At 60.3% G+C, this 57,671-nt stretch carries 52 protein-coding genes and 1 tRNA gene (2 of these 53 running past the window's edge); 28 read left to right on the forward strand and 25 right to left on the reverse strand.

All coding sequences use genetic code 11. The features are described from left to right. A protein-coding gene (tyrS, locus tag P7C00_RS29210; protein WP_404937778.1) for a tyrosine--tRNA ligase crosses the window boundary here: on the reverse strand, positions 1-1,055 show its 5' portion. It extends 145 nt beyond the left edge of the window; 1,055 of the gene's 1,200 nt are visible here — the first part of the coding sequence; the start codon lies at positions 1,053-1,055; its stop codon lies off the left edge, out of view. A 209-nt stretch (positions 1,056-1,264) separates the two neighbouring features. Here tyrS and P7C00_RS29215 point away from each other — a divergent pair, with 209 nt between their 5' ends. Next, complete coding sequence (locus tag P7C00_RS29215; RefSeq protein ID WP_404940114.1) at positions 1,265-2,686, forward strand: peptidoglycan DD-metalloendopeptidase family protein; 1,422 nt, start codon at positions 1,265-1,267, stop codon at positions 2,684-2,686. 3 nt (positions 2,687-2,689) lie between these two features. Next, positions 2,690-3,781, forward strand: a complete 1,092-nt coding sequence (locus tag P7C00_RS29220; protein WP_404937779.1) for an anhydro-N-acetylmuramic acid kinase — start codon at positions 2,690-2,692, stop codon at positions 3,779-3,781. 70 nt (positions 3,782-3,851) lie between these two features. Here P7C00_RS29220 and erpA read toward each other — a convergent pair whose 3' ends face one another. Both erpA and argC read right to left on the reverse strand, forming a co-directional pair. After that, entirely contained in the window at positions 3,852-4,202 is a 351-nt protein-coding gene (erpA, locus tag P7C00_RS29225) for an iron-sulfur cluster insertion protein ErpA (RefSeq protein WP_011063789.1), read from the reverse strand. A gap of 169 nt (positions 4,203-4,371) precedes the next feature. Beyond that, positions 4,372-5,406: an N-acetyl-gamma-glutamyl-phosphate reductase gene (gene argC, locus P7C00_RS29230; RefSeq protein ID WP_346633070.1), complete on the reverse strand. Its 1,035-nt coding sequence runs from the start codon at positions 5,404-5,406 to the stop codon at positions 4,372-4,374. Positions 5,407-5,541: 135 nt separating this feature from the next. Here argC and hemJ point away from each other — a divergent pair, with 135 nt between their 5' ends. From hemJ to coq7, 6 genes are all read left to right on the forward strand, one after another. Beyond that, the gene (gene hemJ, locus P7C00_RS29235; protein WP_011063791.1) at positions 5,542-5,973 is read left to right on the forward strand and encodes a protoporphyrinogen oxidase HemJ; all 432 of its coding nucleotides are present in this window, start codon (positions 5,542-5,544) and stop codon (positions 5,971-5,973) included. A 33-nt stretch (positions 5,974-6,006) separates the two neighbouring features. Beyond that, positions 6,007-6,975, forward strand: coding sequence for an NAD(P)H-dependent flavin oxidoreductase (locus P7C00_RS29240; RefSeq protein WP_404937780.1), 969 nt, complete (start codon positions 6,007-6,009; stop codon positions 6,973-6,975). Positions 6,976-7,070: 95 nt separating this feature from the next. Further along, a complete protein-coding gene (locus tag P7C00_RS29245) occupies positions 7,071-7,988 on the forward strand; it encodes a DUF805 domain-containing protein (protein WP_346633072.1) in 918 nt (305 codons plus the stop codon). 61 nt (positions 7,989-8,049) lie between these two features. Continuing rightward, positions 8,050-8,838 (forward strand): SDR family oxidoreductase, encoded by a 789-nt coding sequence (locus P7C00_RS29250; protein ID WP_346633073.1) that lies wholly within the window; start codon positions 8,050-8,052, stop codon positions 8,836-8,838. A 69-nt stretch (positions 8,839-8,907) separates the two neighbouring features. Beyond that, on the forward strand, positions 8,908-9,246 hold the full coding sequence (locus P7C00_RS29255; RefSeq protein WP_011063795.1) for a histidine triad nucleotide-binding protein: 339 nt from the start codon (positions 8,908-8,910) through the stop codon (positions 9,244-9,246). A 127-nt stretch (positions 9,247-9,373) separates the two neighbouring features. Beyond that, positions 9,374-10,021 (forward strand): 2-polyprenyl-3-methyl-6-methoxy-1,4-benzoquinone monooxygenase, encoded by a 648-nt coding sequence (gene coq7 / locus P7C00_RS29260; RefSeq protein WP_011063796.1) that lies wholly within the window; start codon positions 9,374-9,376, stop codon positions 10,019-10,021. A gap of 75 nt (positions 10,022-10,096) precedes the next feature. On the opposite strand, the gene P7C00_RS29265 is transcribed toward coq7, so the two are convergent. Next, positions 10,097-10,519, reverse strand: a complete 423-nt coding sequence (locus P7C00_RS29265; RefSeq protein ID WP_009045862.1) for an OsmC family protein — start codon at positions 10,517-10,519, stop codon at positions 10,097-10,099. A gap of 234 nt (positions 10,520-10,753) precedes the next feature. On the opposite strand from P7C00_RS29265, the gene crp reads away from it, so the two are divergent. Further along, positions 10,754-11,398, forward strand: a complete 645-nt coding sequence (crp, locus tag P7C00_RS29270; protein WP_123389764.1) for a cAMP-activated global transcriptional regulator CRP — start codon at positions 10,754-10,756, stop codon at positions 11,396-11,398. On the opposite strand, the gene P7C00_RS29275 is transcribed toward crp, so the two are convergent. From P7C00_RS29275 to P7C00_RS29340, 14 genes are all read right to left on the reverse strand, one after another. Further along, a complete protein-coding gene (locus P7C00_RS29275) occupies positions 11,395-12,096 on the reverse strand; it encodes a biotin/lipoate A/B protein ligase family protein (RefSeq protein WP_404937781.1) in 702 nt (233 codons plus the stop codon). The genes crp and P7C00_RS29275 overlap by 4 nt on opposite strands. A gap of 67 nt (positions 12,097-12,163) precedes the next feature. Next, positions 12,164-13,000: an indole-3-glycerol phosphate synthase TrpC gene (trpC, locus tag P7C00_RS29280; RefSeq protein ID WP_404937782.1), complete on the reverse strand. Its 837-nt coding sequence runs from the start codon at positions 12,998-13,000 to the stop codon at positions 12,164-12,166. Further along, positions 12,997-14,046, reverse strand: a complete 1,050-nt coding sequence (gene trpD, locus P7C00_RS29285; protein ID WP_346633076.1) for an anthranilate phosphoribosyltransferase — start codon at positions 14,044-14,046, stop codon at positions 12,997-12,999. Before trpD ends, trpC begins: the two co-directional genes overlap by 4 nt. Positions 14,047-14,055: 9 nt before the next feature. Further along, the gene (locus P7C00_RS29290; protein WP_346633077.1) at positions 14,056-14,649 is read right to left on the reverse strand and encodes an aminodeoxychorismate/anthranilate synthase component II; all 594 of its coding nucleotides are present in this window, start codon (positions 14,647-14,649) and stop codon (positions 14,056-14,058) included. A gap of 12 nt (positions 14,650-14,661) precedes the next feature. After that, positions 14,662-16,149: an anthranilate synthase component I gene (trpE, locus tag P7C00_RS29295; protein WP_346633078.1), complete on the reverse strand. Its 1,488-nt coding sequence runs from the start codon at positions 16,147-16,149 to the stop codon at positions 14,662-14,664. A gap of 71 nt (positions 16,150-16,220) precedes the next feature. Beyond that, on the reverse strand, positions 16,221-17,039 hold the full coding sequence (locus P7C00_RS29300; protein ID WP_123726488.1) for a phosphoglycolate phosphatase: 819 nt from the start codon (positions 17,037-17,039) through the stop codon (positions 16,221-16,223). Continuing rightward, positions 17,036-17,710 carry a ribulose-phosphate 3-epimerase gene (gene rpe, locus P7C00_RS29305; protein ID WP_123726489.1) on the reverse strand — a complete coding sequence of 225 codons (675 nt, stop codon included), beginning with the start codon at positions 17,708-17,710 and terminating at the stop codon, positions 17,036-17,038. Before rpe ends, P7C00_RS29300 begins: the two co-directional genes overlap by 4 nt. Before the next feature lie 80 nt (positions 17,711-17,790). Next, positions 17,791-18,939: an iron-containing alcohol dehydrogenase gene (locus P7C00_RS29310; RefSeq protein WP_346633079.1), complete on the reverse strand. Its 1,149-nt coding sequence runs from the start codon at positions 18,937-18,939 to the stop codon at positions 17,791-17,793. A gap of 141 nt (positions 18,940-19,080) precedes the next feature. After that, positions 19,081-19,905, reverse strand: coding sequence for an ABC transporter permease (locus P7C00_RS29315; protein ID WP_016963813.1), 825 nt, complete (start codon positions 19,903-19,905; stop codon positions 19,081-19,083). 13 nt (positions 19,906-19,918) lie between these two features. After that, complete coding sequence (locus P7C00_RS29320; RefSeq protein ID WP_346633080.1) at positions 19,919-21,166, reverse strand: ABC transporter permease; 1,248 nt, start codon at positions 21,164-21,166, stop codon at positions 19,919-19,921. 145 nt (positions 21,167-21,311) lie between these two features. Continuing rightward, complete coding sequence (locus P7C00_RS29325; RefSeq protein ID WP_346633081.1) at positions 21,312-22,373, reverse strand: ABC transporter substrate-binding protein; 1,062 nt, start codon at positions 22,371-22,373, stop codon at positions 21,312-21,314. A 43-nt stretch (positions 22,374-22,416) separates the two neighbouring features. Continuing rightward, on the reverse strand, positions 22,417-23,541 hold the full coding sequence (locus P7C00_RS29330; RefSeq protein WP_346633082.1) for an ABC transporter ATP-binding protein: 1,125 nt from the start codon (positions 23,539-23,541) through the stop codon (positions 22,417-22,419). A gap of 248 nt (positions 23,542-23,789) precedes the next feature. After that, on the reverse strand, positions 23,790-24,419 hold the full coding sequence (locus P7C00_RS29335; RefSeq protein WP_346633083.1) for a response regulator transcription factor: 630 nt from the start codon (positions 24,417-24,419) through the stop codon (positions 23,790-23,792). Between the two features lie 13 nt (positions 24,420-24,432). Beyond that, positions 24,433-26,832, reverse strand: coding sequence for a PAS domain S-box protein (locus P7C00_RS29340; RefSeq protein ID WP_346633084.1), 2,400 nt, complete (start codon positions 26,830-26,832; stop codon positions 24,433-24,435). A 74-nt stretch (positions 26,833-26,906) separates the two neighbouring features. On the opposite strand from P7C00_RS29340, the gene P7C00_RS29345 reads away from it, so the two are divergent. Next, a complete protein-coding gene (locus P7C00_RS29345; protein WP_404937783.1) occupies positions 26,907-27,908 on the forward strand; it encodes an alpha/beta hydrolase family protein in 1,002 nt (333 codons plus the stop codon). Positions 27,909-27,957: 49 nt separating this feature from the next. Here P7C00_RS29345 and P7C00_RS29350 read toward each other — a convergent pair whose 3' ends face one another. The 3 genes from P7C00_RS29350 to P7C00_RS29360 are packed head-to-tail and all read right to left on the reverse strand — an operon-like array spanning position 27,958 to position 30,423. Next, a complete protein-coding gene (locus P7C00_RS29350) occupies positions 27,958-28,725 on the reverse strand; it encodes a TerB family tellurite resistance protein (RefSeq protein WP_404937784.1) in 768 nt (255 codons plus the stop codon). 1 nt (position 28,726) lies between these two features. Continuing rightward, a complete protein-coding gene (murU, locus tag P7C00_RS29355; RefSeq protein ID WP_404937785.1) occupies positions 28,727-29,401 on the reverse strand; it encodes an N-acetylmuramate alpha-1-phosphate uridylyltransferase MurU in 675 nt (224 codons plus the stop codon). Further along, entirely contained in the window at positions 29,398-30,423 is a 1,026-nt protein-coding gene (locus P7C00_RS29360) for a phosphotransferase (protein WP_346633088.1), read from the reverse strand. Before P7C00_RS29360 ends, murU begins: the two co-directional genes overlap by 4 nt. 130 nt (positions 30,424-30,553) lie before the next feature. On the opposite strand from P7C00_RS29360, the gene P7C00_RS29365 reads away from it, so the two are divergent. From P7C00_RS29365 to P7C00_RS29415, 11 genes are all read left to right on the forward strand, one after another. After that, entirely contained in the window at positions 30,554-33,379 is a 2,826-nt protein-coding gene (locus tag P7C00_RS29365; protein WP_346633089.1) for an LPS-assembly protein LptD, read from the forward strand. Further along, the gene (gene surA / locus P7C00_RS29370) at positions 33,360-34,676 is read left to right on the forward strand and encodes a peptidylprolyl isomerase SurA (protein WP_148059765.1); all 1,317 of its coding nucleotides are present in this window, start codon (positions 33,360-33,362) and stop codon (positions 34,674-34,676) included. The genes P7C00_RS29365 and surA overlap by 20 nt, the downstream gene beginning before the upstream one ends. Next, positions 34,673-35,662 (forward strand): 4-hydroxythreonine-4-phosphate dehydrogenase PdxA, encoded by a 990-nt coding sequence (pdxA, locus tag P7C00_RS29375; RefSeq protein ID WP_404937786.1) that lies wholly within the window; start codon positions 34,673-34,675, stop codon positions 35,660-35,662. The genes surA and pdxA overlap by 4 nt, the downstream gene beginning before the upstream one ends. Further along, on the forward strand, positions 35,659-36,471 hold the full coding sequence (rsmA, locus tag P7C00_RS29380) for a 16S rRNA (adenine(1518)-N(6)/adenine(1519)-N(6))-dimethyltransferase RsmA (protein ID WP_346633091.1): 813 nt from the start codon (positions 35,659-35,661) through the stop codon (positions 36,469-36,471). The genes pdxA and rsmA overlap by 4 nt, the downstream gene beginning before the upstream one ends. A gap of 126 nt (positions 36,472-36,597) precedes the next feature. Beyond that, a complete protein-coding gene (apaG, locus tag P7C00_RS29385) occupies positions 36,598-36,978 on the forward strand; it encodes a Co2+/Mg2+ efflux protein ApaG (RefSeq protein WP_025131262.1) in 381 nt (126 codons plus the stop codon). Then, the gene (locus tag P7C00_RS29390) at positions 36,978-37,847 is read left to right on the forward strand and encodes a symmetrical bis(5'-nucleosyl)-tetraphosphatase (RefSeq protein ID WP_346633092.1); all 870 of its coding nucleotides are present in this window, start codon (positions 36,978-36,980) and stop codon (positions 37,845-37,847) included. The genes apaG and P7C00_RS29390 overlap by 1 nt, the downstream gene beginning before the upstream one ends. A gap of 33 nt (positions 37,848-37,880) precedes the next feature. Beyond that, positions 37,881-38,210 (forward strand): thiosulfate sulfurtransferase GlpE, encoded by a 330-nt coding sequence (gene glpE, locus P7C00_RS29395; RefSeq protein WP_102861924.1) that lies wholly within the window; start codon positions 37,881-37,883, stop codon positions 38,208-38,210. 299 nt (positions 38,211-38,509) lie between these two features. Then, positions 38,510-40,432 (forward strand): PrkA family serine protein kinase, encoded by a 1,923-nt coding sequence (locus tag P7C00_RS29400; RefSeq protein ID WP_011063831.1) that lies wholly within the window; start codon positions 38,510-38,512, stop codon positions 40,430-40,432. 118 nt (positions 40,433-40,550) lie between these two features. Continuing rightward, entirely contained in the window at positions 40,551-41,825 is a 1,275-nt protein-coding gene (locus P7C00_RS29405) for a YeaH/YhbH family protein (protein ID WP_346633093.1), read from the forward strand. Then, the gene (locus P7C00_RS29410) at positions 41,822-43,384 is read left to right on the forward strand and encodes a SpoVR family protein (protein WP_346633094.1); all 1,563 of its coding nucleotides are present in this window, start codon (positions 41,822-41,824) and stop codon (positions 43,382-43,384) included. Before P7C00_RS29405 ends, P7C00_RS29410 begins: the two co-directional genes overlap by 4 nt. A gap of 65 nt (positions 43,385-43,449) precedes the next feature. After that, positions 43,450-44,679, forward strand: a complete 1,230-nt coding sequence (locus P7C00_RS29415) for a multifunctional CCA addition/repair protein (RefSeq protein ID WP_346633095.1) — start codon at positions 43,450-43,452, stop codon at positions 44,677-44,679. Positions 44,680-44,730: 51 nt separating this feature from the next. Here P7C00_RS29415 and folK read toward each other — a convergent pair whose 3' ends face one another. Together folK and folB are read right to left on the reverse strand one after the other, a co-directional pair. Beyond that, positions 44,731-45,246, reverse strand: coding sequence for a 2-amino-4-hydroxy-6-hydroxymethyldihydropteridine diphosphokinase (gene folK, locus P7C00_RS29420; protein WP_346633096.1), 516 nt, complete (start codon positions 45,244-45,246; stop codon positions 44,731-44,733). Then, complete coding sequence (folB, locus tag P7C00_RS29425; protein WP_123726505.1) at positions 45,237-45,590, reverse strand: dihydroneopterin aldolase; 354 nt, start codon at positions 45,588-45,590, stop codon at positions 45,237-45,239. Before folB ends, folK begins: the two co-directional genes overlap by 10 nt. Before the next feature lie 74 nt (positions 45,591-45,664). Here folB and plsY point away from each other — a divergent pair, with 74 nt between their 5' ends. Then, a complete protein-coding gene (gene plsY, locus P7C00_RS29430) occupies positions 45,665-46,234 on the forward strand; it encodes a glycerol-3-phosphate 1-O-acyltransferase PlsY (protein WP_346633097.1) in 570 nt (189 codons plus the stop codon). 47 nt (positions 46,235-46,281) lie between these two features. Here plsY and tsaD read toward each other — a convergent pair whose 3' ends face one another. Further along, the gene (tsaD, locus tag P7C00_RS29435; protein WP_404937787.1) at positions 46,282-47,307 is read right to left on the reverse strand and encodes a tRNA (adenosine(37)-N6)-threonylcarbamoyltransferase complex transferase subunit TsaD; all 1,026 of its coding nucleotides are present in this window, start codon (positions 47,305-47,307) and stop codon (positions 46,282-46,284) included. A 200-nt stretch (positions 47,308-47,507) separates the two neighbouring features. Between tsaD and rpsU the strand changes: the two genes are divergently transcribed. The 6 genes from rpsU to P7C00_RS29465 all read left to right on the forward strand — a co-directional run bounded on the left by rpsU (position 47,508) and on the right by P7C00_RS29465 (position 57,307). After that, a complete protein-coding gene (gene rpsU / locus P7C00_RS29440) occupies positions 47,508-47,723 on the forward strand; it encodes a 30S ribosomal protein S21 (RefSeq protein ID WP_002551877.1) in 216 nt (71 codons plus the stop codon). Positions 47,724-48,203: 480 nt separating this feature from the next. Continuing rightward, positions 48,204-50,177: a DNA primase gene (gene dnaG / locus P7C00_RS29445; RefSeq protein ID WP_404937788.1), complete on the forward strand. Its 1,974-nt coding sequence runs from the start codon at positions 48,204-48,206 to the stop codon at positions 50,175-50,177. Between the two features lie 67 nt (positions 50,178-50,244). Next, entirely contained in the window at positions 50,245-52,092 is a 1,848-nt protein-coding gene (rpoD, locus tag P7C00_RS29450) for an RNA polymerase sigma factor RpoD (RefSeq protein WP_123726509.1), read from the forward strand. A gap of 109 nt (positions 52,093-52,201) precedes the next feature. Next, a complete protein-coding gene (locus tag P7C00_RS29455; RefSeq protein ID WP_404937789.1) occupies positions 52,202-55,945 on the forward strand; it encodes a bifunctional diguanylate cyclase/phosphodiesterase in 3,744 nt (1,247 codons plus the stop codon). Between the two features lie 15 nt (positions 55,946-55,960). Beyond that, positions 55,961-56,037: transfer RNA gene (locus P7C00_RS29460), tRNA-Ile, on the forward strand. Between the two features lie 169 nt (positions 56,038-56,206). Then, the gene (locus P7C00_RS29465; RefSeq protein ID WP_346633101.1) at positions 56,207-57,307 is read left to right on the forward strand and encodes a pyridoxal phosphate-dependent aminotransferase; all 1,101 of its coding nucleotides are present in this window, start codon (positions 56,207-56,209) and stop codon (positions 57,305-57,307) included. 69 nt (positions 57,308-57,376) lie between these two features. Here P7C00_RS29465 and P7C00_RS29470 read toward each other — a convergent pair whose 3' ends face one another. Beyond that, positions 57,377-57,671: the 3' end of a glucose/quinate/shikimate family membrane-bound PQQ-dependent dehydrogenase gene (locus P7C00_RS29470; RefSeq protein ID WP_404937790.1), read on the reverse strand. It continues 2,072 nt past the right edge of the window; 295 of the gene's 2,367 nt are visible here — the last part of the coding sequence; the start codon falls outside the window, past its right edge; it ends in the stop codon at positions 57,377-57,379.

Genomic DNA, 57,671 nt, shown 5'->3' on the forward strand with positions numbered 1-57,671 from the left:
GCAGCGTTCTTCACCAGCCCTGCCTTATTAAGGACAGCTGCAATTGGCATGTCCTCCGTGGCGACCAGCTCGATCTCAGGCAGATCATCAGGCAGCTCACCATCCTTCATGCGGTTGCCTGCTGCGCGGTGAGCATTTGCAGCCGCCTCTTCACCATGGAAGCGCGCAACAATCTCTTCTGCCAGTTTGATCTTGATGTCACGTGGATTGGCGCCCGCCTCGACATCAGCCTTGAATGCATTGATCTCATCCATCGAGCGAAAGCTAAGCAGCTCGAAGTAGCGCCACATCAACGCATCAGGAATAGAAACCAGCTTGCCATACATAACCCCTGGTGCTTCCTGAATGCCTACATAGTTACCCAGGGATTTGGACATTTTCTTAACGCCATCCAACCCCTCAAGCAGAGGCATAGTCAAAATGCACTGAGCCTCCTGACCATAACCACGCTGCAGCTCACGCCCCATCAACAGGTTGAACTTCTGATCGGTACCACCCAACTCGACATCGGCACGCAGAGCCACCGAGTCATACCCCTGCACCAGCGGATACAAGAACTCATGAATGGCAATCGGCTGATTAGTCGAATAGCGCTTGTCGAAGTCATCCCGCTCAAGCATGCGCGCAACGGTGTATTGGGACGTCAGACGAATGAAATCCGCCGGCCCCATCTTGTCCATCCAAGTAGAGTTGAATGCGACCTCAGTCTTAGCAGGATCAAGAATCTTGAAAACCTGACTCTTGTAGGTCTCTGCATTATCCAGAACCTGCTCGCGAGTCAGTGGCGGACGAGTAGCGCTTTTACCACTCGGATCACCGATCATCCCGGTGAAGTCGCCAATCAGGAAGATCACCTGGTGCCCCAGATCCTGAAACTGACGCAGCTTATTAATAAGCACGGTATGACCGAGATGCAGATCTGGAGCCGTTGGATCGAAGCCAGCTTTAATACGCAGCGGCTCGCCGCGCTTGAGCTTCTCGATCAACTCGGACTCGACCAACAACTCTTCCGCACCACGTTTGATCAGCGCTAGCTGCTCTTCAACCGACTTCATAACAGACCCGCAAGGCTCAGATTCAAAAGGGAACCAACCATACAAGATCACGGACTAATTACAAGTTTTGCCCGGCGTACGGGCGCATTCACGCAGCAGAGCGTCCGCGAGCTTGCGTCACAGATGATTTGGTTATATTTTATACAGTTATTTCATCTTCATCATGTCATTCATCTTTTCCATTTCATCTTTTCAAAGTCAAATTACCTATGACCACCGAACCGTCTAAAGCGCCACCGCTTTATCCGAAGAGCCACCTGCTCGCCGCAAGTGGCATCGCAGCCCTTCTAAGCCTGGCGCTACTGGTATTCCCTTCCAGTGATGTAGAAGCCAAAAAGACGACATTGAGCCTTGATCTGGAAAGTCCGATCGAGCAACTGACACAAGATCAAGACGCCGCCTCCGTCGAACAAGCCACAAGTGAAAGCGTTGCCTCTCCTTTCGCGCAGATCGACAACACCGCCGAAGACACCCCGGAGACTGCTGAAGCCGCACCAGCACCCGCTGTCGTGGAAGAGCAGAAAGCCCCAGGCCATAGAGAAGTGATAGTGGCCAAGGGCGATACCTTGTCGACACTCTTCGAGAAGGTTGGCCTACCAGCTACATCCGTTCACGAAGTCCTGGCAAGCGACAAGCAAGCCAAGCAGTTCTCCCAGCTGAAACACGGCCAAAAGCTTGAGTTCGAACTGACTCAAGACGGCCAACTGAACAATCTGCACAGTAAAGTCAGTGATCTGGAAACTATCACCCTGACCAAAGGCCCCAAAGGCTTTACCTTCAACCGAGTGATCACTAAACCAGTAGTCCGCTCGGCTTATGTGCATGGCGTCATCAATAGTTCGCTCTCACAGTCCGCCGCACGTGCCGGCCTGTCCCATAGCCTGACCATGGATATGGCCAACGTTTTCGGCTACGACATCGACTTCGCGCAGGATATTCGCCAGGGCGACGAGTTCGACGTCATCTACGAACAGAAAGTAGCCAACGGCAAAGTAGTCGGTACCGGCAATATCCTTTCCGCACGCTTCACCAACCGCGGCAAAACCTACACCGCCGTGCGTTACACCAACAAACAAGGCTCCAGCAGCTACTACACCGCCGACGGCAATAGCATGCGCAAGGCGTTCATCCGTACGCCAGTGGACTTTGCCCGTATCAGTTCGCGCTTCTCCATGGGTCGCAAACACCCGATTCTGAACAAGATCCGCGCTCACAAGGGCGTCGACTACGCAGCACCACGAGGCACGCCGATCAAGGCCGCCGGTGACGGCAAGGTCTTGCTGGCAGGTCGCCGCGGTGGTTACGGCAACACCGTGATCATCCAGCACGGCAACACCTACCGGACCCTGTATGGCCACATGCAAGGCTTTGCCAAGGGCGTCAAGACCGGCGGCTCGGTGAAACAGGGCCAGGTCATCGGGTATATCGGCACCACAGGCCTGTCTACCGGCCCGCACTTGCACTACGAGTTCCAGGTCAACGGCGTTCACGTGGACCCACTGGGCCAGAAACTGCCGATGGCTGACCCTATCGCCAAGGCAGAGCGGGCTCGCTTCCTGCAGCAGAGCCAACCTCTGATGGCACGGATGGACCAGGAAAAGGCCACCATGCTGGCCTCGAGCAAGCGCTGAGCCATGGCGCTCTATATAGGAGTGATGTCCGGGACCAGCCTCGACGGCCTGGACATTGCCCTGATCGAGCAGAGCCCGGCGATCAGATTGATCGCCACCCACTACATCCCCATGCCAGAAACCCTGCGCGCCGAACTCTTGAGTTTGTGCGCCAGCGGCCCTGACGAGATAGCCCGTTCCGCCATTGCCCAGCAACACTGGGTCAAACTGGCTGCCCAGGGCATCCACCGCCTTCTGCAGCAACAACAACTCCAGGCTCAAGACATCCGCGCCATCGGCAGTCACGGGCAGACCGTGCGCCATGAGCCGAGCCGCGGATTTACCGTGCAGATCGGCAACCCGGCATTACTCACAGAACTCACGGGTATTACCGTCGTCAGCGATTTCCGCAGTCGCGACGTGGCTGCCGGTGGCCAAGGCGCCCCCCTGGTCCCAGCCTTTCATGAGGCTCTGTTCGAGCAACACCCAGGGAACCGTGCCGTTCTGAACGTCGGTGGCTTCAGCAACCTGAGCCTGATCGAAACCGCCAAGCCGGTCGCCGGCTTCGATTGTGGCCCCGGCAACGTGCTGCTCGATGCATGGATACAGACTCAACGAGCAGAAACCTTCGACCGCAACGGCCAGTGGGCGGCCTGCGGCCAGCTTGACCAGGCTCTCCTGAAGACCCTCCTCAGCGACCCATTCTTCGCTACTCAAGGCCCGAAGAGCACGGGGCGCGAAGTATTCAACCTCCAGTGGCTGATACGACATCTGGCCCAGCATCCCACCATCCCCGCAGAAGATGTACAGGCCACATTGCTGGAACTGACGGCACTGACCATCGTCGACTCGCTGCAAGCTGCACAAGCCGACACCCAAGAGCTTTTGGTTTGTGGCGGCGGAGCCCATAACGGCACATTGATGCAGCGTCTCACCGCGCTGCTGCCCGGGACACAGGTCAACAGTACCGCCGTTTATGGTGTGGACCCCGACTGGGTAGAAGCCATGGCCTTCGCCTGGCTGGCCCATTGCTGCCTGGAAGGCATCGCCGCCAACCGCCCCAGCGTTACCGGCGCCCGCGGCCTGCGTGTACTGGGCGCCATCTACCCGGCTTGAACCTCAGACAGCAAAACGCCGCAGAGTCGTTAGACACTGCGGCGCTAGGCGAATGGCTTTTGCCGACGGATCAGATCGAGAACGACGACCCGCAACCACAGGTAGTGGTGGCGTTGGGGTTCTTGATCACGAACCGCGAGCCTTCCAGACCTTCCTGGTAGTCCACTTCAGCACCGGCCAAGTACTGAAAACTCATCGGGTCGACCACCAGGCTCACGCCTTCGCGCTCGACAATGGTGTCGTCCTCGGCCACTTCCTCATCAAAAGTGAAACCGTACTGAAACCCCGAACAACCGCCGCCCGTAACGAACACGCGCAGCTTCAAGCGATCATTACCCTCTTCATCGACCAGGGTCTTCACCTTGTGCGCCGCACCTTGAGTGAATTGCAAAGCCGTGGGGGTGAAGGATTCAACGCTCATGCTGACTATCTCCCGGCGTTAAGCCGCCATACTGCGTAATGACGCGCATTATCCGCTTCTCCCAGAAAAGCGGTCAACTATTGTTACGGTATATCAATAGTCGTACCGCTGCCCGTATAACGCAGAAAGGCCCGTCAGACGGGCCTTTCTGTTCAGCGCTAAACCAACCTTAAGGCAGCATGCCTGCGTGGGACAGCCCCAGGCGCTCGTCCAGACCAAACAGGATGTTGAGGTTTTGCACCGCCTGGCCTGAAGCCCCCTTGACCAGATTGTCGATAACCGACAGTACCACCACCAGATCACCATCCTGTGGCCGGTGCACGGCAATCCGGCACACGTTGGCACCCCGCACACTGCGAGTCTCCGGATGACTGCCCGCCGGCATCACATCAACGAAAGGCTCGTTGGCATAACGCTTCTCAAACAGCGCTTGCAGATCAACCGAGCGGTCCACCACCGTCGAGTAGAGCGTCGAGTGAATACCACGAATCATTGGCGTCAGATGCGGAACAAAGGTCAGACCGACGTCCTTGCCTGCCGCCCGACGCAGCCCCTGGCGGATTTCCGGCAAGTGACGATGCCCTTTGACTGCATAGGCCTTCATGCTCTCGGAGGTTTCCGAGTACAGCGAACCGACGCTGGCACCACGGCCTGCGCCACTAACACCGGACTTGCAATCAGCGATCAATCGCGTGGTGTCGACAAGACCGGCCTCCAGCAACGGCAGGAAGCCCAGTTGGGTAGCCGTTGGATAGCACCCGGGAACAGCAATCAGACGAGCCTTCTTGATTTGCTCGCGATTGACTTCCGGTAACCCGTAGACCGCCTCATCCAGCAGCTCAGGAGCGCCATGGGGCTGTCCGTACCATTTGGCCCACTCATCAGCATCCTGCAGACGGAAGTCCGCCGACAAATCGATGACCTTGGTCCCCGCCGCCAGCAATTCGCCGGCCAAGGCATGAGCCACACCGTGAGGTGTCGCAAAGAACACCACATCACAGGCGCCCAGCGTCTTGATGTCCGGCACGCTGAAGGCCAGGCCGTCATAGTGACCGCGCAGGTTCGGGTACATGTCGGCTACGGCCAGGCCCGCCTCGGATCGCGAAGTGATGACTTCCACTCGCGCCTGCGGATGCTGTGCCAACAGACGCAGCAGTTCGACACCGGTGTAACCCGTGCCGCCGACAATACCGACCTTGACCATAAACCTGCCCTCAACGAACCCACTGGAAAGCTGCCGATAATAGGGGCGGCGCGCCCCTGCGACAACCGTCAAGGTGACGTGCGGCCGCTCTACCCTCTACTATCTTCGCCACCGTGAACCTGGGAATAACTAAAAATGCTCTATCTATGGCTCAAAGCCTTTCATATCGTCAGTGTGGTCTGCTGGTTTGCCGGCCTTTTCTACCTGCCACGCCTGTTCGTCTATCACGCCCAAAGTGAAGACAGCATCAGCCGTGAGCGCTTCTGCCTGATGGAACGCAAGCTGTATCGCTTCATCATGGGCCCGGCAATGATCGCCGCGTTGATCTTTGGCATCTGGTTGATCAGCCTCAATCCCAGCGCCTACTTCGGCCAGGGTGGATGGATGCACGCCAAACTGACCCTGGTAGTGATCCTGATCGGGTACCACCACATGTGCGGCGCTCAAGTGAAACGTTTCGCCCGTGGCGAAAACACCCGCAGCCATGTCTTTTATCGCTGGTTCAATGAAGTACCGGTTCTGATATTGCTGGCTATTGTAATTTTGGTCGTTGTACGGCCGTTCTAACTCTTACTAGTCGCTTCCCCTGGGGGTACTCCAATGTCACTGCCCGCTCTGCTCGAACAACGCCTGCGCCTGCCTCTGGTGGCGGCGCCGATGTTCCTGATCTCCAACCCTGAACTGGTCCTGGCCTGCTGTCGCAATGGCGTGGTAGGCAGCTTCCCTGCCCTCAACCAGCGCGAAAGCAGTGGCTTCAAGGCCTGGCTCGAGGAGATCGAAGCAGGGCTGGCCAAGCTGGAGAACCCTGCCCCCTACGCAGTCAACCTGATCGTGCACAACAGCAACCCGCGTCTGCAGGCAGATTTGCAGATCTGCATCGAACACAAGGTGCCGATCGTCATCACCAGCCTGGGCGCGGTCAAGGAAGTGGTAGACGCCGTACACAGCTATGGCGGCCTGGTATTCCATGACGTGACCACTCGCCGACACGCGGAGAAGGCGGCAGAAGCCGGAGTCGACGGACTGATCGCTGTCGCGGCAGGGGCGGGCGGGCATGCCGGCACCTGGAGCCCGTTCTCCCTTATTGCCGAAATTCGCCAGTTCTTCGACAAGACCCTGCTGCTGGCCGGCTGCCTGAACCGCGGTCACGAGATTCTCGCCGCACAGCTGCTTGGCGCCGACCTGGCCTACCTGGGTACCCGTTTTATCGGCACCACCGAAAGCCATGCGCCGGACGCCTATAAAGCGATGCTGCTCAGTTCTCGCGCTGCGGATATCGTGCACACCGCCGCCGTCTCAGGAGTCCCCGCCAGCTTCATGCGCCAGAGCCTGGAAAATGCCGGTTTCGACCTGGCAGCCCTGCAAGGCAAGGGCGAAGTCAACTTCGGCTCCAAGCTCAAGCCCATCAGCGACGAAGCCAAAGCCTGGAAAACCGTATGGTCAGCCGGACAGGGCGTCGGTGAGATCGACGACCTGCCCAGCGTCGATCAACTGATTGCCCGTCTGGACAGCGAATACCAAGCCGCTCAGGAAAGCTCGGCCCAACTCAGTAAACGCTGGCCACGCTAACCAGTTCTCATTGTTTTTTGGCCAGCCGGGTGGCGCTGGCCTTAAACTATGCATCTTTTATGTAAGCCTTCTTTTCAAGTGACAGGGATGCCCCCATGAGCGAGACCCGCTACAAGATTGTTTTCGACGGCACATTGCTGCCCGGTGTCGAAAAATCCACTGCCCAACTGAACCTGGCCGAACTGTTCAAAAGTGACACAGCTGCAGTAGAGCGCCTGTTCAATGGCCAGCGGGTGGAGCTCAAGCGCGACCTGACCCAGGCGGATGCCCAACGGTATCTGGAAGCCCTGACAAATGCCGGGATCGATGCTCGCATCGAGGCTGAACCAAGCCTGGATCTGAACCTGGACTCGATAACCCAGGCCCCCAGCCCCGCCAGTATCAGCGAGTCGCCCTATGCCCCTCCGCGAGCGGCAGTCGGTGAAACCCTGCCTCAATACGCCAATCTCAATGTATTCAGCTTCGAAGGCCGTATCGGTCGCCTGCGCTATCTGGCCTGGACCCTGGTCCTGACGGTAGCCATGCTGGCGGTGGTCGGGGTAGGCGCCTTCTTCGGTATTCTTACCGCAGCGGTACTCAACTCCACGCTCCTCACCGGGCTGGGGATCATCGGTGGTGTCGTGGCATTCATCGGTTTCCTCGTCGTCAGCATCCAGATCAGCGTACAGCGCCTGCATGACCTGGGCTGGTCCGGCTGGCTCTGGCTGCTGAACTTCGTGCCTATCGTCGGCAGCATCTTCCCTCTGGTCCTCATGGTCAGCCCCGGCAGCAACGTCGCCAACCGCTACGGCGCCCCGCCACCGCCCAACACCACAGCGGTCAAGGTCCTGTCCTGGATGTGGGTGGTACTGATCGTCCTCCTCATCGTCGGCATGGTAGCCGGAGGTCTGAGCTCCCTCGAAGACCGCTACAGCGAAACCAGCTACAGCGAAACCATCGACTCCACCAGCGCCGATGAGGACGCTGAACCAGCCGATAGTGCCGCACCCTCTGTAGAATCCGAGCAAGAATAAACGCGCCCGAGCCTGCGACCTTTCCTGTCGCAGGCAGCCGGCCGTTGCGATGGAGAAATGCATGACCCGTTACGCTCTGATCACCGGTGCTTCCAGCGGCATAGGCCTGGCCCTGGCCGAAGCACTGGCCCGGCGTGGCCGCAACCTGATTCTGGTGGCCCGTCAGCGTGATCAGCTGGAAAGCATCGCCCTGGAGCTGACCCAACGCTTCGGTGTCGAAGTATTGTTCCGGGCCTGCGATCTGGGAGAGCCTCTGCGACTGTCCGGCTTCCTGCTGGAACTTGAGGAAGGCGACCGCCAGATCGACCTGCTGGTCAACTGCGCCGGTATCGGCACCAGCGGCCCATTCCTGGCCCAGGACTGGATGACCGAACAAGACCTGATCGAGGTCAACATCCTCGCCCTCACCCGCCTTTGCCATGCCTTGGGCAACAGCATGGCTCTGCTGGGTGGCGGACAGATTCTCAACGTCGCCTCGGTAGCGGCCTTCTATCCCGGCCCCTGGATGAGTACCTACTACGCCAGCAAGGCCTATGTCCTGCACTTTTCCGAAGGGCTTCGGGAAGAACTGAAAAAATGCGCGGTCAAGGTCTCGGTGCTCTGCCCCGGCCCCACACGCACCGCGTTCTTCCGCACCGCGCAGATGGACACCCAGAAGCTCAACGACAGCAAGTTGCTCATGAGCCCAGAGGAAGTCGCCCTGTACGCAGTCCGAGCCCTGGAAAAGAACCGCGCCATCATCATCCCCGGCCGCTTGAACCGCTGGATGGCCTTCAGCAGCCGTCTGGGCTCTCGCTGGCTGACCCGCAAGATTGTCGGTTACTTCAATCGGGCCTATTGCCCACGTTAGATGTTCGGGCTGGGCGCACATTGTGAGCCTGAGTACACTCCCCCGGACCAACCCAATGGAGAAACAGCTGTGGATACTCTGTTCACCAAGATCATCAACAGAGAAATACCCGCGAAGATTATCTACGAGGACGACCAGGTTCTGGCCTTCCACGATATTGCTCCGCAAGCGCCGGTGCACTTCCTGGTCATTCCGAAGAAGCCCATTCGCACCCTCAACGACCTCACCGAGGACGACAAGACCCTAGCCGGACACATCCTGTTCACCGCCCAGCGCCTGGCCAAGGAACAAGGTTGTGAAGACGGCTTCCGGGTTGTGATGAACTGCAATGAGCTGGGCGGTCAGACCGTCTACCACATTCATATGCACGTGCTGGGTCAGCGTCAGATGAACTGGCCTCCGGGCTGATTGCCTCGCTGACACTCGTGTGCCGCGCCCTCTCGCCCACTCCCAGGCGAGGGTGCGCTGATCCAGCGCAGTTTTCACCCTATCGATTGGAGTAAACTGGCCGCCGTGATTCTTCCCGGAGATAAGCATGACTACCCAACGTCACTACTCGCCGATTGACCGTCTGCTGCTGCAAGCCGACATGGCAATGCGTACGCTGCTGCCTTTCAGCGGCCAACCTTATCGCCCGTCACCGGCCATCGTGCAGCCGGAAGCGCAGATGAGTGACGAGGATACCCGGCACGTCGCCGGCCTGATGCGCATCAATCACACCGGGGAAGTCTGCGCCCAGGCGCTCTATCAGGGCCAGGCCCTGACTGCCAAGCTGCCCCAGGTACGCCAGGCCATGGAGCATGCTGCCGAAGAGGAAATCGACCACCTGGCCTGGTGCGAACAGCGCATCCGCCAACTGGGCAGCCACCCCAGCGTTCTCAACCCGTTGTTCTATGGCTTGTCATTCGGCATCGGCGCCGCCGCTGGCCTGATCAGCGACAAAGTCAGCCTGGGGTTCGTCGCCGCCACCGAAGACCAGGTCTGCAAGCACCTGAACGAGCATCTGGAACAACTGCCGGCAGAAGACGAAAAGTCCCGGGCCATTCTGGAGCAGATGCGCATCGACGAAGAGCACCACGCCGAGACAGCACTCGAAGCGGGCGGCTTCCGTTTCCCGGCACCGGTGAAGTTCGGCATGAGCCTGTTGGCCAAGGTCATGACCAAGAGCACCTATCGGATCTGATCCCGGCCAGTACCGGGCACAAGAAAGGGCGCTCTTGAGGCGCCCTTTTCTTTTGCCGATGAACTGCGCCCAGACTCAACCCAACTCGACGATTTCGTAATCGTGGGTAATGGCCACGCCGGCAGCGCCAAGCATGATCGAAGCCGAGCAATACTTCTCGGCGGACAGTTCGATGGCCCGCTTGACCTGAGCTTCCTTCAGCCCACGCCCCTTGACCACGAAATGCATGTGTATCTTGGTGAAGACCTTCGGGTCTTCAGTAGCACGCTCGGCGTCAAGGAAGGCCTCACAGCTTTCAACCGCCTGACGCGACTTCTTCAGGATGCTGACCACGTCGAAATTGCTGCAACCGCCCACACCGAGCAGGAGCATCTCCATGGGGCGAACACCCAGGTTGCGTCCACCGGCTTCTGGCGGCCCGTCCATCACCACAACGTGGCCACTGCCCGACTCACCGAGGAACATGGCTTCGCCAGCCCATTGGATGCGTGCCTTCATCGCCAAGACTCCACTGTAAAAAAAGGGTCGCCAGCTTAGCACAGGGTTTTGCACGGGCCGCGCTTTGCACGTTCACGGCTGATCACCGACCCTCACTAAGAAAAATCTTAAATCCACCAAGGATGTGTCTGTTAAGCTGACGCCAAATGACTGGCGTTTAGCCAGCGTTCAACGTCCTCGTTTTACGCCCATAAAAAATCACCTCATACCGTGCAGTCTTCTCGGGATACAACCATGGTTGCTATTGCCCCCACCCCCAGGATCAAAAATCTCGACAAGTTGCTGATGCACTGTCAACGCCGCCGGTATCAGGCCAAGAGCAACATCATCTGCGCCGGTGATGCATCCGACAGCCTGTACTTCATCATCAAGGGCTCGGTGACCATCCTCATCGAGGACGACGATGGCCGGGAGATGATCATCGCCTACCTCAACGCCGGGGATTTCTTCGGTGAATTGGGACTTTTCGAAGAGGCCGGTCACGAACAGCAGCGCAGCGCCTGGGTACGGACCAAGGTGGAATGCGAAGTCGCCGAGATCAGCTACGCCAAGTTTCGCGAACTGTCGCAGAACGACCCGGACATTCTGTACGTCCTCAGCGGGCAGATTGCCCAGCGCCTGCGCAATACCACGCGCAAGGTCGGCGACCTGGCGTTCTTCGACGTGACCGGACGGGTTGCCCGCTGCCTGTTGGAGCTGTGCAAGCAACCGGATGCCATGACCCATCCCGACGGCATGCAGATCAAGATCACCCGCCAGGAGATTGGCCGGATTGTCGGCTGCTCCCGAGAGATGGTCGGCCGCGTCCTCAAGGATCTTGAGGAGCGCAACCTGGTTCACGTCAAAGGCAAGACCATGGTGGTGTTCGGCACCCGCTAATCCGGCAGAAAGCTCTTGAGCATCTGACGGTACAGGCTGTCCAGCCGGGCCATGGCATCTGCTGCGGTAAACGCCTCATGCAGGGCAATATGGCTTTCGGCCCGGCAACGCTGCTCCAGGCCGCAAGCCTGATTGAAGGTATTGACCGCCCCCACCATCGAATCACGCTCGTTATCCAGCAGCAGGGCACCGTGTACCAGCCCCACAGGGCACTGTCCGCCTTTGCTCTGGCGCCAGCGCTGGGCTGTACCGACCATCTTGCGCCCCTCCAGATTGACGTTGAAACGCCCATCGCAAAAGGCTCCGTCCACCTCCCCCAGCGACGGATTGCCTCCCAGCTCACTGAGCAGATCGCAAATCGGCTGGCACAGACGCCGATAGGCTGTTTCGATCCGCCCCTGATCCCCCTCGCTGCGCGGTGGCGCATAGACCAGCGCGATATTCACCGTGGCGGCCGATTGCGGGACCGGCTCACCGCCGGTTTCCCGCAGCAGCACCGGCCAGCCGTTGGCCGCCGACGCCTGACAGGCCTGCTCGAACCCCGGCAGGCGACTCAAGCGCCGAGGCATCACCAGCGCCCGGTCGCTGGGCTGCCAGAACAGCAGCCCAAACTCCTGCTCGCCAGCGCACACCAGCGCCAACAGATCCTGTTCGGCCTGCAGGCCAGCTTCGACAGTCAAGGCAAGGGGTTGGGTCATGACAGTGGAAATCCTTTGCGATAGATATGAAAAAGCCGGCATCGCCGGCTTATTCATTGTTTCAGGTTCAGTCCAGAGTCGAGCCGCTGACCGGTACGCCGCGCTCGGGGAAGAACAGGCGTTGCAACTCGCTGCCCGGGCTCTCCGCGCGCATGAATGCCTCGCCCACCAGGAACGAATAGACATCGCTGATTTCCATCAGCTCGACATCGGCACGGTTGAGAATGCCACTCTCGGTAATCACCAGGCGATCGCGAGGAATCCGCGGCAGTAGGTCGAGAGTGGTTTCCAGGTCGACTGCGAAGGTATGCAAATTACGGTTGTTGACCCCCACCAACGGTGTATCAAGGGTCTTCAGCGCCCGCTCCAACTCGTCGCCGTCGTGCACTTCCACCAGCACATCCAGACCGACGCCCTTGGCCACCGCAGCCAACTCGGCCATCCGCTTGTCGTCCAGCGCGGCGACAATCAGCAGCACACAGTCAGCCCCAAGCGCACGGGCTTCGACGATCTGATAGGGATCGATCATGAAATCCTTGCGGATCACCGGCAGTTTGCAGGCCGCGCGAGCCTGCTGCAGGTAGGCATCGGCCCCCTGGAAGTAATCGACGTCAGTCAACACCGACAGGCAAGTGGCACCGCCCTTCTCGTAACTCTTGGCGATATCTGCCGGCACGAAGTTTTCGCGGATCACACCTTTGCTCGGAGAAGCTTTCTTGATCTCGGCAATCACCGCTGGCTGCTTGAGCTTGACCTGCTCCTGCAACGCCCTGGCGAAGCCCCGCGGCGCATCGGCTGCCCGCGCCAGGCTCTCCAGCTCGGCCAGACTGACGCGAGCACTGCGCTCAGCCACTTCCTCAACCTTGCGGGCAAGGATATTTTCCAGAACTGTCGGCACACTCATCCTTCATTCTCCTGCTTGAACACCGCGGTAAAGGCGCCCAGTTCTTCGAGCTTTTCCCGGGCCAGGCCGGTGTGCAAGGCATCGTGCGCCAGTGCCACGCCCTCTTTCAAGCTGCTGGCATGATCCGCGGCATACAGCGCCGCACCGGCATTGAGCACAATCATCTCGGCAGCCTTCTGACCGTGCTCGGTCTTGCGACGCCCCAAGGCATCGCGGATCAGCTCGAGGGAAGCCGCCGGGCTCTCGACCACCAGGCCAAACAGACTCTGGCTCTTCATGCCCAAGTCCTCGGGCTGTACCCAGTACTCAGTGATCTGATCGTTCTTCAGCTCGGCGACATAGGTCGGCGCCGCCAGGCTGAACTCGTCCAGGCCATCCTGGGAATGCACCACCAAGACGTGCTTGCTGCCCAGACGTTGCAAGACTTCAGCCAATGGCCGGCACAAGGCTTGAGTGAATACTCCCACCACCTGATGTTTCACGCCGGCCGGATTCGTAAGCGGGCCAAGCATGTTGAACAGGGTGCGTAGGCCGAGGTCACGGCGCGGGCCGGCGGCATATTTCATGGCACCGTGGTGAGACTGGGCAAACATGAAACCGATGCCGACGTTGTCGATGCAGCGCGCCACCTGGACCGGCGTCAGGTTCAGGTAGATCCCGGCCGCTTCCAACAGATCGGCGCTGCCGCTCTTGCCGGATACCGCCCGGTTACCATGCTTGGCGACAGTGCAGCCGGCAGCGGCTACGACAAAGGAAGACGCTGTGGAAACGTTGAAAATGTTCGCACCGTCACCGCCGGTACCGACCACATCCACCACGCCGTCGAGGGTTTTCAGTTCGACCTTGTCCGCCAGTTCGCGCATCACCGATACCGCGCCGACGATCTCGTCGATACTTTCGCTTTTCATGCGCATGGCCATCATGAAGGCGCCAATCTGCGCATCGGTGCATTGGCCGGTCATGATTTCACGCATCACCGAGCGCATCTCATCGGTGCTCAGGTCCAGATGGCCGACAATACGGCTCAGGGCAGTCTTGATATCCATGAAAAGTCCTTAGCGCGTGCCGCCGCTCTGTTTGAGGAAGTTGGCGAACAGCTCGTGGCCCTGCTCGGTGAGGATAGACTCGGGGTGAAATTGCACACCCTCGATATTCAGCGTCTTGTGGCGCAGCCCCATGATTTCGTCAACGGAGCCGTCTTCCAGCTGGGTCCAGGCCGTGACTTCGAGGCACTCGGGCAGGCTCTCGTGCTTGACCACCAGTGAGTGGTAACGGGTCACGGTCAGCGGCATGTTCAAACCGTTGAACACGCCCAGGTCACGGTGATACACCGGGCTGGTCTTGCCGTGCATCACTTGCCGGGCTCGCACCACTTGGCCACCAAAGGCCTGGCCGATGGACTGGTGGCCCAGGCATACACCCAGAATCGGCAGTTTGCCGGCGAAATGCTTGATCGCCTCGATGGAGATACCGGCTTCGGTCGGCGTGCAAGGGCCAGGCGAGACCACGATACGCTCGGGCTTGAGGGCTTCGATTTCAGCCACGCTCAGCTCGTCATTGCGTACCACTTTCACTTCGGCACCCAACTCGCCCAGGTACTGGACGACGTTATAGGTGAAGGAGTCGTAGTTATCGATCATCAGCAACATTATGGAAACTCCTCAAACCTTGGATGCGGGGGTTTGTTCTGCCAGTGCCACGGCACGGAACATTGCGCGACGCTTGTTCAGCGTCTCTTCCCACTCCAGGGTCGGCACTGAGTCGGCGACAATCCCGCCACCGGCCTGTACATGCAGCTCACCGTTCTTGATCACCGCCGTGCGAATGGCAATGGCGGTATCCATGTTGCCGTTCCAGGCGAAGTAACCCACGGCGCCGCCGTAGACCCCGCGCTTGACCGGCTCCAGCTCGTCGATGATTTCCATGGCGCGGATCTTCGGCGCCCCGGACAAGGTCCCTGCCGGCAGGATCGCCCGCAGAGCGTCCATCGCCGTCAGCCCGGCTTTCAGTTGACCGGTGACGTTGGAGACGATGTGCATCACGTTGGAATAACGCTCGATCACCATCTTCTCGGTGAGTTTCACGCTGCCAATTTCGGATACGCGACCGGTGTCGTTGCGCCCCAGGTCGATCAGCATCAGGTGTTCGGCGATCTCCTTGGCGTCCGACAGCAGGTCCTGCTCCAGGGCCAGGTCGGCTTCCTCGGTGGCGCCCCGCGGACGAGTGCCGGCGATTGGCCGCACGGTGATCAGATTGTCCTCAACCCGCACCAGCACCTCCGGCGAGCTGCCCACTACATGGAAGTCGCCGAAGTTGAAGAAGTACATATAGGGAGTCGGGTTGAAGCAGCGCAGCGCCCGGTACAGATCGATGGGCGCAGCCTTGAAATCAATGGACATGCGCTGGGACGGCACCACCTGCATGCAGTCACCGGCCAGGATGTATTCCTTGATGGTGTCCACGGCCCGCTCGTAGTCCGCCTGGGTGAAGCTGGAGCGGAATACCGGATCGGCCGCCTGCTGCTTGCTGAAGTCCAGCCCGGGACGCGGAGTGATCGGCTGACGCAGTTGCGCAAGCAACTCCTGCAAACGCGCCTGCCCGGCCTCAAAGGCGTTGTCCTGGCTGGGGTCGGCCAGCACGATGGCGTGCATCTTGCCCGCCAGGTTGTCGAACACCACCACCGCATCGGAGACCATCAGCAGGATATCCGGCACGCCGATCGGGTCCGGATTCGGGCACTGGCCCAGACGCGGCTCGACATAACGCACGCAGTCATAGCCGAAATACCCCACCAAGCCACCGTTGAAGCGTGGCAGACCGGCGATGGTCGGCACGTTGTAACGGGCTTTGAATTCCTCGACGAAGGCCAGTGGATCAGCCACTTCATGGCTTTCGATCTCGACGCCGTCATGGGTCACGCTGACCTGATGCCCGTGCACACGCAATACGGTGCGGCACGGCAGGCCGATGATCGAATAACGCCCCCACTTCTCACCGCCTTGCACCGACTCCAGCAAGTAGGAGTTGGGCTGATCGGCCAGTTTCAGGTAGATCGACAGCGGCGTGTCGAAGTCGGCAAGGGTTTCGCAGGCCAGCGGGATACGGTTGTAACCGGCTGCGGCCAAACGCAGGAATTCTTCGCGAATCATGGGGTGCCTCGTGGCTTGAGGGTCTAACAGTCAGGTATGCAAACGTGCCGGCAGGGCCGGCCAGACAAAAATCAGGCGCGCCAACGCCAACGGGCCAAGGCCTTGATGACTTTCATCCAGAGTTTGCGAGTGACCACCACGATGGAGTTTCCAGAAGGGGATGGAACAGCGTCGGGCAACGTTATCTCAGCGGCAGGTTCTAAGCAACCGGGGATCAGCGCCCGCAGGTTGTCGATCACCAGCGCCGGCGACTCCTCGGCAATCGGCCGACCATGGTTATAGCCGTAGCTCAGGGCCACGCACTTGACCCCCGCCGCCTTGGCCGCCAGCACATCGCTGCGCGAGTCGCCGACGAACAGTGATTGCGACGCTGGTACGCTGGCCATCTTCATCACGAAGAACAGTGCCGCCGGGTCGGGCTTCTTCTGCGGCAGGGTGTCGCCGCCGATGATCCAGCGGAAATACCGGCCGATCTTCATCTGATCCAGCAGTGGTGCGACAAAACGCTCGGGCTTGTTGGTGATCAGGGCCATTTCCACGCCCTGCTTGTGCAGCCACTTGAGCGTCTCGCGGACACCGGGATAGACCACAGTCAGTTCGTGGCTATCCTCGTACGCGGTGTTGAACAACTCAAGAGCGTGCTCAGCCTCGACATCGTCGACGCCCTGGGCATCCAGGCTATTGGCCAGGGCCCGGCGCACCAGCATCGGCGCACCGTTGCCGACCCACTCGCGCACCGCCTCGATACCTGCGGGCTTGCGCCCCAGCTTGAGCAGCATTTGGTCCACAGCGGCAGCGAGGTCCGGTACCGAATCGACCAGGGTGCCATCCAGGTCGAACATCACCAGCCGCGGCAGACGCCCCGGGAACAGCTGCTCAAATGCGCTCATGACCGAGCCAGCGCCAGTTCGGCGCGCATTTTCTCAATCACTTCCTGATAGTTCGGCGCATTGAAGATCGCCGAGCCGGCCACAAAGGTATCGGCGCCCGCAGCGGCGATTTCACGAATATTGTTGACGTTCACCCCACCGTCGATCTCCAGGCGGATGTCGCGGCCGGAAGCGTCGATCAGGGCCCGCGCCTCACGCAGCTTGTCGAGAGTGCCGGGAATGAACTTCTGCCCGCCAAAGCCCGGGTTGACGCTCATCAGCAAGACCATGTCGACCTTGTCCATCACGTACTTGAGCACGTCCAACGGGGTCGCCGGATTGAACACCAGGCCAGCCTTGCAGCCGCCCTCGCGGATCATCTGCAGGGAACGGTCCACATGCAGCGTGGCTTCCGGGTGAAAGGTGATATAGGTCGCGCCTGCCTCGATGAAGTCACCAATGATGCGATCCACCGGGGTCACCATCAGGTGCGCATCGATCGGCGCGGTGATCCCATACTTGCGCAGCGCAGAACAGACCATCGGGCCGATGGTCAGGTTCGGCACATAGTGGTTGTCCATGACATCGAAGTGGACGATGTCGGCACCGGCGGCCAGGACATTGTCCACTTCCTCGCCCAGACGGGCGAAGTCGGCGGAGAGAATCGACGGAGCAATAGCGAAGGGCTGCATGACGCACCTTTTTTGAGCAGAATCACGATGGCGCGCATTGTATACCTCATGCTTTGGAGCGCACACCGTAACCGCGATGTTCAGTAGGCCGCGCGATAGATCTTCTCGATATCGGCAGGGCTCAGTTTGCGCGGATTATTGCGCATCAGGCGCTCGATACCCGCGGCCTCGACCGCCATGGCGGGGATGGCCTCCTCCGGCACGCCAAAACTGCGCAAGCCGCTGGGAATTTCCACCGCAGCGCACAACGCCGTCATCGCCTCCACGGCCCGATCAGCGGCCTCGCTGGCACTCAAGTGCGCCGTCTGGACCCCCATGGCTTCGGCGATATCCTGCATACGCTCGACGCAGGCCATCTTGTTCCAGGTCATGACATAGGGCAGCAGCAAGGCATTGCTGACGCCATGGGACACATGAAAACGCCCACCCAGCGGATAGGCCAGGGCATGTACCGCCCCGACCCCGGCATTACCGAAAGCCATGCCGGCCATCAGGCTGGCGGTGGCCATATCCTCCCTGGCCTGCAGGTTGGCCGGGTTGGCATAAGCCTTGGGCAACGCCTTGACGATCAGTTTGATCGCACCAATGGCCAGGGAGTCGGTGATGGATGAGGCGTTGAGGGACAGATAGGACTCGACAGCGTGTACCAGGGCATCGACGCCACTGGCGGCCGTTACGCTGCGGGGACAGGTCAGGGTCATCTGCGGACTGACCAGGGCCACGTCCGGCAGCAGGTAATCACTGACAATACCTTTTTTCAACTGCGCAGCCTTGTCCGAAAGGATGGCCACGTTGGTCACTTCCGAGCCGGTGCCGGCCGTGGTGGGAATAGCGATCAACGGTGGTCCCTTGCGAGGCACCTGATCAACGCCGAACAGATCCTCCAGGGCGCCATGGTAGCCCGCGTAAGCCGCGACACTCTTGGCGATATCAATGGCGCTGCCGCCCCCGAGGCCGATCAGGCCGTCATGCCCGCCCTCGCGGTAGACCTGCATGCAGTCTTCGACGATGGCGATCTCCGGGTCGGGCTGCACCCGGTCGAAAATCTCGTAACTGCGCTCACCCAGATGTGCCAGCGCCAGCTCCACCGTGCCCGACTTGAGCAACGCGGCATCGGTGACAATCAGCGGGTTATCCACATCCAGGCGGGTCAACTCGGCGGCCAACTGCTCGATGGCGGTACTGCCGGTGAGCAGTTTATGGGCGATCTTGAAAGAGGAAATACTCATGTGCGCAGCCTCTTATATAAAGGTGGGAGCCGGCACAAGCGTAGTCGCGGATTGTCGATTGTCGCCTATTCAGCAGACGAATTCCCTTCTCTTCCTGACCGATGTCGCGCCTGGCAACACCCGTCAGGAAGGCCAAGGACTTCACACCTGGGCGGTGCGCAGTTTCTCGCTGCGCCCACGCAGCCACTCCAGGGTCAGCAGCAGGATCACCGAGAAGGCGATCAGCAGCGTGGCGGCGGCGGCGATGGTCGGGCTGAGGTTTTCGCGGATACCGCTGAACATCTGCCGTGGCAACGTCGCTTGCTCGGGGCCGGCGAGGAACAGGGTCACCACCACTTCGTCGAACGAGGTGGCGAAGGCGAACAGCGCACCACTGATTACTCCGGGGGCAATCAGGGGCAAGGTCACCCGGCGAAAGGTGGTCAACGGCGAGGCGCCGAGGCTGGCTGCAGCCCGCACCAGGTTGTGGTTGAAGCCTTGCAGGGTCGCCGACACGGTGATGATCACGAAGGGCACCCCCAGCACCGCGTGCACGATGATCAGCGAGAAGAAACTGTTGCCCATGCCCAGCGGGGCAAAGAACAGATAGCTGGCAACACCGATGATCACCACCGGCACCACCATCGGCGAAATCACCAGGGCCATCACCAGCGCCTTGCCGGGGAAATCGCCACGGGTCAGGCCGATGGCCGCCAGGGTGCCGAAGACCATCGCCAGCAAGGTCGCGGCCGGGGCGACGATGATGCTGTTCTTCAGCGCTCGCATCCATTCGGCGGAGGCGAAGAAGTCCTGGTACCAGTGCAGCGAGAAGCCCTGCAGTGGGTACACCAGAAAGCTCCCGGAGTTGAACGACAGCGGGATGATCACCAGCACCGGCAATACCAGGAACAACAGGATCAAGCCGCAGAGAATCCGCAAGCTGTAGAACCAGACCCGTTCGACGGGCGACATGTAGGGGCTCAGCATTTCGATTCTCTCCTTAGCTCAGGCGCAGGCGACTGGCGCCCACCAGCCAGCTGTAAATCAGATAGAGCACGATGGTCGCCAGCAACAACAGGCCGCCCAGGGCCGTAGCCATGCCCCAGTTGATACTGGTGTTGGTGTAGAAAGCGACGAAGTAGCTGACCATCTGATCGTTCGGGCTGCCCAGCAGCGCCGGGGTGATGTAGTAGCCGATGGCCAGGATGAACACCAGCAGACAGCCGGCGCCGACCCCGGCGTAGGTCTGCGGGAAATACACGCGCCAGAAGCTGGCGAATGGATGGCAGCCCAGGGAGATCGCTGCGCGCATGTAAGTGGGCGAGATGCCCTTCATCACGCTGTAGATCGGCAGGATCATGAACGGCAGCAGGATATGCACCATGGAGATGTAGACCCCGGTGCGGTTGAACACCAATTCCAGAGGCTTATCGATCACCCCCATGGCCAGCAGCGCACTGTTGATCAGGCCGCCGGACTGCAGCAGCACGATCCACGCCGCTACCCGCACCAGGATCGAAGTCCAGAACGGCAGCAGCACCAGGATCATCAACAGATTGCTTTTACGCGCCGGCAGGTTGGCCAGCAGGTACGCCAGCGGATAAGCCAGGGCCAGGCAGATAGCGGTGATCACCAGGCCCATCCAGAAGGTCCGGGCAAAGATATCCAGGTAGATGGACTGATCCGGGGTGGCCGGGGCCAGCTCTCCCAGGTCATCGATGCGATGGTCCACCGCCGCCAGCAGGTAATAGGGCGTCAGGCTGCTGGTGTTGCGACGGATCGCCTGCCAGTAGGCCGGATCGCCCCAGCGCTCGTCCAGACTCTCCATGGCTTCTTTATAGGATTCGGGCTCGGCCTTGAACGGCAAGGCACGGGCGGTTTTGGTCAGCAGGCTGCGATAGCCGGCCAACTCCATGTTCAGGCGCTTGGACAAGTCGCCCAGGGTTTGATTCTTGCGGGCTTCGAACAGGTCTTCGCTCAAGGCTTTGTAGGCCGCTTCGGCGGGCAGCCCACGACCATCCCAGGCACTCACGGCCGCGACAGTGCGCGGCATGCCCCCGACCACTTCCGGGTTGCCGACGCTCTTGTACAGCAGCGCCACAATCGGTACCAGGAACACCAGCAGCAGAAACAGCACCAGGGGCGCGATCAAGGCCTGTGCCTTCCAGCGGTTGACCCGCTCGGCACGGGCCAGCCGCTGCTTCAAGGTCGGGCCGGTGACCGCGTTCAAGGGAACGGTGATGGTCATGACAAACTCCGTGAATCGAACTTTCGAATACAAACCACCGGAGGCAGGAGCGGGCTGCCCGCGAACAAGGCGCATCAGGCAACACCAGTGGTGCCGCTGATCACGCCTTCGCGAGCAAGCTCGCTCCTACAACAGCTGGGGGTGGTTACTTGGCTGCCCAGGCGTTAAAGCGCTGTTCCAGTTGCTCGCCGTTGTCAGCCCAGAAGCTGACGTCGATCTGCACCTGATTGGCGATGTTTTCCGGGGTGGTGGGCATGTCCTTGAGAATGTCCTTGGCCAGCAGCGGCACGGCCTGGATGTTGGCTGGACCGTAGGCAATGTTTTCCGAATAGGTTTTCTGCTGCTGCGGCTGCACCGAGTAGGCGATGAATTTCTTCGCGGCTTCAGCGCGAGCCTTGTCCAGGCCCTTTGGAATGGCCCAGGCATCGAAATCGTAGATACCGCCGTTCCACACCACTTTCAGGTTGCTTTCCTTCTGCACCGCGGCGATCCGGCCGTTGTAGGCCGAGCTCATGACCACGTCGCCGGAAGCCAGGTACTGCGGCGGCTGGGCGCCGGCTTCCCACCACTGAATGTAAGGCTTGAGCTCATCGAGTTTCTTGAAGGCGCGATCCTGGCCGTCCTTGCCTGCCAGGACTTTATAGACATCCTTGGGCGCGACGCCGTCGGCCATCAAAGCGAACTCCAGGGTGTACTTGGCGCCCTTGCGCAGACCGCGCTTGCCCGGGAACTGCTTGGTGTCCCAGAAATCGGCCCAACTGCCTGGTGGTGCTTTCAGTTTGTCAGCGTTGTAGGCCAGCACCGTGGACCAGACGAAGAAGCCCACGCCGCAAGGCTGGATGGCACCCTTGACGTAGTCTTCGCTCTTGCCGAACAGGGCCGGGTCCAGTTGCTCGAACATATCCTCGTCGCAACCGCGGGACAGTTCAGGGGATTCGACCTCTACCAGGTCCCAGGACACGCTCTTGGTGTCGACCATGGCCTTGATCTTGGCCATCTCGCCGTTGTATTCGCCAGCGACGATCTTGCCATGGCCCGCCGCTTCCCAGGGCGCGTAGAAGGCTTTGACCTGAGCCGCCTTGTTCGCCCCGCCAAAGGACACCACGGTCAGGTCCGGTCCCGCCGCCATGGCGTGCGCCGCACCCAGCATGCCCAGTGCCACAGCGATAGCGCTGAGGGGGGCGGTGAATTTCAGGGATCTCAACATTTATTGTGTTCTCCACGTGCAGGTTGGTGTTGCAGGGGGGCGATCAATTCGCCTCTAGAAGCGGGTCAAGCGCGCGAACGTGCTCGACTTGCCAGCCAAGCGGCACCACGTCGCCCACCGCCAGCGCAGGATCAAGCTCGGCAATCGGCTGTTTCACGAAGAAGTCGCTCTTGCCGCAGACTTCCAGGCGCACCCGGACGTGGTCGCCCAGATAGATGAATTCCGCCACCCTCCCGGAGAAGCGGTTGACGCAGCGTTCGCTGGAGCCGTTAAGACTCACGCGCTCCGGACGGATGGAAAGGGTCACTGGCCCGCCGATCTGGCCGACATTCACCGCCAACGCCTCGACTTTTTCGCCACGCCCCAGCTCCACCACACAACGCTCGCCGGCATGGCTGTGGAGGCGACCGTTAAGACGGTTGTTCTCGCCAATGAAGTTGGCGACGAAGGTGTTTTTGGGCTCTTCGTAGAGGGTTCGCGGCGGGGCAATCTGTTGGATTTCGCCCTGATGGAACACCGCCACCCGATCGGACATGGTCAGGGCCTCACCCTGGTCGTGAGTCACGTAGACCACAGTCACACCCAGGCGCTGATGCAGGTGTTTGATCTCCATCTGCATGTGTTCACGCAGTTGCTTGTCGAGGGCACCGAGGGGTTCGTCCATCAGCACCAACTGCGGCTCGAACACCAGGGCACGGGCCAGGGCCACTCGCTGCTGCTGGCCGCCGGACAATTGCGCCGGGTAGCGCTGGGCGAAGGCATCGAGCTGGACCATGCTCAGCACCCGCTTGACCCGTTCACTGATGTCGGTCTTGCTGAGGCCACGCACCGACAGCGGAAAGCCCAGGTTCTCGGCCACGGTCATGTGCGGGAACAGCGCGTAGTTCTGGAACACCATGCCGATGTCGCGCTTGTGCGGCGGTACATTGTTAATGGAGCGCCCGGCCAGTTGGATCTCGCCCGCGGTTGGGGTCTCGAAACCGGCCAGCATCATCAGGCTGGTGGTCTTGCCGGACCCGGACGGCCCCAGCAGGGTGAGGAACTCGCCTTTGCGAATATCCAGGTTGAGGTCTTTGACGATCAGGTTTTCACCGTCGTAGCTTTTCTGCACACCACGAAAGCTGACCAGAACATCGTTGGCCCCAGCGCTTGAATCGACCTCGCTCATACCCACACCTTTTGTTTTAGACGGCTGTGGAACAAGCCTAGTGGAGGCCGCAGGCCGCGCAAATCGGGGCGCAGGAGAGATTCGCCTCAGCCGCCTGGAAGGTTGCGTGTAGGGATTGCCCTACAAGGATGGCGGGATTGGATAAGGGCAGCCGCAACGTTCAAGCGACAAGCTGCAAGAACCGGCAAAAGCCTGGGGGTGGGGATGTCGCAAATGGATACGTGCTCCTCCCCGCGGCCCGATTCTCCTCAGAGCAGCTTGTGCTCCATGGCGTATTTCACCAGCTCCGCCAGGGAGGTGATATTGAGCTTCTGCATCAGCCGTGCCTTGTGGGTGCTGATGGTCTTGCTGCTCAGGGCCAGTTGCTGGGCAATGTCATTGACGTTGGCGCCCTGGGCCAGGCGTTCGAAGACCGAGAACTCGCGCTCGGAAAGCAGCGAATGCAAGGGCCGGGCATCGGTCAGGCCGACCTCGAAGACCATGCGGTCCGCCAGGTCCGGGTCGATATAGCGCCCGCCGGACGCAACCTTGCGGATTGCCGTCAGCAACAACGACGGATCACTGTCCTTGGTGGCGTAGCCGGCAGCGCCGATCTTCAGCGCCCGCGCAGCCATCTGCGCCTCGTCATGCATCGACAGCACCAGGATTGCCGGCGGATTGTTCAGGGCCCGAATTCGTGGAATGGCTTCCAGACCATTTACCCCGGGCATGGAGATATCCAGCAGCACCACTTCACAGGGCACTTGGCGCAGGGTTTCCAACAGCTGTTCACCGTTGCTCGCCTCGCCCACCACGATCAGGTCCTTGGCCAGACCGATCAACTGCTTGATGCCTTCGCGGACAATGGTGTGGTCTTCGGCTACCAGTACACGGATCACGCGCGTCTCCTCGTTATTGTTCTCGGTCCAGGGGCACCCGGACACTCAGGATGGTGCCCTCTCCCTCTTCACTGTGCAGCGACAGGCTGCCGCCCATGATCAGCACCCGCTCGCGCATGCCCACCAGGCCAAAGGACGTCGGGCGTGCAGAGGCGGTATCGAAACCAAGACCGTCATCGCTGATGGTCATGCACAACTCGCCCTCTTCCAGGGCCAGGGTGAGTTCCACAGTATGCGCCTGGGCATGGCGCATGACATTGGTCAGGGCCTCCTGGAGGATACGGAACAGGCCGACGGCCTTGGCGTCGCTCAGCCGCGGCAGGTTTTCCGGTACTTGAACCAGACAGGGAATCTGAGTGCGTGCCTCAAACCGTCGGGCCTGCCATTCGATGGCCGACGCGATGCCCGCATCGAGGATCGGCGGCCGCAGGGCCGTGGCCACATCGCGCACCAGTTGGAACAGTTGGGCGATCAGGCGCTTCATGCTGTTGAGCCGTTCGTGCAGGCCCGGGTCGAGTTGGGCATAGGCCAGTTCGCACATGGAGGTTTCCAGCTTGAGCACGGTGAGCATCTGCCCCAGTTCGTCATGGACTTCCCGGGCAATGCGGGCCTTTTCTTCTTCGCGCACACTTTCCAGATGCGCTGACAATTCCCGCAGTTGTTCACGGGAGCTGGCCAGCTCCAGCTCGATGCGCTTGCTTTCGCTGATGTCCCAGACAATGCCGTCCCAGACAAAAGCGCCGTCATCCAGGCGTCGGGTGATGGCCTTGATCTCGGCCCAGCGCTGCTGGCCCTGACGGGTCAGGATGCGACCTTGCCAGGACCAGTCGCTATCGGTGTCCAGCGCTTGATCCTGGGTCTGGTGATAGCTGGCCTTGTCATCGGGGTGCACTAGGCTGCGCAGGCCCGTGTCCCGGTGGGCAAGTGTCGCCGGCGAGTAGCCCACCAGGGTTTCACTGCCTTCACTGATATAGGCGAAATCGATCTGCCCGGTGACCGGCGCCCGCTCCAGGCGGAACACCAGACCCGGGACGTTGGCGGCGATGCCCTGCAGGCGTGCCTCGCTTTCCCGCAGGGCCGCCAGCGCCCGGCGTCGCTCGGTGACGTCATTGAGGTAGACCACCAGGTATTCACTGTCGCGAAAACGCAGGAAGCTCAAGGACACGTCCGCCGGCAGGATGCTGCCGTCGGCACGCACGCACTGGGTCTCGAAACTCTGCGCGCCCTCCTCACTGGCCCGGGCACGCTTCCACAGGTTGAGCCACCGATCCATGTGCAGGTTGGGCTCGAAATCGATCAGCGGGCGGTCGATCACTCCGCCTGCCGGGTAACCGAGCATCTCTTCAGCGGCTCGGTTGGCATAACGAACATGGCTGTCCCAGTTGACCCAGAGAATGCCCACGGTGCTCTGATCAATGGAAAACTGGGTCAGGCGCAGGGCTTCTTCGCTGGCGGCGCGCAGGGCGATATCCTCCCGCGCCGCCAATAACCGCTGTTCCAGACTGCGTTGCTGACGACGCTGCCAGAAGACAATCGCCAAGCTGGCCAGCAACAGGATCATCAGCAGCAAGGCGAGGTTCTGCCAAACACCGGGAGACTCTCCCAGGCGCGGGTACTTGGGCTGCAGCCAACGACTGTGCAGTTGTTCCAGCTCCTTGGCCGGGATCGCGTGCAGGGCTGTTTCTACGATACTGGCCAGCTCCGGCCAGTCGCGACGGGTCGCTACCCGTAACAACTGCGGCAGGCCGATATCCCCCACCACCGCCAACCCGGAAAACTCTGCTTCCGCCGACAGGCGACTGAGCTGGGCTTCATCCACTACCGCATAGCGGGCTTGCTGGCTCAGCAGCAGTTGCAGAGCCTGGCGCTCCAGGGGAACCCCTTGCAGATTCAGGTTGGGGTAGGTCAGGCGCAGGTAGTCGGCCACCGCGCTGGGCATGCGCACCGCGACTCGGGCCTGGCTGTCGAGCTTCTCCAGCTCCACCGCCCCCGCGCCCTTGCGCTCCCCCACTACCAACTGCGGCACACGCATATAAGGGTCACTGAACAGCCACAACCTCAGGCCCGCGGGGGTCTGGGTCAGGCCGGGGGCCATGTCCACTTCACCGTCGCGCAGGGCTCTTTCCAGCTGTGCCTGATCGGGAAAGTTGCGCCAGCTGAGTTCGATCTTCAGGGCCTGGGCCAAGGCCTGCATCAGTTCGACGTTTGCCCCGGACAGACGTTGCAGGCGCCGGTCGTATTGGGCGAACGGTGCCTGCAGTACCAGCCCCACCCGCAACTCCGGGTGCCGTTCAAGCCACTGGCGCTGTTCATGGCTCAAAGGCGCGGTGGGCACGTGGGACGGCGGCGCCGCCCTGCCTATCAAGGGAAGGCACAGACAGCCGATAAGCAGAAGGCAGCGAAAAAGCATCATCTGAAGTCTCACACCCTGACAAATACTGACCAACCCATTAGGCTGCCGGAATTACTTCTGGCCTGGAATATCCGATGCCCCTTGTCCACCGCTCGGCACTGCCTGCATTGTGCCTGTCGCTGATCCTGCCTTGGACCTTTTCTGTGGAAGCCGCCGACCCGGCCCCGGAAACCAAGAGCCCCGAGGAACAACCGGCGCAACGCCAAACCCTGCCTGAACGCAGCCAGGAAGATGCCAGCGCCCTGGAGCGTCAGTTGCCTGTCCAGGAGCAACAGCAGTTGCAAGCCGGTGGCGATACCTTCCTGGCCCTGTGGAAACCGGCCAACACCAGCGAACCCAAGGGCGTGGTGATTATCCTCCCGGGAGCCGGTGAAAGCGCCGACTGGCCACAAGCCGTGGCCCCACTGCGCAATAAACTGCCGGACACCGATTGGGGCAGTCTGAGCCTGACCCTGCCGGACATGCTCAGCGACGCGGCACAACCGCGGATCGTCGAGGCCGCACCGCCACCAGCGGACACCAGCAATACCGCTAAGGACGCCAGCGCCGAGGCCAAGCCCATCGAGCAAGCCGCCGGTGGCGAAGCCGACGTGGCGGACCGCGCGGTCGCAGAAAGCACCGAGGAGCAGGTCAAGGCCGATGCCGATGCCGATGCCGAGCGCATCTTCACCCGGATTGATGCAGCCCTGGCCTTCGCCGAACAGCAGAATGCCCGCAGCATTGTGCTCCTGGGCCATGGCACTGGCGCCTACTGGGCCGCACGCTACCTGAGCGAAAAACAGCCGTCCCAGGTACAGAAACTGGTGATGGTGGCCGCCCAGACCCCCACCAATGGCAAGCCACAACTGGCAGAGTTGACACCGACCTTGAAGCTGGCAACCGCAGACTTCTTCTATGTCGACAAGAGCGCCGCGCAGAAAGCGGCACTGGAACGACTGCAAGCCAGTAAGCGCCTGAAGCATTCAAACTTCAGCCAGATCCCCCTGAAAGCCTTGCCTGGCAATCATGCGGCCCAGCAAGAGCAACTGTTCCGCCGGGTACGTGGCTGGTTGAACCCGCAGAACCCCGACAGCTGAAGAGCTTGAGCCGCCGCTGCCTGACTGGTAACGGCGGCCCGACCAGGCCTCAGCGGAAATCCCGGCGCTCGCGTATCAGGGCATAGGCGCTGTGCAATTCACGGGTCGTTTCCGTCGCCTCCCGCACCTGGGCGGCACTGGCACCACTACCGGCGATCTTGTCCGGGTGATGACGGCTAAGCAGGCGGCGATAGGCGCGCTTGATCTGCGCCGGCTCAGCGGTGGCGGCAACCCCCAACAAGCGCAGCGCTTCCTGATAGGTGAGAGCTCCCTCGGTCAGCGACCTGCGCGCCGGGCCATATTCCTGCGCCAGCGCCTGGATCTGTTCCGTGGTCCAGCCCAGCCATTTGCCCCAGAGTTGGATCAGTTCGCGCTCCGTCGGGCCCACCCGGCCATCGGCCCAGACCATTCGCCAGCAGGCGCGCAGTACACCTTCCGCGGCATAGGGCTGGGCACTCAGGCGCCGTAGATAACCACGTAGACGGTCATTGCCCGACTTGCCTCGATTGAAGGCTGCAATCGCTCGGCGTTGGGCTGAGTCGTTCATGTCCAGCGAACGCATTTCCTGACGCGCCTGCTGGATATGTCCATCCACCACCCTGCCATCACTTTTAGCCAAGCGTCCCAGCAACACGAACAGCAGTTCATCGTTGCGCAACGCCGGGCGACCGCCCAGACGCTCACGTACATGCGCCCAGCTGTGCAGTTGCAGACGTCGGTCCAGAGCCTGTCCCAACAACGCACCAAGCATGGCCCCCGGAATGCTGGCAATTGCAAAACCCGCTCCGGCTCCGATCAGAGTCCCTGGCCACCACATATCAGCGCCTCGCTTGCAGCAGGGCTTCAACCTGCGCCAGGCGCTCGACCGTACCCACGTCGATCCATTGCCCCTGCATATGCTCGCCGCTGACCTGGCCCCGGGCCATGGCCTCGCGCAATAGCGGCGCCAGTTTGAATGGGCCCGGGACACAGTGCTGGAACAAACCTGGATGCAGCACCGAAATACCACTGAAGGTCAGGGCTTCAGATCCGGGCTGGGCATCGTGCAACATCCCGTCCTGCAGGCAGAAATCGCCACCACTGGGATGGTGCGCCGGGTTATCCACCATCACCAAGTGAGCCAGTCCAGCCAGGGGCCGACGCAGAGAGGCGAAGTCGTAGTCGGTCCAGATATCGCCATTGACCACCAAAAACGGCTCATCCCCCAACAAGGGCAAGGCTTTGAAAATGCCGCCGGCGGTCTCCAGAGGCTCGCTTTCCGCCGAGTACTGGATGTTCAGGCCCCAGCGTTGACCGTTGCCAAGAGCTTCTTCGATCTGCTGACCAAGCCAGGCATGGTTGATCACGATGTCGCAAAAGCCCGCCTTGGCCAGCGCCAGCAGGTGGTATTCGATCAGGGGCATGCCGGCTACAGGCAACAGCGGCTTGGGGGTGGTCAGGGTCAGGGGGCGCATGCGCTCGCCCTTGCCAGCGGCCAGAATCATCGCCTTCATGCATCGGCTCCTGCTGGCTGGCGCAGGCTGAGCAGCAGTTGCGAAAGCTCGGCCAATTCGGGGCGACGGGCCAGCACTGCTTCTATATAGGCAAAGAACCGTGGCACGTCGGCCAGGTAACGAGGCTTGCCGTCGCGGTGGCATATCCGCGAGAAGATACCGATCACCTTGAGGTGACGCTGTACGCCCATCAGGTCACTGGCCCGGAGGAACTCCTCGAAGTCTTCCTGGACGGGGATCCCCAGCGCTCGAGCCTGGTGCCAATAACCCTCCAGCCAGCCACGCACCCGGGGCTGCGGCCAACTGAGGAAGGCATCCTTGAACAGGCAGGTCACGTCGTAGGTCACTGGGCCGTAGACCGCATCCTGAAAGTCCAGCACCCCAGGATTCGGTTCGCTGAGCATCAGGTTGCGTGGCATATAGTCGCGATGCACCAGCACCTTGGGTTGTGCCAGGGCGCTGTCGATTAGCAGGTCACTGACCCGCTGCCACTGTTCGCGCTGCTGCGCGCTGAACGTGACACCCAGTTCATGTCCGACGTACCACTCAGGAAACAACTCCAGTTCACGGCGCAGCAGAGCGACATCGTAGCTGGGCAGTGGCGCATCCATCGGTAGCTGTTGAAACGCCAGCAGGGCCTGCAGTGCATCCTCGAAAAGTGCATCGGCATTGCTTTCGTCGATCACATCGAGATAGGTCTTGTTGCCCAGGTCGTTGAGCAATAAAAAGCCCCGGACCAAGTCCTGGGCATAAATTTTCGGCACATTGATGCCGGAAGTCGCCAACAATTGGGCGATATCCACGAAGGGTTTGCAGTTTTCCTGGGGTGGCGGAGCATCCATGACCACGAAGCTGCGGCCTGCACCTTGCCAACGGAAATAACGGCGGAAACTCGCGTCACTGCTGGCCGCGGTCAATGTTGCCGGGGGTACTTCGCCCCAGCCTTGTGCTGCATAAACAATCGCCAACTGCTCATCGAGCCAAACTTTCAGGTGTTGCAAGCGTACATCTTGGTCAGGCATTACAAGGGTCTCCGACGGCGCTAGCCGTCAAGCGGGTCATGCTTTATTATCCAGCATCTTTTTCAGACCATCGAGAGGCGTGCGGCCCACACCGCGGGCAGATGGCACGCAGGAAGCCCGGACTAATAAGATGGCATTGAAATCCCCCGCGTTTCGTAAAAAATTTCCGTTGCTGGTTACCGGCGGTTTGCTGGCCCTGCAACCTCTAGCCACTTCCTTCGTGGTCGCCGCGGAACAGTATGACTGCTCAGTCTCTGCTTCGGGTGGCTGGGCCTGTGCGCCGAAAACCGCAGCAGCGCCACTGCCTCCACGGCCGGTTCACGATGCCAGCTCGGTCAGTTCCAACGGTGCCACCGCAACCGACAGCGGCGCCGCAGAACAAGCTGCCGGCGACAAGCCGGTGCTGGTCACCGAGGCCAAAGGCCGGGGTCTGAAGTCACGCAGTGCGGACTACAGCCACCTCGACTGGGTACCGCGCGAGAAGCTCACCGCCGCTCAATTGGCCGAAACCGGTCCTTACTGCTCTGGTTCCTATATCGAACCGATTCGTCCTGGCATGAATGACAAGACGAATAAAAGTGACGCCCCCACCTTTATCGGTGCCAAGGCCTCGCGTTATCAGCAGGAAGAACAGGTGGCGACCCTGGCCGGTGACGTGGTCATGCGCCAGGGCAGCATGCAGGTCGAGGCCGACGAGGCCAACCTGTATCAGGCCGAGAACCGTGGCGAGTTGAGCGGCAACGTACGCATCCGCGATAACGGCACGCTGATGGTCGGCGACCACGCCGACGTGCAGCTCGACACTGGCGAAGCCAAGGTCGATAACGCCGAATACGTGATGCACAAGTCGCGGGTTCGCGGCAGTGCGCTGTACGCCAAGCGTGCCGAAAACGCCATCATCCGCCTCAAGGATGGTACGTACACCACGTGCGAACCGAACAGCAACGCCTGGCAACTCAAGGGCAACAACATCACCTTGAACCCGGCCACCGGCTTCGGTACCGCGACCAACGTGACCTTGCGGGTCAAAGATATTCCGGTGCTCTACACCCCGTATATCTACTTCCCGATCGATGACCGTCGTCAATCAGGCTTCCTGCCGCCGAGCATCGGCACCGGCAGCGATACCGGTTTCATGCTGGTCACGCCGTACTACTTCAACCTGGCACCGAACTACGATGCCACGTTGTACCCGCGTTACATGTCCAAGCGCGGCCTGTTGATGGAAGGCGAGTTCCGTTACCTGACCAAGAGCAGCGAAGGTCAGTTCGGCGCCGCGTACCTCAACGACGACGACACTGATCGCAAGAAGCAGACCGACTACGAAAAAACCCGCTACATGCTCAACTGGCAGCACAAGGGCGGGCTTGATTCGCGGGTGATGACCGAGGTCGACTACACCAAGATCAGCGATCCGTACTACTTCCAGGATCTGCAGACCGATCAGATCGGCGTGAAGTCCACTGACTACGTCAACCAGCAAGGCGCCGTAACCTACCGTGGCGACGATTACACCGCACGCCTCAACGTGCAGGCGTATGAGCTGGCGAGCGTGGCCAACATCACGCCTTACAACCGCTTGCCGCAGATCACCTTCAATGGCGCACTGCCGTACCATCCGCAGGGTCTGGATTTCACCTATGAAACCGAGCTGGTTCGGTTTGAGCGGGATCTGCTCAAGGGTAATTACACAGATAAAGATGGCGGACCGATTGACCCTATCACCGGGTTGGTAGGCAATCCGCGCCTGGACACTAACGTAGCGGGCCTGGCCCGCGCCAATGGTGATCGCTTGAACCTCAAGCCCGGTGTCAGCCTGCCGCTGAACTGGAGCTATGGCTATCTGACTCCATCCCTGAAGTACATGTACACCCAGTACAATCTTGATCTGGATGGCCAAGGCAAAAACGACTTGGTCACCAACAGGAATAGAGCTGCTGCCTTGGGTGAGTCGTACAAGAGCTCACAAAACCGCGGCGTTCCAATCGCCAGTGTGGACGGTGGCCTGTATTTCGACCGCGATACCCAATGGTTTGGCAAAAACTACCGCCAGACCCTGGAACCGCGCGCGTTCTACCTCTATGTACCTGAGGAAGACCAGAAGGACATCCCGGTATTCGATACAGGTGAATCGACCTTCAACTACGCTTCGCTGTTCCGCGACAACCGCTTTTCCGGTTCGGACCGCGTCGGCGACGAGAACAAGCTGTCGCTGGGTGTGACCAGCCGCTGGATTGAAGACAACGGTTTCCAGCGTCAGCGCGTCAGCGTTGGCCAGGCTCTGTACCTCAAGGATCGCACCGTCCAACTGCCGGGTATCGACTACCGCACTCGTGACGATGCAACGTCCAACGTCTCGCCTTACGCCCTTGAATACGAATACCGTTTCAACCGCGACTGGCGCGCCAACGCAGAGTACAACTGGGATCCGGACAGCCACAGCCCACGTTCCGGCAGTGCGATGTTCCACTACCAGCCTGAAGACAACCCGAACAAGGTGGTCAACGCCGGCTATCGCTACCGCAACGACCAGATCCGCTACGACCAGAACAGCGGTACCTGGAAAATGGGCGGCGACTACGGTACTCCGGGCACGCCTGGTTACGTGAAGGACTACTACAAGATCCAGCAGCATGACTTCTCGGTGATCTGGCCGATCGTGCCGCAATGGAACGCCATCAGCCGTTGGCAGTACGACTACAACCGTAACCGCACGCTCGAGGCCTTTGGTGGTTTCGAATACGACAACTGCTGCTGGAAACTGCGCCTGATCAGCCGTTACTGGGTCAAGTATGACGAGTTCAGTCAGAACGCTCCGGAAAACGAGAAAGGCGACCGCGGCATCTTCCTCCAAATTGTTCTGAAGGGTCTCGGTGGCGTCATGGGCACCAAAGTAGAGAGCTTCCTCGACAAAGGCATCCAAGGTTATCGTGAACGTGAAGACCAAGCTTTCTGATTGTCTGCGCCCGCTGATGCTGGGCGCGCTGTTCCTGAGCACTGCGGCCAGCGCCGCAGTGCAGTCCATCGACAAGGTCGTGGCCATCGTCGACAACGACGTGGTCATGCAGAGCCAGTTGGACCAGCGGGTTCACGAAGTTCAGCAAACCATCGCCAAGCGGGGCGGTGGCGTACCGCCTACCAGCGTCCTGGAACAGCAGGTTCTGGAGCGTCTGATCGTTGAAAACCTGCAACTGCAGATTGGCGAACGGTCCGGCATCCGCATCACCGATGAAGAACTGAACCAGGCCATTGGCACCATTGCCCAGCGCAACAGCATGAGCATCGAGCAGTTCCGTGCCGCCCTGGCCCACGACGGTCTGTCTTATGAAGACGCTCGTGACCAAGTGCGCCGTGAAATGATCATCAGCCGCGTGCGCCAGCGCCGGGTGGCCGAGCGTATTCAGGTGTCGGAACAGGAAGTGAAGAACTTCCTGGCCTCGGACCTTGGCAAGATGCAGCTCTCCGAAGAGCTGCACCTGGCCAACATCCTGATTCCGACCCCGGAAAGCGCCAACTCCGAAGCTATTCAGAGTGCTGCTCGCCAGGCCATGGACGTGTATCAGCAGCTCAAGCAAGGTGCAGACTTCGCGCAATTGGCGATTGCCCGCTCCGGCAGCGACAACGCCCTGGAAGGCGGCGACATGGGCTGGCGTAAAGCCGCTCAATTGCCTCCTCCGTTCGACCGTGAGCTGAGCGCCATGGCAGTGGGTGATATCACCCAGCCAGCCCGCACCCCAGGCGGCTTTATCATTCTCAAGCTGCTGGACAAGCGCGGCGGCGGCAATCAGGTGCGTGACGAAGTGCATGTACGCCACATCCTGATCAAGCCAAGCGAGATTCGCAGCGAAGAAGAGACCAAGCGTCTGGCGCAGAAACTCTACGATCGCATCGAAGCCGGCGAAGACTTTGCCGAACTGGCGAAAAGCTACTCGGAAGACCCGGGTTCGGCGCTCAACGGCGGTGACCTCAACTGGATCGACCCGAACGCTCTGGTGCCTGAGTTCCGCGAAGTGATGGCCAAGACCCCACAAGGTCAGCTGTCCAAACCGTTCAAGAGCCCTTATGGCTGGCATGTACTGGAAGTCCTTGGTCGTCGAGCCACCGACAGCACCAGTCAGGCCCGCGAGCAACAAGCCATGACCGTGCTGCGTAACCGCAAGTACGACGAAGAGCTGCAGACCTGGTTGCGGCAGATCCGTGATGAGGCCTACGTCGAGATCAAACTGCCCGGCGCTGAACAGGCGGCACAGTGAAACCCAGACGTTTCGCTCTGACACCCGGCGAACCAGCGGGTATAGGTCCTGACCTGTGCCTGCTGCTCGCCTCGCAACCCCAGCCATATCCCCTGATTGCCATTACCAGCCGCGACCTGCTCCTTGAGCGGGCCGCGCAGCTGGGCGTGGCAGTCAATCTGCTGCCAGCGACCTTGGACCAACTGCCGACTGAAGCCGCTCCGGCGGGCAGCCTGTATGTCTGGGACACGCCCCTGGCCAAGCCAGTGGTCAGCGGCCAACTGGACCAGGCCAATGCGGCCTTCGTCCTGGAAACCCTGACCCGGGCCGGCCAAGGCTGCCTGGACGGACACTTTGCCGGCATGATCACCGCCCCTGTACATAAAGGCGTGATCAACGATTCCGGGATCGCCTTTTCCGGGCACACCGAATTCCTTGCGGACCTGACCCACACCCAACAAGTGGTCATGATGCTGGCCACCCGTGGCTTGCGCGTGGCACTGGTGACCACGCACCTGCCCTTGCGGGAGATAGCCGACGCCATCACCGCAGAACGCCTGGAGCGAGTCACGCGGATTCTGCATGCCGACCTGCAACACAAGTTCGGTATTGCCCAACCACGGATCCTGGTTTGCGGACTCAACCCCCACGCCGGTGAAGGCGGGCATCTGGGCCGTGAAGAAATCGACATCATCGAACCTACCCTAGAGCGTCTGCGCAACGAAGGCATGGACCTGCGCGGCCCACTGCCTGCCGACACTCTGTTTACCCCCAAATATCTGGAGCACTGCGACGCAGTGCTGGCGATGTACCACGACCAAGGCTTGCCCGTGCTGAAATACAAAGGCTTCGGCGCGGCCGTCAATGTGACGCTCGGCCTGCCGATCATCCGCACCTCCGTCGACCACGGCACCGCCCTGGATCTGGCCGGCAGCGGCAAGATCGACACCGGCAGCCTGCAGGTCGCCCTGGAAACCGCCTACCAGATGGCCGAGAACCGTTTATGAGCGAGCAATACCAACACCGGGCGCGCAAGCGCTTCGGCCAGAACTTCCTGCATGACGCCGGCGTTATCGACCGTATCCTGCGAGCTATCCACGCCAAACCCGAAGACCGCATGCTGGAAATCGGCCCGGGCCAGGGCGCACTGACCGAAGGCTTGCTGAGCAGCGGGGCCCAGTTGGACGTGGTGGAACTGGACAAGGATCTGATCCCGATCCTCAACCAGCAGTTCGCCAGCAAGAGCAACTTCAACCTGCACCAGGGCGATGCCCTGAAGTTCGACTTCAACACCCTCGGCGCCGCCCCCAGCAGCCTGCGGGTGGTCGGTAACCTGCCCTACAACATCTCCACCCCGCTGATCTTCCACCTGCTGCAGAACGCCGGGCTGATCCGCGACATGCACTTCATGCTGCAAAAGGAAGTGGTCGAGCGTTTGGCCGCCGGCCCTGGTGGCGGTGACTGGGGTCGCCTGTCGATCATGGTTCAGTATCACTGCCGCGTGGAACACCTGTTCAACGTCGGCCCCGGCGCCTTCAATCCTCCACCGAAGGTTGATTCGGCCATCGTGCGCCTGGTGCCTCACGCGGTGCTGCCACATCCAGCCAAGGATCATCGCCTGCTGGAGCGCATCGTCCGCGAAGCCTTCAACCAGCGCCGCAAGACCCTGCGCAATACCCTCAAGGCCCTCCTCAGCAGCGCCGAAATCGAAGCCGCCGGTGTCGATGGCAGCCTGCGCCCCGAGCAGTTGGACCTGGCCGCCTTCGTGCGTCTGGCCGATCAGTTGGCCGACCAGCCCAAGCCAGCCGCCGACTGAGAAACGCCCTTGCCCGAGATCGGGTAGGACGCCGGACAGGATGTCTGGTTTACTACCCGATACTTGACCTAGACTGACCTCCATCAGCTTTGTCCCGCGCCCCGCTTTGCTTTAAAGGCCTTTTGCATGTCCGATCCTCGTTATCAGGTCGACGTCAGCGTCGTCACCCGCTTTCTGGCAGACCAATCGCAACCCGAGCAGAACCGCTTCGCTTTCGCCTACACCATTACCGTTCAGAACAACGGATCACTCCCAGCCAAGCTGCTGTCCCGGCACTGGGTGATCACCGACGGTGACGGCCATGTAGAAGAAGTTCGCGGCGCTGGCGTGGTTGGCCAGCAGCCATTGATTGCCGCCGGCAAGAGCCACACCTACAGCAGCGGCACGGTGATGACCACCCGAGTCGGCAACATGCAGGGCAGTTACCAGATGCTGGCCGAGGACGGCAAACAGTTCGACGCCATCATTGCCCCCTTCCGCCTGGCAGTCCCTGGAGCCCTGCACTGATGGCGACCTACGCCGTCGGCGACCTGCAAGGCTGCCTGGAGCCGCTGCAGTGCCTGCTTGAACAAGTCGCCTTCGACCCTGCCCGGGACCGCCTGTGGCTGGTGGGCGACCTGGTCAATCGCGGTCCACAGTCACTGGAAACCCTGCGCTACCTTTATTCCATTCGCGATTCGCTGGTCTGCGTGCTGGGCAATCACGACCTGCACCTGCTGGCAGCCTGGCGCAACATCGAACGGCTGAAAAAGTCCGACACACTGCGGGAAATCCTTGAAGCCCCAGATTGCGAAGAACTGTTGCAGTGGTTGCGCCAGCAAAAACTGATGCATTACGACGAAACCCGCAACGTGGCCCTGGTCCATGCCGGCATCGCCCCGCAATGGTCCCTGAAGAAGGCCCTCAAGTGCGCCGCCGAAGTCGAGGAAGCGCTACGCGACGACAACCTCTTCGAGCCCTTCCTGGACGGCATGTACGGCAACGATCCAGCGAAATGGGACAGCGACCTCAAGGGCGTGACCCGCCTGCGCGTCATCACCAACTACTTCACCCGCATGCGTTTCTGCACCAGCGAGGGCAAGCTCGACCTCAAGAGCAAGGAAGGACTGGACACCGCACCACCGGGCTACGCCCCCTGGTTCAGTCACAAGGAGCGCAAGACCCGGGACATGAAGATCATCTTCGGCCACTGGGCGGCCCTGGAAGGCCATAGCAACGAACCCGGCATCTTCGCCCTGGACAGCGGCTGCGTCTGGGGCGGGGCCATGACCTTGCTGAATGTCGATACAGGCGTGCGCCTGACCTGCGATTGCGACGCCCAGGGGCATACCGCGCCCCTTTCCCCCGAACCCTTGCCCATCCCGGCAAAGCGCTAGTCGGCGCTGACTATCAAGCTCCAGGAGCCCGCCATGAGCGAATTCAAACGCATCCCTCCAGAACAGGCCCAGGCACTGCGCGAACAAGGTGCAGTGGTCGTGGATATCCGCGACCCGCAAACCTATGCACTGAGCCATATCAGCGGCGCGCAACACCTGGATAATCACTCCATTTCCGACTTCATTCGCGGCGCCGATCTCGATGCCCCATTGGTGGTGGTCTGCTATCACGGCAACTCCAGCCAGAGCGCTGCGGCGTATCTGGTGAGCCAGGGCTTTTCCGACGTTTACAGCCTCGATGGCGGCTTCGAACTATGGCGCAGCACCTATCCGACGGAAATCGCCCAAGGCACCGCCGAATAATTTTTTTCAGCGGCTCTAGCCCGCGTACTACGCGGGCTCACGCGCCACCGGACGAACGGTAGTGCGCAACTAATTCCCCATCTCGCCTTGACCTCCCGGATTCCGAACTATCCTTAGCCTCAGGCCATCCAAATCAGGGGAGAGCCGGTACACCGGCGAGCGGGTCATCGGTACTAGCTTTCAAGGTCGATAGCTTTGAAAGTGTTCTGGGGGGTAAACAGCAACTGGAAACTCAGTTGCATGCCAGCACTTGACTGACTGATCCGACGCCGGCTCCACGTATCGAGCGAGGTGACGTCATGAGTATTTTTAGCCACTTCCAACAACGCTTCGAATCCACACGCCAGGAAGAGTTTTCGCTGCAGGAATACCTGGAACTGTGCAAAAAGGACCGAAGCGCCTATGCATCCGCCGCCGAGCGCTTGCTATTGGCCATCGGCGAACCCGAGCTGCTGGACACCTCGACCAACTCGAGGCTGTCGCGAATCTTCTCCAACAAGGTCATCAGGCGGTATCCGGCCTTTGAAGACTTCCATGGCATGGAAGAGTGCATCGACCAGATCGTCTCCTATTTCCGCCATGCCGCTCAGGGCCTGGAAGAGAAGAAACAGATCCTCTATCTCCTGGGACCGGTGGGGGGTGGTAAATCTTCCCTGGCCGAAAAGCTCAAACAACTGATCGAAAAAGTGCCCTTCTACGCCATCAAGGGCTCTCCGGTCTTCGAGTCGCCACTGGGCCTGTTCAACGCCACGGAAGATGGCGCCATTCTCGAAGAAGACTTCGGCATCCCACGGCGCTACCTCAACACCATCATGTCGCCGTGGGCCACCAAGCGCCTGTCGGAATTCGGTGGTGACATCAGCCAGTTCCGGGTAGTGAAACTTTACCCATCGATTCTCAACCAGATCGCCGTGGCCAAGACCGAACCTGGCGATGAGAACAACCAGGACATCTCCGCCCTAGTGGGCAAGGTGGATATCCGTAAACTGGAAGAATTCCCGCAGAACGATGCCGACGCCTACAGCTACTCCGGAGCACTGTGCCGGGCCAACCAGGGCCTGATGGAGTTCGTCGAAATGTTCAAGGCACCGATCAAGGTGCTGCACCCTTTGCTCACCGCCACCCAGGAAGGCAACTACAACAGTACCGAAGGGCTGGGAGCGATTCCCTTCACAGGCATCCTGCTGGCCCACTCCAACGAATCGGAGTGGCACACCTTCCGCAACAACAAGAACAACGAAGCCTTCATTGACCGTATCTACATCGTCAAGGTGCCTTACTGCCTGCGGGTCACTGATGAGGTGAAGATTTACGACAAACTGCTGTTCAACAGTTCCCTGGCCAAGGCCCATTGCGCCCCCGACACCCTGAAGATGCTCGCGCAGTTCACTGTGCTATCGCGCCTCAAGGAGCCGGAAAACTCCAATATCTACTCGAAGATGCGGGTTTATGACGGCGAGAACCTGAAGGACACCGATCCCAAGGCCAAGTCGATCCAGGAATACCGCGACAGTGCCGGCGTCGATGAAGGCATGAATGGCCTGTCGACTCGATTCGCTTTCAAGATTCTGTCAAAAGTCTTCAACTTCGATCCCCATGAAGTGGCGGCTAACCCAGTGCACCTGCTGTATGTGCTGGAACAGCAGATCGAGCAGGAGCAGTTCCAGGCAGAAACCCGCGAGCGCTACCTGCGCTTCCTCAAGGAGTACCTGGCACCGCGCTACATCGAGTTCATCGGCAAGGAGATCCAGACCGCCTACCTCGAGTCCTACAGCGAGTACGGCCAGAACATCTTCGACCGTTATGTTCTCTACGCAGACTTCTGGATTCAGGATCAGGAATACCGCGATCCGGAAACCGGCGAGATCCTCAATCGCGTCGCCCTCAACGAAGAGCTGGAGAAGATCGAAAAACCTGCGGGCATCAGCAACCCGAAAGACTTCCGCAACGAAATCGTCAACTTCGTCCTGCGGGCCCGAGCCAACAACAATGGCAAGAACCCCACTTGGCTCAGCTACGAGAAGCTGCGGGTGGTCATCGAGAAGAAAATGTTCTCCAACACCGAGGATCTGCTGCCGGTCATCAGCTTCAACGCCAAGGCCAGCAAGGAGGATCAGCAGAAACACAACGACTTCGTCACACGAATGGTCGAGCGCGGCTACACCGACAAACAGGTACGGCTGCTGTCCGAATGGTATCTGCGGGTCAGAAAATCGCAGTGAAGCAGCCGCAAGCTTCTAGCCACAAGCTGCAAGCGTGTTGCCGTAGAGCCCTCACAGGCTCTGCTGCGGCGCGGCTTACGGCTTGAGGCTTATGTCTTGAAGCTCCCCGGAGGGGCCCATGAGCTATGTGATCGACCGACGTCTCAATGGCAAGAACAAGAGCACGGTGAACCGCCAGCGGTTTCTGCGGCGCTACCGTGACCACATCAAAAAGGCCGTCGAAGAGGCCGTCAGCCGCCGCTCCATCACCGACATGGAGCATGGCGAACAAATCAGCATTCCCGGACGGGACATCGACGAACCGGTGCTGCACCACGGCCGTGGCGGCAAACAAACCGTGGTCCATCCCGGCAACAAGGAATTCACTGCAGGCGAGCATATTGCCAGGCCTCAAGGCGGCGGTGGAGGCGGAGCTGGCCGCGGCAAGGCGGGCAATTCCGGCGAGGGCATGGATGAGTTCGTCTTCCAGATTACCCAGGAGGAATTCCTCGAATTCATGTTCGAGGACCTGGAGCTGCCCAACCTGGTCAAACGCAACCTGACGGGCACCGATACCTTCAAGACCGTACGAGCGGGGATCAGCAACGAGGGCAACCCGTCGCGGATCAACATCATCCGCACCTTGCGCTCGGCCCACGCCCGCCGCATTGCCCTGTCCGGCAGCAGCCGAGCCAAACTGCGGGAGGCCAAAGAGGAACTGGCACGCCTGAAGCGGGAAGAACCGGATAACTTCGGCGATATCCAGGAACTGGAAGCGGAAATCGAACGCCTGAGCGCTCGAATTCATCGCGTGCCTTTTCTCGACACTTTCGACCTCAAGTACAACCTGTTGGTGAAACAGCCCAACCCCAGCTCCAAGGCGGTGATGTTCTGCCTGATGGACGTCTCCGGCTCCATGACCCAGGCGACCAAGGACATCGCCAAACGCTTCTTCATCCTTTTGTACCTGTTCCTCAAGCGCAACTACGACAAGATAGATGTCGTCTTCATCCGCCACCACACCAGCGCCCGGGAAGTGGATGAGGAAGAGTTCTTCTATTCCCGTGAAACCGGCGGGACCATCGTCTCCAGCGCCTTGAAACTGATGCAGGAGATCATGGCCGAGCGCTATCCGAGCAACGAATGGAACATCTACGCCGCACAAGCCTCCGACGGCGACAACTGGAACGATGACTCCCCCATCTGCCGCGATATCCTGATCAACCAGATCATGCCTTTCGTGCAGTACTACACCTACGTGGAAATCACTCCACGGGAGCACCAGGCCCTGTGGTTCGAGTATGAACGTATCGCCGAGGCCTTCTCCGACACCTTCGCCCAGCAACAACTGGTTTCGGCCGGAGATATCTATCCGGTCTTCCGTGAACTCTTCCAGCGCAGGTTAGTGACATGACCGCCAGAGAGCAGAAGCGCCAACCCATCTCCACGGGCTCGGAATGGACCTTCGAGCTGATCCAGGCCTACGACCGCGAAATCAGCCGTATTGCCGCTCGCTATGCCCTGGATACCTATCCCAACCAGATCGAAGTGATCACCGCCGAGCAGATGATGGATGCCTATGCCTCGGTGGGCATGCCTTTGGGTTATCACCATTGGTCCTACGGCAAACACTTTCTCAGCACCGAAAAATCCTACAGCCGCGGTCAGATGGGGCTGGCCTACGAAATCGTGATCAACTCAGACCCTTGCATCGCCTATCTGATGGAGGAGAACACCATCTGCATGCAGGCGCTGGTGGTGGCCCATGCCTGCTACGGCCACAACAGCTTCTTCAAGGGCAACTACCTGTTTCGCACCTGGACCGATGCCAGCTCGATCATCGATTATCTGGTGTTCGCCAAGCAGTACATCATGCAATGCGAGGAACGCCATGGCATCGATGCCGTGGAAGATCTGCTGGACTCCTGCCATGCACTGATGAACTACGGCGTCGACCGCTACAAACGACCTTACCCGATCTCCGCGGAAGAAGAACGGCGTCGGCAGAAGGACCGGGAGGAGCACCTGCAGAAACAGATCAACGACCTGTGGCGTACGATTCCCAAAGGCGCGGACAAGTACAGCGACAAGGACAACGCGCGGTTCCCCGCCGAGCCTCAGGAAAACATCCTGTACTTCATCGAAAAACATGCACCATTGCTGGAGCCCTGGCAGCGGGAAATCGTGCGCATCGTGCGCAAGATCGCCCAGTACTTCTACCCGCAGCGCCAAACCCAGGTGATGAACGAAGGTTGGGCCACTTTCTGGCACTACACGCTGATGAACGACCTGTATGACGAGGGGCTGGTCACCGATGGCTTCATGATGGAGTTCCTCACCTCCCACACCAGCGTGGTGTACCAGCCGGGATTCGACAGCCCCTATTACAACGGCATCAACCCCTACGCTCTGGGTTTTGCCATGTATCGGGACATCCGGCGCATATGCGAAGCCCCTACCGAAGAAGATCGTCGCTGGTTCCCGGAACTGGCCGGCACCGATTGGCTGTCGAGCATCAAGTTCGCCATGAGCAGCTTCAAGGATGAGAGCTTCATCCTGCAGTATCTGTCGCCCAAGGTGATCCGCGACCTCAAGCTGTTCAGCATCATGGATGACGACCAGAAGGATGACCTGCTGGTACCGGCAATCCATGACGAAAGCGGCTATCGGATCATCAGGGAAACTCTGGCCGCGCAATACAATCTGGGCAACCGTGAACCCAATGTGCAGATCTGGAGCATCGATCGTCGTGGCGATCGCTCGCTGACCCTGCGCCACCAGCAACACGATCGCAAACCCCTGGGGGACTCCACCGAGGAGGTGCTCAAGCACCTGCACCGCCTCTGGGGCTTCGATATTCACCTGGAAACCCTGCAGGGCGATCAGGTGATGAAAACCCATCACGTACCGCCGAAAAGCGATCACAACGAAAACGACTACGGGCGATTGGACCTGGCAGTCATCCACCTCTGAGCCCAACAACAGGCCTCCGTTAGCACAGCACAAGGGTTATCCTGTCGCGCTAACGGAGGTTTTTTATGCGGATTTATAAAGTCGGCGGCGCTGTACGCGATCGCCTGCTGGGTAGACCAGTCACCGACGTCGACTGGGTCGTGGTGGGCGCCAGCGCGCAAGACATGATCGCCAAGGGCTTTCGCCCGGTGGGCGCCGATTTCCCGGTGTTTCTGCACCCCAAGAGCGGCGAGGAATATGCCCTCGCTCGAACCGAGCGCAAGAGCGGACGGGGTTACGGCGGCTTCACTTTCCACGCCAGCCCGGAAGTCACCCTGGAAGAGGATCTGATTCGCCGCGACCTCACGATCAACGCCATGGCCGAGGATGATCAAGGTGTGGTAACTGATCCCTACAACGGCAAAAAAGATCTTGAAAACCGGCTATTACGCCATGTTTCACCGGCATTCGCCGAAGATCCTCTTCGAGTGCTGCGGGTGGCACGCTTTGCCGCGCGCTACGCCGACCTGGGCTTCAGTGTGGCCACAGAGACGCTTGAACTGATGCGTCAACTCAGCGAGTCAGGCGAGCTTCAGGCCCTGACAGCCGAGCGCAGCTGGAAGGAGATGTCTCGAGCCCTGATGGAAGATCAGCCCCAGGTCTTTATCCAGGTATTGCGTGACTGCGGCGCCCTGGCCGTATTGATACCTGAGGTCGATGCTCTGTTCGGCGTTCCCCAGCCACCGACCCACCACCCTGAAATAGACACCGGCCTGCACACCCTCAGCGTGTTGCAGCAAGCGGCGCTGCACCAGCACCCCCTCTCGGTACGCTGGGCCTGCCTGCTCCACGACCTGGGCAAAGGCGTGACGCCCGAGGAAGAGTGGCCACGGCACATCGGCCACGAACACAAGGGGCTGGACTTGATCAAGGCCGTCAATGAGCGATTCAAGGCACCACGGGAATGCCAGGAGCTGGCGCTGTTGGTGGGCCAATATCACACCCACGCCCACAAGGCGCAGGAACTGAAGGCTTCGACACTGCTTGAGCTACTGCAAAGCTTCGACGTGTTCCGTCGTCCGCAGCGCTTTGAGGAGTTCATTGGCGCTTGCGAAATGGACGCCCGTGGCCGCCTGGGACTGGAGTCACGACCTTACCCCCAAGCAGATTACCTACGCGGTGCCGCCAATGCTGCGCGCTCAGTTGCGGTTCAACCTTTGCTGGAGCAGGGTTTCAAAGGCCCGCAACTGGGCGAGGCGCTGAGGCTGGAGCGACTGAAGGCAATCAAGGCCTACAAGGAACAGCACGCCTATTGAGAAGCCGCGGACGAGGCTCCAGCCTTGTCCGCACCAGGAGAGCTCGAGGAACTACAGGCCCGGAGGCGTCAGTTGCCTACCCTGCCATTCGAAGGCCACAGGCGCCAGAACCTGATCAATCTGTGCTTCATCCCAAAGTGCCCCCAGACTCTTGCCGGCCAATGGGTGTAGCCGCTCCGGCGCCATCAGCGACAACGGCCAAAGCACAAAGGCATTCTTCAGAATCTCCGCACGGGGCAGGATCAGGCCATCGAAATTGCCAGTCAGATCACCGTACAACAACACATCGATGTCCAGCGGCAAACCTTTGCGGTCCGGGGCATAACGACCGTTGTCCGCCTCGATGAACTTCAAGCGTCGGTCCAGCTCGGTCAACGGCAAGTCGGTATAACCCGACACCACCAGATTGAAGAACGGACCGCTCTTGATTCCCACCGGCTGGCTTTCAAACACCGCCGAGCAACGCATGTCCACCAGGAAACCGGCCAAGGCATCGAGCCCGGCCCGCAGATGAACTTCACGCTCGATGTTGCTACCGAGCCCCAGAAACACCTGAGTCAGCGACATCCGCGCTCGATCTCCACACCCACACCCGTGGCAGCCGGAACAGCGCCTGGCTTGGTCAGCTTCAAATGCAGCCAAGGAATGTGAAACTCGCTCATCAACACTTCGGCAAGACGCTCGGCAAAGGTTTCCACCAACTGGTACTGGGCCTGCTCGGCAAACGCCTGGATCCGCGCGGAGACGCTGGCATAATCCAACGCCAGTGTCAGATCGTCCCCTGCGGCAGCCGGGCGATTATCCCAAGCAAAGCTCAGATCAAGACGCAGACACTGTCGGATGCCACGCTCCCAGTCGTAGGCTCCAATTACGGTGTCCACTTCCAGTCCTTCGATAAACACTCTGTCCAAGCACTCTTCTCCGCAGCACGACAAGGGCGCAATGCGCCGTTAGAATCAGGGCGTCCTCGCCCGGAATAGTTAGCATGTTTTGGTTACTGGCGATTCTCGCCTACCTGCTTGGCTCTCTGTCCTTTGCCATTTTGCTCAGCCGCCTCACGGGTAATCCCGACCCGCGAATGAGTGGGTCGGGCAATGCCGGCGCCACCAACATGCTGCGCCTGGCCGGTAAGAAACTCGCTGTCCTGACCCTGCTGGGGGATCTGTGCAAAGGCCTGGTGCCCGTGCTGATCGCCCACCTTGCGGGGCTTTCGTTGCAGCAACAGGCGTGGATCGGACTCTACGCCGTACTCGGCCACCTGTTCCCACTCTACTTCCGCTTTCGCGGCGGCAAAGGCGTCGCCACTGCTGCCGGCATGCTGCTGGGGCTCTACCCGCCGGCGGCGCTCCTGGCTATCGCCGCCTGGGCGCTGACCTTCTATCTCACCCGCACCAGCTCACTGGCTGCCTTGATCGCCACACCCCTGACTTTGCCGCTACTGGCCTGGCAGGAGCCTGAGGCGCTACTGCCGATGAGCGTGCTCACGCTGCTGATCGTCTGGCGCCATCGCGGCAATTTACGCGACCTGTTTGCCGGGCGCGAACGGCATTTTTGAATCCGGCAGATGAAAAGACTTCAGTTTGAGGCGCTAGCGCGCCTCTCTCAGAGGGCTGACAACTGCTCCATCGGCCAGCGCGCCTGCACAGTGATCGCCAGGCTTTCCTGCTGTCCGGCCTGCAAACGCTGACAGCCGGCATAGGCGATCATCGCGCCGTTGTCAGTGCAGAACTCGGGGCGAGCGTAGAACACATTGCCGTTCATCTCGGCGAGCATTTTTTCCAAAGAGGCGCGCAGGGCCTTGTTGGCACTCACGCCCCCGGCAATGACCACACGCTTGAGGCCAGTCTGCTTCAAGGCGCGCTTGCACTTGATGGTCAAAGTTTCTACCACCGCCTGCTGGAACGCGAGAGAGATGTCGCAACGGGTTTGCTCGCCGTCGTCTCCAGCACTGACGCACTGCTGCCAGGTGTTCAGGGCGAAGGTCTTCAAGCCGCTGAAGCTGAAGTCCAGCCCCGGACGATCAGTCATTGGCCGCGGGAAGACAAAGCGCCCGGGGACGCCCTGGGTTGCCAGGCGGGCGATCTCGGGACCACCGGGATAATTCAGGCCAATCATTTTCGCGGTCTTGTCGAATGCTTCGCCTGCCGCATCGTCCAGGGTCTCGCCCAACAGCTGGTATTGGCCGATGCCATCCACCCGGACCAACTGGGTATGACCGCCCGACACCAACAAAGCGACGAACGGAAATTCCGGTGGCTGCTCTTCCAGCATCGGCGCCAGCAGGTGACCTTCCATGTGATGCACGCCCAGGGCTGGAATACCCCAGGCAAAGGCCAGTGCCTGGGCACAGGACGCCCCCACCAGCAGGGCGCCCACCAGGCCGGGACCCGCAGTGTAGGCAATGGCATCAATCTCGGTGGTGACACAGTCGGCTTGCGCCAGAACCTGACGGATCAGGGGCAGCATGCGCTTGACGTGGTCACGGGAAGCCAGCTCCGGCACCACGCCACCGTAGACACGATGCAGGTCGATCTGGCTGAACAGCGCGTCGGCCAGCAGGCCACGCTCACTGTCGTAAAGCGCGACGCCGGTTTCGTCGCAGGAAGTTTCTAATCCCAGTACTAGCATGGGTTTGCGCCTTGTAGAGGCTGAATTCGAAGGCGCGCATAATAGTCGCCACTCCCGCGCCCGACCAGCGGTTTTCGATCAGAGGCTTTGCATTCCGAGCGTTGAGGGGTTAACATCCGCAACCCTTAAAAACCGACGACCTCAGCCGCGATTTTTGCGACGAGAACGTTGACCCCGGTAATGAATGAAGGTAGCTCTGGATGCCAGCCGTCAAAGTTAAAGAGAACGAACCCTTCGACGTAGCTCTGCGTCGTTTCAAGCGCTCCTGCGAAAAAGCCGGTGTTCTGGCTGAAGTTCGTAGCCGCGAATTTTACGAGAAGCCGACTTCCGAGCGTAAGCGCAAAGCAGCTGCTGCTGTTAAGCGTCACGCTAAGAAAGTTCAGCGCGAACAGCGCCGCGCCGTACGTCTGTACTAATACACAGACGTTCGCTGCAAGCTTCTGCCAAGCCCGGCCCTCAGCCGGGCTAATGGCATTTGCGGAATACGCTTGATGCTTCACCGTCGAAGCCGCCCATGCGACCCAGACAAATCTGCTTCACCACGTCAGACCTGGCTTCTTGCCAGCGGTGCACGTCTTTTCTGACGAGCCTTCCAAGGCTACTGACGAGCACACCCTTACTGATTCCTACAGACGATCAGCCCAAGGCGCCCTTCTGCAGCGCCCGCTAAATGAGCTATCCGAGGCCCTCCAACAGCCACTGTCGGACTCAGCGCACCACCTCAAATAGTCGAATACTGATTGAAATTAACGTCAGTGGACGTTCGGCAGATACACTTCCCGACTGCGATCACACCGAAAACCAGGTCGAGCCGCGCACTCTTCACGCCTCACCTCACCTGATCTTTCGACAGCGTCGCCAGGGCTATTTTTCCCCGCAGTGATGACGAGAACGCAATGGCCGGGCTTATTCCCCAGAGCTTTATTGACGACCTTCTGAACCGCACCGACATCGTCGATGTAGTCAGCTCGCGCCTGCAGATCAAGAAAGCCGGCAAGAACTACACCGCCTGCTGCCCATTCCACAAGGAAAAGACGCCCTCCTTCAGCGTCAGTCCCGACAAGCAGTTCTATTACTGCTTCGGCTGCGGCGCAGGCGGCAATGCCCTCGGCTTCATCATGGACCACGACAACCTGGACTTTCCCCAGGCCGTCGAGGAACTGGCGAAAGCTGCAGGCATGGAGATCCCCAGCGAGGAAAGCAATCGCGGCCAGCGCAAACCCCGGCAGCCCACCGACTCACCGCTCTACCCACTGCTCACTGCCGCTGCCGACTACTATCGCCAGGCACTGAAAAGTCACCCGGCACGCAAGGCGGCAGTCGACTATCTCAAGGGGCGCGGCCTCACCGGCGAAATTGCCCGGGACTTCGGCCTGGGTTTTGCGCCGCCCGGCTGGGACAACCTGTTCAAGCACCTGAGCAGTGACACTTTGCAGCAGAAGGCCATGATCGATGCCGGACTGCTGATCGAGAACGCCGAGACCGGCAAGCGCTATGACCGCTTTCGCGATCGCGTGATGTTCCCGATCCGCGATACCCGCGGCCGGATCATTGCCTTCGGTGGCCGGGTTCTGGGGGACGACAAACCCAAATACCTGAACTCTCCGGAAACCCCGGTATTCCATAAGGGCCAAGAGCTTTACGGCCTGTTCGAGGCCCGCAAGAACAATCGCAACCTCGACGAGATCATCGTCGTCGAAGGCTATATGGACGTCATCGCCCTGGCCCAGCAAGGCCTGCGCAATGCCGTCGCGACCCTCGGCACCGCCACCAGTGAGGAACACCTCAAGCGCCTGTTCCGCATTGTGCCCAACGTATTATTCTGTTTTGACGGCGACCAAGCCGGACGCAAGGCTGCCTGGCGCGCCCTTGAGGCCACCCTGCCCTGCCTGCAGGACGGACGCCGCGCACGCTTCCTGTTTCTCCCTGAAGGGGAGGACCCGGACACCCTGGTCCGCTCCGAAGGCACAGACGCCTTCCGCGCCCGAATCAACCAGCACGCCCAACCGTTGGCGGACTACTTCTTTCAACAACTGATCGACGAAGCCGACCCCCGCTCGCTGGAAGGCAAGGCTCACCTGGCGACCCTGGCAGCACCGCTGATCGAGAAAATCCCAGGGGCCAACCTGCGCACCCTGATGCGCCAGCGCCTGACTGAAATCACCGGCCTGACCAATGAAACGGTGAATCAGCTAGCTCACAGCGCCCCACCGGAAGCCCCCCCGATCTATGACGCCGGCATCGACTACGATGCCATGCCGGATTATGCCGACTACCATGAGCCCCATCAGGAAGCGTACGCCCCTCAACAAGAGTGGACGCCGAAGAAAAGCGGCGGCGGCAAGAAATGGGAAAACAAGCCCTGGGACAAGAACGGCAAAGGCAAGCGCCAGGGCGATCGGGACCAGCCTCGCGGCCCTCGCGTCCCGGCGGCGGTGGAGCCTCCTACGCTGGCAGCCTTGCGCACCCTGCTGCATCACCCGCAACTGGCAGAAAAAGTTGAAGACGCCGGGCACTTTGCCGATGACGACAACACCAACACTCAGTTGCTGGTGGCCCTGATCGAAGCCGTACAGAAAAATCCTAAGCTACGCTCTATTCATCAACTGATGGCGCGCTGGCACGGCACTCAACAGGGGCACCTGCTTACCGCACTGGCAGAAAAAGAGTGGCTGATCGACGGAGATAACCTTGAACAACAGTTTTTCGACACCATTAATAGCTTGTCCGCTCGCCAACGCGAGCGTGTTTTAGAACAACTTCTCAGGAAATCGCGTCAAAGCGAGCTCAGCAGCGAAGAGAAAATACAGCTGGTTGAGCTTCTAAAACGCAATGTTCCCGCATCAAACCCGACCTCAACTGGCGCGTGAGGTCATAGCTCGGGTATAATCCTCGGCTTGTTTTTTGCCCGCCAAGACCTTCAGTGGATAGGGTGTTATGTCCGGAAAAGCGCAACAGCAGTCTCGCCTCAAAGAGTTGATCAGCCGTGGACGTGAGCAGGGTTACCTGACTTACGCGGAGGTCAACGACCACCTGCCGGAGGATATTTCAGATCCGGAACAGGTGGAAGACATCATCCGCATGATCAACGACATGGGGATCAACGTATTCGAGAGTGCTCCGGATGCGGATGCCCTTTTGTTGGCCGAAGCCGACACCGACGAAGCAGCAGCTGAAGAAGCCGCCGCAGCGTTGGCGGCTGTGGAAACCGACATTGGTCGCACTACCGACCCAGTGCGCATGTACATGCGCGAAATGGGTACGGTAGAGCTGCTCACACGTGAAGGCGAAATCGAAATCGCCAAGCGTATCGAAGAGGGCATTCGTGAAGTGATGGGCGCAATCGCGCACTTCCCTGGCACGGTTGATCACATCCTCTCCGAATACACTCGCGTCACCACCGAAGGTGGCCGCCTGTCTGACGTTCTCAGCGGGTACATCGACCCGGACGACGGCATTACGCCGCCTGCCGCCGAAGTACCGCCTCCTGTCGACACCAAAACCGCGAAAGCGGATGACGACAGCGATGACGAAGAAGCTGAAGCGACCGAAGACGAAGAAGAAGCCGAAAGCGGTCCGGATCCGGTCGTCGCTGCACAGCGCTTTGGCGCCGTCTCCGACCAGATGGAAATCACCCGCAAGGCGCTGAAGAAGCACGGCCGCGAGAACAAGCAAGCCATCGCCGAGATGTTGGCCCTGGCCGAACTGTTCATGCCGATCAAACTGGTTCCGAAGCAATTCGAAGGCCTGGTTGAACGTGTACGCAGCGCCCTGGATCGTCTGCGTCAGCAAGAGCGCGCCATCATGCAGCTCTGTGTGCGTGATGCCCGCATGCCGCGTGCCGACTTCCTGCGCCAGTTCCCGGGCAACGAAGTAGATGAAAGCTGGACCGACGCCCTGGCCAAAGGCAAGAGCAAGTACGCCGAAGCCATTGCCCGTCTACAGCCGGATATCATCCGTTGCCAGCAGAAGCTGACCGCTCTTGAAGTCGAAACCGGCTTGAAGATTGCCGAGATCAAGGACATCAACCGTCGCATGTCGATCGGTGAGGCCAAGGCCCGCCGCGCGAAGAAAGAGATGGTTGAAGCCAACTTGCGCCTGGTGATCTCCATCGCCAAGAAGTACACCAACCGTGGCCTGCAGTTCCTCGATCTGATCCAGGAAGGCAACATTGGCTTGATGAAAGCGGTGGACAAGTTCGAATACCGTCGCGGCTACAAGTTCTCGACCTATGCCACCTGGTGGATCCGTCAGGCGATCACTCGCTCGATCGCCGACCAGGCCCGCACCATCCGTATTCCGGTGCACATGATCGAGACGATCAACAAGCTCAACCGTATTTCCCGGCAGATGCTGCAGGAAATGGGTCGTGAACCGACTCCGGAAGAGCTGGGCGAACGCATGGAAATGCCTGAGGACAAGATCCGCAAGGTATTGAAGATCGCTAAAGAGCCGATCTCCATGGAAACCCCGATCGGTGATGACGAAGACTCCCATCTGGGCGACTTCATCGAAGACTCGACCATGCAGTCGCCAATCGATGTAGCCACCGTTGAGAGCCTGAAAGAAGCGACTCGCGAAGTACTCTCCGGCCTCACTGCCCGTGAAGCCAAGGTTCTGCGCATGCGCTTCGGCATCGACATGAATACCGACCACACCCTTGAGGAGGTTGGTAAGCAGTTCGACGTGACCCGTGAACGGATTCGTCAGATCGAAGCCAAGGCGCTGCGCAAGCTGCGCCACCCGACGCGAAGCGAGCATCTGCGCTCCTTCCTCGACGAGTAAGCCCAAAACCCCCAGCCCTGCTGGGGGTTTTGCTTTTTGCAGATCCCCCCTCTCCCGCCCCATAGCCCGTCTACACTCGAAACATTCCCCGTGCCATAACGAGACGGTTATGCCCAGACTGTCGGCCATGCTCCTGCTGGCACTGCTTACTTGGACCGCAACGGCTGGCGCGTTGACTCTCACCGATGAAGAACGTGGCTGGCTCAAGACCCACCCGCAACTGCGCCTGGGTGTGGATGCGTCCTGGCCGCCCTTTGAGTATCGAGACGAGGAAGGCCGTTACCAGGGCTTGGCAGCGGACTACATCCACCTGATCCAGGAACGCCTGTCAGTCACCCTGACGCCCGTCGAACCGGCCAGTTGGACCGCCGTGCTCGAAGATGCCAAGCAAGGCAAGCTGGACCTGCTGCCCGGCATCATGTCGACCCCGGAACGCCAGAGTTACATGGCTTTCACCCGCCCCTATCTCGACTTTCCCATCGTCATCCTCGCCCATGCAGGTGGCGCACAACCCCGCAACCTCAAGGACCTCTACGGTCTCAAGGTGGCGGTGGTGGAGAACTACGCTCCCCACGAGTTACTGCGCACCCACCACCCAGACCTGAACCTGGTGGCCCTGCCCAACATCAGCTCAGCCCTGCAAGCGCTGGCCACCGACGAGGTGGACGCCGTGGTGGGCGATCTGGCCTCCAGTGTCTGGAGCCTGCGCCAGCTCAAGCTTGAGGGCCTCTACGTCAGCGGCGAAACCCCATATCGCTACCAGTTGGCCATGGGCGTCCCACGGGACAGCAAGATCCTGGTGGGCATACTCGACAAGGTCCTGGCGGACCTCAGCCCCGAGGAAATCAGCGCGATTCAACAGCATTGGGTCGGCAGCGTCCTCGACCATCGGACGTTCTGGTCGGATGTCCTGATCTACGGCCTACCCGGCCTCCTGCTATTGGTCACAGTGCTGGCGGTGGTGATCCGCATCAATCGGCGCCTGAGCTCGGAGATCTCCCGCAGAGTGGCGCTGGAACAAGAGTTGCGCAGCAGTGAATACCATTACCGCAGCCTGGTGGAGAGCCTCTCGGCCATCGCCTGGGAGGCGCGTGTCAGCGACTTCACCTACAGCTATGTCTCCCCCCATGCCGAGGCCCTGCTGGGCTACCCCCTGGCCCACTGGCTGATTCCGGGGTTCTGGCGCAACATCATCCACCCCGCCGACCTGACTCGCGCCCAGGCCTTCTGCGACCACGAAGTACAGGCCGGACGCGACCACAGCCTCGACTATCGAGTGATCGCCGCCGACGGCCGATGCCTCTGGGTACGCGATATCGTCAGCCTGATCGAACACGGCCACGAACCGGTGATGCGCGGCCTGATGATCGATATCAGCGAGACAAAACACACTGAAGAAGCCCTGCGCCTTTCCGAGCAGAAGTTCGCCTCGGTGTTCCAGCAGTGCCCGGACATTCTGGTCATAGCGCGCCTGTCCGACGGCTGCCTGCTGGAGGTCAACAAGGCCTTCGAGGAGCAGATCGGCCTGAGCGCCGAAACCGTGGTGGGCCAGACCGCCACCGAGCTGAATATCTGGGGCATCCCGGGCGTCGGCCCGAGCCTCTTGCAACGCTTGCAGGCCGGCAGCATCCGCAACCTGGAAATGCCATTCCGCCGTCACAATGGCCAGCTCTTCACCGGCCTGATCTCCGCCGAACCCTTCGACCTCGACACCACCCCGGCGCTGGTGGTGGTGGTCCGAGACATCAGCCAGCTCAAGGAAACCCAGCAACAGTTGCAGACCTCCGAGGAGAAGTTCGCCAAAGCCTTCCATGCCTCGCCAGATGGGCTACTGCTGACACGACAGCGGGACGGACTGCTGATCGAGGTCAACGAGGGCTTCAGCCGAATCACCGGCTTCAACAGTGCCATGTCCCTGGATCGTTCGACTCTGGACCTGGGGATCTGGGTCAACCTCAACGAACGCAAGCAGATGCTCGACCTGTTGCAGCGGGACGGTTTTGTCCGTGATTTCAGCTGCCATATCCGACGCAACGATGGCCAGATCCGTCTCTGTGAACTGTCGAGCCGACCGCTGCCCATTGGCGACGACGACTGCATGCTGACCATTGCCCGGGACATCACCGACCGCCAGTTGATGCAGGAAAAACTGCAGCAGGCCGCCACGGTGTTTGAGAGCACCGCCGAAGGCGTAATGATCACCGATACCCAGCAGCGCATCAGCGCCGTCAATCGAGCCTTCAGCGAGATCACCGGTTACAGCGAAAGTGAAACTTTGGGGCATACACCGCGCCTGTTGGCCTCTGGCCTGCATGACAGCGCCTTCTATGCGGCGATGTGGCACCAACTGACCCTGGAAGGCCACTGGCAGGGCGAGATTTCCAACCGTCGCAAGAACGGCGAGCTCTACCCCAACTGGCTGACGATCAACGCAGTGCGCAACAAGGATCGGCAGATCACCCATTTCGTTGCGGTATTCGCCGACATATCCAGCCTCAAGCATGCCCAGGCACGCCTCGACTACCAGGCCCACCACGACCCTCTCACCGGACTGCCGAACCGCACCCTGTTCGAAAGCCGCTTACTGACCGCGCTCAACAGCCAAGAGGAAAACGGCAGCCAGGGCGCCGTGCTGTTTCTCGACCTGGACCGCTTCAAGCACATCAACGACAGCCTTGGCCACCCGGTGGGCGACCTGCTGCTCAAAGGCATCGCGGTGCGTCTCAAGGAGCAGTTGCGAGACATCGATACTGTCGCCCGCCTGGGCGGGGACGAGTTCATCATCTTGCTCCCGGGCCTGCATCAGGCCAGCGACGCCGACCATATCGCCACCAAGCTGCTGAACTGCTTCACCGCCCCCTTCCAGGCCGGCGAGCACGAGTTCTTCATCAGCGCCAGCATCGGCACCAGCCTGTACCCCAAGGACGGCTGCGACGTTGCCACGCTGATCAAGAACGCCGACGCCGCCATGTATCGCTCCAAGGCCAAGGGGCGCAACCGGGTCGAGCGCTACACCCGCGACCTGACCGCCCAGGCCAGCGAACGTGTCGCCCTGGAGCACGAACTGCGACGAGCCATCGAACGCGGGGAGCTGTCTCTTTATTTCCAGCCCAAGATCAGCCTCAGCAACCACGAACTGGTGGGGGCCGAAGCCCTGATTCGCTGGCACCACCCCAACTTCGGCGACGTTCCCCCCGAGCACTTCATTCCGCTGGCGGAAGAGAACGGCATGATCCTGCTGATCGGGGACTGGGTACTGGAACGGGCCTGCCAGCAACTCCATACCTGGGGTCAGCGCTACGAAAATTTCGGGCCACTGTCAGTGAACCTCGCAGGGGCCCAGTTGCGCCAACCCAACCTGCTGGGCCGCATCGAACAACTGCTGCGCGACTATGACCTGCAGCCTGGGTTGCTGCAGTTGGAAATCACCGAGAACTTCATCATGAGCCAGGCCGAAGAAGCCCTGGAGGTGCTGCATCAGCTCAAACGCCTGGGGATGCAACTGGCCATCGACGACTTCGGTACCGGCTACTCGTCCTTGAGCTATCTCAAGCGCCTGCCTCTGGATTTTCTCAAGATCGACCAGTCATTCGTCCGCGGCTTGCCGGACGACCCTCACGATGTGGCGATAGTTCGCGCGATCATCGCCCTGGGGCGCAGCATGCAATTCACGGTCATTGCCGAAGGTGTTGAAAACCAGGCCCAGCAGACCTTCCTCACTCTCGAAGGCTGCGAGCAGATCCAGGGCTACATCGTCAGCCTGCCCCTGGAAGCCGAGGAGTTCTGCGCAACCTTCCTGCAGATCCGGGTTTCCGACTTTTCGGATAGCACAGCTGAGAAACCATCGTTATAATCCGCCGCCTACTGAGGGCCTATAGCTCAGTTGGTTAGAGCAGAGGACTCATAATCCTTTGGTCCACGGTTCAAGTCCGTGTGGGCCCACCAAACCAGAAAGCCGCGCAATGCGCGGCTTTTTTGTGCCTGACGATCGGCGTCAATCAACACCTGCTACTAAACCGCCACCGTAAATCCCGCTCACCACTCACCGTCATAACCCTGTCCAACCGGACAAAAGACGCCTGGGCGTCTTTCTCGATAAGAAAAGGATTTATCGATGGTTGAGATCACGCGCCGATCATTGGTGGGGCTCGCGACAGCCCTGCCGCTGCTTTCATTGCCTGGCTGGAGTCAGGCGGCCGAACCCGCTCCACCGCCTATCCCCTCTCCCTCCGACGATGTTTTGATCAACTTCAACGAAAGCCCCTGGGGCCCTTCTCCCGCCGCCCGCCAGGCCATGCAACAGGGCATCGCCCTCAGCGGTCGCTATCCCTACAAGATCCAGTACCGGCTCAACGCGCTCTTCGCCCGGCAACAAGGCATTGCAGAGGATCATGTCCAGAGTTTCTGTGGTTCCAAGAGCGCGTTGCAGCATGCGGTCATGGCCTTCACCCAGAGCGGCAGTCTGGTGATGGCCAGTCCCTCATACGAGGCCCCCAGGGAAGCTGCCGAAAGCCGTCAGGTCATGGTGCACGAAGTCCCTCTCGGGGCCGATCACCGCCACGACCTGCCGGCGATGCTCGCCATCGACCGCAGCCCCGGACTGATCTATCTGTGCAACCCCAACAACCCCACTGGCACCCTGACGCCACGGCAAGACATCGAACAGGCCCTGGCCCGCAAAGCCAAAGGCACAGTGCTGGTGATCGACGAAGCCTATATCGATTTTTCCGACGCCAGCACCTGCATTCCCCTGGTCAAGGAGCACCCGGAACTGCTGGTACTGCGGACGTTTTCCAAGATCTACGGCATGGCCGGGGCGCGACTGGGTTTCGCCGTCGGCCAGCCAGCACTGCTGGAACGCCTGGAAATCTTTGGCGGCTACAACGTCCCGGCCGCTTCGACCTTGCTCGGCGGCATCGCCAGCCTGGAGGAGCCAGGGCTACTGGCCGAACGCAAGCGACTCAACAACCAGTTGCGTGACCAGACCATCGCCTGGCTGAAAAACCGCGGGTTCCGTTGCACCGCCTCACAGGCCAACTGCTTCATGATCGATGTCAGGCGGCCGGCCCAGGAACTCGTCGATGCCCTGGCCGCGCAGCACGTGAAGATTGGTCGGGTCTGGGACAACTGGCCGAACTGGGCCCGGGTCAGTGTCGGTTCGGAACAGGACATGCAGCGTTTCCGTACAGCCTTCGCCAAGGTCACCCTAAGCTGACGCGTCTTGTCTTCACCCATGAAAAAGCCGCGCAGGGCGCGGCTTTTTTAGAGTGCCGTGACGCGGTGTCTATTTCGGCAGCGCGTAGGCAATTACATAGTCGCCACGGTCCGTCGACTGACGAGCACCGCCTGCCGTGAGCAGGATGTACTGGCGGCCGGTCTTGGGCGAAACGTAAGTCATCGGCCCCGACTGGCTACCTACCGGCAAGCGCGCCTTCCAGATTTCGTTGCCATTGCCGGTATCGAAGGCCCGCAGGTAGAAGTCCTGGGTGCCGGCGAAGAACAACAGGCCGGACTGGGTCGCCAGGGAAGCGCCCAGGGTCGGCATGCCGATAGGGATCGGCAGGTGCATGCGAATCCCC

The organism is Pseudomonas sp. JDS08PS003 (assembly GCF_045013505.1).
GTDB lineage: Bacteria > Pseudomonadota > Gammaproteobacteria > Pseudomonadales > Pseudomonadaceae > Aquipseudomonas > Aquipseudomonas protegens_B.

What these genes read in the sequence shown, in the direction of transcription:
- P7C00_RS29215 (WP_404940114.1), top strand. Translation starts at nt 1,265, where the DNA reads ATGACCACCGAACCGTCTAAAGCGCCACCGCTTTATCCGAAGAGCCAC.
- P7C00_RS29220 (WP_404937779.1), top strand. Translation starts at nt 2,690, where the DNA reads ATGGCGCTCTATATAGGAGTGATGTCCGGGACCAGCCTCGACGGCCTG.
- erpA (WP_011063789.1), bottom strand. Translation starts at nt 4,202, where the DNA reads ATGAGCGTTGAATCCTTCACCCCCACGGCTTTGCAATTCACTCAAGGT.
- argC (WP_346633070.1), bottom strand. Translation starts at nt 5,406, where the DNA reads ATGGTCAAGGTCGGTATTGTCGGCGGCACGGGTTACACCGGTGTCGAA.
- hemJ (WP_011063791.1), top strand. Translation starts at nt 5,542, where the DNA reads ATGCTCTATCTATGGCTCAAAGCCTTTCATATCGTCAGTGTGGTCTGC.
- P7C00_RS29240 (WP_404937780.1), top strand. Translation starts at nt 6,007, where the DNA reads ATGTCACTGCCCGCTCTGCTCGAACAACGCCTGCGCCTGCCTCTGGTG.
- P7C00_RS29245 (WP_346633072.1), top strand. Translation starts at nt 7,071, where the DNA reads ATGAGCGAGACCCGCTACAAGATTGTTTTCGACGGCACATTGCTGCCC.
- P7C00_RS29250 (WP_346633073.1), top strand. Translation starts at nt 8,050, where the DNA reads ATGACCCGTTACGCTCTGATCACCGGTGCTTCCAGCGGCATAGGCCTG.
- coq7 (WP_011063796.1), top strand. Translation starts at nt 9,374, where the DNA reads ATGACTACCCAACGTCACTACTCGCCGATTGACCGTCTGCTGCTGCAA.
- P7C00_RS29265 (WP_009045862.1), bottom strand. Translation starts at nt 10,519, where the DNA reads ATGAAGGCACGCATCCAATGGGCTGGCGAAGCCATGTTCCTCGGTGAG.
- crp (WP_123389764.1), top strand. Translation starts at nt 10,754, where the DNA reads ATGGTTGCTATTGCCCCCACCCCCAGGATCAAAAATCTCGACAAGTTG.
- P7C00_RS29275 (WP_404937781.1), bottom strand. Translation starts at nt 12,096, where the DNA reads ATGACCCAACCCCTTGCCTTGACTGTCGAAGCTGGCCTGCAGGCCGAA.
- trpC (WP_404937782.1), bottom strand. Translation starts at nt 13,000, where the DNA reads ATGAGTGTGCCGACAGTTCTGGAAAATATCCTTGCCCGCAAGGTTGAG.
- trpD (WP_346633076.1), bottom strand. Translation starts at nt 14,046, where the DNA reads ATGGATATCAAGACTGCCCTGAGCCGTATTGTCGGCCATCTGGACCTG.
- P7C00_RS29290 (WP_346633077.1), bottom strand. Translation starts at nt 14,649, where the DNA reads ATGTTGCTGATGATCGATAACTACGACTCCTTCACCTATAACGTCGTC.
- trpE (WP_346633078.1), bottom strand. Translation starts at nt 16,149, where the DNA reads ATGATTCGCGAAGAATTCCTGCGTTTGGCCGCAGCCGGTTACAACCGT.
- P7C00_RS29300 (WP_123726488.1), bottom strand. Translation starts at nt 17,039, where the DNA reads ATGAGCGCATTTGAGCAGCTGTTCCCGGGGCGTCTGCCGCGGCTGGTG.
- rpe (WP_123726489.1), bottom strand. Translation starts at nt 17,710, where the DNA reads ATGCAGCCCTTCGCTATTGCTCCGTCGATTCTCTCCGCCGACTTCGCC.
- P7C00_RS29310 (WP_346633079.1), bottom strand. Translation starts at nt 18,939, where the DNA reads ATGAGTATTTCCTCTTTCAAGATCGCCCATAAACTGCTCACCGGCAGT.
- P7C00_RS29315 (WP_016963813.1), bottom strand. Translation starts at nt 19,905, where the DNA reads ATGCTGAGCCCCTACATGTCGCCCGTCGAACGGGTCTGGTTCTACAGC.
- P7C00_RS29320 (WP_346633080.1), bottom strand. Translation starts at nt 21,166, where the DNA reads ATGACCATCACCGTTCCCTTGAACGCGGTCACCGGCCCGACCTTGAAG.
- P7C00_RS29325 (WP_346633081.1), bottom strand. Translation starts at nt 22,373, where the DNA reads ATGTTGAGATCCCTGAAATTCACCGCCCCCCTCAGCGCTATCGCTGTG.
- P7C00_RS29330 (WP_346633082.1), bottom strand. Translation starts at nt 23,541, where the DNA reads ATGAGCGAGGTCGATTCAAGCGCTGGGGCCAACGATGTTCTGGTCAGC.
- P7C00_RS29340 (WP_346633084.1), bottom strand. Translation starts at nt 26,832, where the DNA reads ATGATGCTTTTTCGCTGCCTTCTGCTTATCGGCTGTCTGTGCCTTCCC.
- P7C00_RS29345 (WP_404937783.1), top strand. Translation starts at nt 26,907, where the DNA reads ATGCCCCTTGTCCACCGCTCGGCACTGCCTGCATTGTGCCTGTCGCTG.
- P7C00_RS29350 (WP_404937784.1), bottom strand. Translation starts at nt 28,725, where the DNA reads ATGTGGTGGCCAGGGACTCTGATCGGAGCCGGAGCGGGTTTTGCAATT.
- murU (WP_404937785.1), bottom strand. Translation starts at nt 29,401, where the DNA reads ATGAAGGCGATGATTCTGGCCGCTGGCAAGGGCGAGCGCATGCGCCCC.
- P7C00_RS29360 (WP_346633088.1), bottom strand. Translation starts at nt 30,423, where the DNA reads ATGCCTGACCAAGATGTACGCTTGCAACACCTGAAAGTTTGGCTCGAT.
- P7C00_RS29365 (WP_346633089.1), top strand. Translation starts at nt 30,554, where the DNA reads ATGGCATTGAAATCCCCCGCGTTTCGTAAAAAATTTCCGTTGCTGGTT.
- rsmA (WP_346633091.1), top strand. Translation starts at nt 35,659, where the DNA reads ATGAGCGAGCAATACCAACACCGGGCGCGCAAGCGCTTCGGCCAGAAC.
- apaG (WP_025131262.1), top strand. Translation starts at nt 36,598, where the DNA reads ATGTCCGATCCTCGTTATCAGGTCGACGTCAGCGTCGTCACCCGCTTT.
- P7C00_RS29390 (WP_346633092.1), top strand. Translation starts at nt 36,978, where the DNA reads ATGGCGACCTACGCCGTCGGCGACCTGCAAGGCTGCCTGGAGCCGCTG.
- glpE (WP_102861924.1), top strand. Translation starts at nt 37,881, where the DNA reads ATGAGCGAATTCAAACGCATCCCTCCAGAACAGGCCCAGGCACTGCGC.
- P7C00_RS29400 (WP_011063831.1), top strand. Translation starts at nt 38,510, where the DNA reads ATGAGTATTTTTAGCCACTTCCAACAACGCTTCGAATCCACACGCCAG.
- P7C00_RS29405 (WP_346633093.1), top strand. Translation starts at nt 40,551, where the DNA reads ATGAGCTATGTGATCGACCGACGTCTCAATGGCAAGAACAAGAGCACG.
- P7C00_RS29410 (WP_346633094.1), top strand. Translation starts at nt 41,822, where the DNA reads ATGACCGCCAGAGAGCAGAAGCGCCAACCCATCTCCACGGGCTCGGAA.
- P7C00_RS29415 (WP_346633095.1), top strand. Translation starts at nt 43,450, where the DNA reads ATGCGGATTTATAAAGTCGGCGGCGCTGTACGCGATCGCCTGCTGGGT.
- folK (WP_346633096.1), bottom strand. Translation starts at nt 45,246, where the DNA reads ATGTCGCTGACTCAGGTGTTTCTGGGGCTCGGTAGCAACATCGAGCGT.
- plsY (WP_346633097.1), top strand. Translation starts at nt 45,665, where the DNA reads ATGTTTTGGTTACTGGCGATTCTCGCCTACCTGCTTGGCTCTCTGTCC.
- tsaD (WP_404937787.1), bottom strand. Translation starts at nt 47,307, where the DNA reads ATGCTAGTACTGGGATTAGAAACTTCCTGCGACGAAACCGGCGTCGCG.
- rpsU (WP_002551877.1), top strand. Translation starts at nt 47,508, where the DNA reads ATGCCAGCCGTCAAAGTTAAAGAGAACGAACCCTTCGACGTAGCTCTG.
- dnaG (WP_404937788.1), top strand. Translation starts at nt 48,204, where the DNA reads ATGGCCGGGCTTATTCCCCAGAGCTTTATTGACGACCTTCTGAACCGC.
- rpoD (WP_123726509.1), top strand. Translation starts at nt 50,245, where the DNA reads ATGTCCGGAAAAGCGCAACAGCAGTCTCGCCTCAAAGAGTTGATCAGC.
- P7C00_RS29455 (WP_404937789.1), top strand. Translation starts at nt 52,202, where the DNA reads ATGCCCAGACTGTCGGCCATGCTCCTGCTGGCACTGCTTACTTGGACC.
- P7C00_RS29465 (WP_346633101.1), top strand. Translation starts at nt 56,207, where the DNA reads ATGGTTGAGATCACGCGCCGATCATTGGTGGGGCTCGCGACAGCCCTG.